The organism is Nocardia shimofusensis NBRC 100134 (genome assembly GCF_001613125.1).
Lineage (GTDB): Bacteria > Actinomycetota > Actinomycetes > Mycobacteriales > Mycobacteriaceae > Nocardia > Nocardia shimofusensis.
On the sequence record NZ_BDBT01000015.1, the window covers coordinates 54883 to 112553 of the forward strand.

At 70.9% G+C, this 57671-nt stretch carries 17 protein-coding genes and 1 pseudogene (2 of these 18 only partly in view); 6 read left to right on the forward strand and 12 right to left on the reverse strand.

Annotation, left to right across the window (positions count from 1 at the left end; all coding sequences use genetic code 11):
• The 3 genes from rplC to NS3_RS17785 form a co-directional block, all read right to left on the reverse strand.
• Window positions 1-129, reverse strand: partial view of a 50S ribosomal protein L3 gene (gene rplC / locus NS3_RS17775; protein WP_067861075.1) — the beginning only. It extends 537 nt beyond the left edge of the window; only the first 129 of its 666 coding nucleotides appear in the window; the start codon lies at window positions 127-129; its stop codon lies beyond the left edge, outside the window.
• A gap of 14 nt (window positions 130-143) precedes the next feature.
• Entirely contained in the window at window positions 144-449 is a 306-nt protein-coding gene (gene rpsJ / locus NS3_RS17780; protein ID WP_003938093.1) for a 30S ribosomal protein S10, read from the reverse strand.
• A gap of 614 nt (window positions 450-1063) precedes the next feature.
• Window positions 1064-2866 (reverse strand): hypothetical protein, encoded by a 1803-nt coding sequence (locus NS3_RS17785; RefSeq protein WP_157101401.1) that lies wholly within the window; start codon window positions 2864-2866, stop codon window positions 1064-1066.
• A gap of 268 nt (window positions 2867-3134) precedes the next feature.
• On the opposite strand from NS3_RS17785, the gene NS3_RS17790 reads away from it, so the two are divergent.
• The 3 genes from NS3_RS17790 (at window position 3135) to NS3_RS17800 (ending at window position 5957) form a co-directional block, all read left to right on the forward strand.
• Complete coding sequence (locus NS3_RS17790) at window positions 3135-4160, forward strand: DUF2804 domain-containing protein (RefSeq protein ID WP_067861079.1); 1026 nt, start codon at window positions 3135-3137, stop codon at window positions 4158-4160.
• 54 nt (window positions 4161-4214) lie between these two features.
• Window positions 4215-4691, forward strand: a complete 477-nt coding sequence (locus NS3_RS17795) for a hotdog fold domain-containing protein (RefSeq protein ID WP_067861080.1) — start codon at window positions 4215-4217, stop codon at window positions 4689-4691.
• A 75-nt stretch (window positions 4692-4766) separates the two neighbouring features.
• Window positions 4767-5957: a lycopene cyclase family protein gene (locus NS3_RS17800; RefSeq protein ID WP_067861082.1), complete on the forward strand. Its 1191-nt coding sequence runs from the start codon at window positions 4767-4769 to the stop codon at window positions 5955-5957.
• Window positions 5958-6114: 157 nt separating this feature from the next.
• On the opposite strand, the gene NS3_RS17805 is transcribed toward NS3_RS17800, so the two are convergent.
• From NS3_RS17805 to NS3_RS17815, 3 genes are read right to left on the reverse strand one after another with little or no spacing between them, the layout of a single operon-like run.
• A complete protein-coding gene (locus NS3_RS17805; RefSeq protein ID WP_067861128.1) occupies window positions 6115-7011 on the reverse strand; it encodes an ABC transporter permease in 897 nt (298 codons plus the stop codon).
• Window positions 7008-7820 (reverse strand): ABC transporter permease, encoded by an 813-nt coding sequence (locus NS3_RS17810; protein WP_067861084.1) that lies wholly within the window; start codon window positions 7818-7820, stop codon window positions 7008-7010. Before NS3_RS17810 ends, NS3_RS17805 begins: the two co-directional genes overlap by 4 nt.
• Window positions 7817-8824 (reverse strand): daunorubicin/doxorubicin resistance ABC transporter ATP-binding protein DrrA, encoded by a 1008-nt coding sequence (locus NS3_RS17815; RefSeq protein WP_067861126.1) that lies wholly within the window; start codon window positions 8822-8824, stop codon window positions 7817-7819. Before NS3_RS17815 ends, NS3_RS17810 begins: the two co-directional genes overlap by 4 nt.
• A gap of 412 nt (window positions 8825-9236) precedes the next feature.
• On the opposite strand from NS3_RS17815, the gene NS3_RS17820 reads away from it, so the two are divergent.
• The gene (locus NS3_RS17820) at window positions 9237-10763 is read left to right on the forward strand and encodes an aldehyde dehydrogenase family protein (protein ID WP_084495705.1); all 1527 of its coding nucleotides are present in this window, start codon (window positions 9237-9239) and stop codon (window positions 10761-10763) included.
• Window positions 10764-10864: 101 nt separating this feature from the next.
• Here NS3_RS17820 and NS3_RS17825 read toward each other — a convergent pair whose 3' ends face one another.
• Window positions 10865-12181: a TetR/AcrR family transcriptional regulator gene (locus tag NS3_RS17825; protein ID WP_084495706.1), complete on the reverse strand. Its 1317-nt coding sequence runs from the start codon at window positions 12179-12181 to the stop codon at window positions 10865-10867.
• 136 nt (window positions 12182-12317) lie between these two features.
• On the opposite strand from NS3_RS17825, the gene NS3_RS17830 reads away from it, so the two are divergent.
• The gene (locus NS3_RS17830; RefSeq protein WP_067861088.1) at window positions 12318-13130 is read left to right on the forward strand and encodes an enoyl-CoA hydratase-related protein; all 813 of its coding nucleotides are present in this window, start codon (window positions 12318-12320) and stop codon (window positions 13128-13130) included.
• Window positions 13131-13326: 196 nt separating this feature from the next.
• On the forward strand, window positions 13327-14394 hold the full coding sequence (locus NS3_RS17835; protein ID WP_067861090.1) for an SDR family oxidoreductase: 1068 nt from the start codon (window positions 13327-13329) through the stop codon (window positions 14392-14394).
• A 234-nt stretch (window positions 14395-14628) separates the two neighbouring features.
• On the opposite strand, the gene NS3_RS17840 is transcribed toward NS3_RS17835, so the two are convergent.
• The 5 genes and pseudogenes from NS3_RS17840 to NS3_RS17860 form a co-directional block, all read right to left on the reverse strand.
• Window positions 14629-15651, reverse strand: a complete 1023-nt coding sequence (locus tag NS3_RS17840) for an alpha/beta hydrolase (RefSeq protein ID WP_067861132.1) — start codon at window positions 15649-15651, stop codon at window positions 14629-14631.
• Between the two features lie 184 nt (window positions 15652-15835).
• On the reverse strand, window positions 15836-32707 hold the full coding sequence (locus tag NS3_RS17845; RefSeq protein WP_067861092.1) for a non-ribosomal peptide synthetase: 16872 nt from the start codon (window positions 32705-32707) through the stop codon (window positions 15836-15838).
• 178 nt (window positions 32708-32885) lie between these two features.
• Window positions 32886-45113 (reverse strand): annotated as a pseudogene (locus tag NS3_RS17850) (non-ribosomal peptide synthetase); the annotation flags it as partial.
• A gap of 650 nt (window positions 45114-45763) precedes the next feature.
• Window positions 45764-54925 (reverse strand): non-ribosomal peptide synthetase, encoded by a 9162-nt coding sequence (locus NS3_RS17855; protein ID WP_157101402.1) that lies wholly within the window; start codon window positions 54923-54925, stop codon window positions 45764-45766.
• 437 nt (window positions 54926-55362) lie between these two features.
• Window positions 55363-57671, reverse strand: partial view of a non-ribosomal peptide synthetase gene (locus NS3_RS17860; protein ID WP_084495707.1) — the 3' portion only. It continues 5065 nt past the right edge of the window; 2309 of the gene's 7374 nt are visible here — the last part of the coding sequence; its start codon lies off the right edge, out of view; its stop codon occupies window positions 55363-55365.

Genomic DNA, 57671 nt, shown 5'->3' on the forward strand with positions numbered 1-57671 from the left:
GGTGACCACGTTCGGGCCGGCCTTGATCACAGTCACCGGGACGACGCGGTTGTTGTCGTCGAAGACCTGGGTCATGCCGAGCTTGGTGCCCAGGATGCCGGCGGCAGGCCGGTTCTTGTTGTCAGTCATATCTCGAGTCCCCGTCACTGAATATTGACGTCGACGCTGGCCGGCAGGTCGATGCGCATCAGCGCGTCGACCGTCTTCGGCGTCGGGTCGAGGATGTCGATGAGACGCTTGTGCGTGCGCATCTCGAAGTGTTCGCGCGAGTCCTTGTACTTGTGCGGCGAACGGATGACGCAGTACACGTTCTTCTCGGTCGGCAACGGCACCGGTCCGACCACGCGGGCCCCGGTGCGGGTGACCGTCTCCACGATCTTGCGCGCAGACGCGTCGATCGCCTCGTGGTCATAGGCCTTGAGCCTGATGCGGATCTTTTGTCCCGCCACGCTAAGTGTCCTTTTCTCCGCTTTCCTTCGTGGCCCGGAAGCCGTCAGGCATCCGATACCACCCTCATTTGCTACAGCCCGAACACACGAAAGACGCCTCAGCCCGTGAGGTCAGGCCCGGAGGAGGTAGCCCGCGTTCCCACGCAGGGCCCCCGAACGGGCACAGACCAGCACAGTTAGACCACCGACCGGGGCATGCCCGATCTTCGCCGCTGTTCATCTGTCATGGTTCTCCGGTCCACGCGGTCGGGCGTGTCGCCTTTTCGCTCATTCTGCGGCCCGGATCGAAACTTCATCACAGGCTTGCAGAACCATGTCCCGGACGTACTCACACCGGAATCCCGGTGAAGTACACGATTGGGTACTGCTCTCGCCCCACCCGATCACGCTCCGTTTCGCCAGGAAACGACCGCAACCCCGTGAAGGCAACCCGAACAGTATGCATGACCCCCGCCACCGACTTCAAATCGCCCCCGGCAGGGGTGCGCTCAAACCCGTATCGCATGGTAGCGGCCCTGCGCACAGTCGGGACGGCTCCCGGAATCGGCACACCGGACCGAGCACAGCCGGGCGGCCCGCCGATCGTCGCACGAAAGGCGGGCCGCCGGTTCGGGTCACCGCACCGGTTTGGGCGCGACGACCGCGAAGGGCAGGTTCACTCGGGCGACACCCTCTTGGACGGCGACCAGCGTGTGGTCACCCACTTGCTCGATGGGCGGGCCGGGGAGCGCGTCGTGGCAGAACGATCCGCCCGCGTCGGCAGTGGCAGTGCCCAGCGTCGGGCCGGTCGCGGAGTCCAGATGGACCTCGACCGCCGAACCGGGGGCGAAGCCGGTGCCGAACAGCGCGAACGGCTCGCCGCTCGTGACCGCCTGGGTCGGCAGCGGACGCACGGGACAGCCGCGGTCGCCGAAGAAGGCGCCGGTCAGCACCATCGTCACGGTGGTACCGGTCGCCGCGCCGACCTGCACCGGGGTATCGGCCGTGGTCTCGCCGCTGACGGCGCGTAGCGTGTGCGCGCCCTCCGCCGTGTCGGCCGGGACCACGATGTCGGCATCGAAGGTGCCCGTAGCGGTGAGCGGCACGGTGCCCAGCACCACCCCGTCGAGGACCAGGTCGACGTGGGTGGGGCCGGAACTCGCCGGGGTGGTGAGCGTCACCGGTTCGCTCCACCGACTGCAGGTGAAGACGTCGCAGTCGCGGGCGCGGTACCGATAGGCAGTGGCAGGGGTCAGCTCCGGCATCGGGTGGCTCGTCCGGCAGCCGAAGGAGTCGACGCCGAACGTGCGGACCAGCGGACCGCCGCCGGCCGCCTGCGTCTGTTCCACTTCGGCCACACCGTCACGGCACAGGCTGGGATGTTCCAGTTCCAGCCACAACGAGGTGGGATCCAGCGGTGGTGGGAAGAACTGCCCGGTCACCTTCATGGCGGTGCCGGGACCGGCGATCGGTGGCGCCGCGATTGCCGGCCGGGCGAAGCCGGGCGTCGAGTTCACCGGCCCGTCCACGTTCTGGATGATCGGCACGCCGATCGGCGGGTGGACCATCCGTAGCAGGATCACGCCCTGCGCCGGTTCGATGGCGATCTCCATATCGGGGAACATCGCGACGGCCTTCGCGGGGCCGGACGCGGGATCCGTGCAGGCCGCGTTGTCGCGCAACTCCCCCAGCGCGCTGTCGATCGGTAGCGGAACCTGCTGGGAGACATCGCGAATCGCCTGTTCGGCCAGGTTTCCGTACCAGCCGCCCAGGAACACGTTGTCGACGAATTCCGCGACATCGAGCACGCCTCTGGTCTCGATGAAGGGGGCTTGCACGAGCACGGTGCCGTTGGTGGCGCGGAGGCCGCAGAGATCGGGCGCGGTCAGTGTCGTCACCAGTTGCGGAGCGAGATGCACCTTCACGCCGGGATCGGACGGGCAGAAGGGTGCGAACGTGTCGCGATGGCAAGTCGCAGGGGTGGTCACGTACAGCTCGATCGAACTGCCGAACAACGAGTACCCGAAAGTGAGCCGGTCGCCGTCCTGTTGTACCAGCAGCGCGCCCTGGGTGGCCAGACTGCAGCTGAAGTCGTAGAGCGAGAAGCCCTCCCCCGCCTCGGCCACAGCGGCCTCGATCCGACCGCGGATCCGGTCGCAGACCTGCTGGCGCGGCGTCGTCCCGGTCTCCGGGTCCACGCGCACGCTCCAGTATTCATCGATCTGCGTGCTCAACGGTTTCGACATCAGTTCCTGGAACATCGGCCCCGCCGCGTCGACGGGGACCGGAATATCCACCGGCTCACCGGTGTCCCGGTCCGGGACACTCGCGGCCAATTGCAGCCGCAGGCCGGTGGCGTCGATGGGGCTGGTGTAGATCGGCAGATTGCCGTCGTCGGCGTGGGCGATCGCACCGACGCCTGCGGCGACCGCCGACATGAGCAGACAGAGCGCGGCAAGCAACCTCGCTGTACGGGAATTCGATGCCGGCGTGCCTCGTCGCCGGCCGATCTCGTCTGTGGTGTGGATCGACATAGCAGTGCCTTCGTCCTGCGAATCGGAAATCGTGCGATCAAGAGAAGACAATCGTCGAAGCGCGGTGACCGCCGATCACGAGTACGGCGCTACTCGAATAACCGGGCCGGGCCGCGATGACGTTTCCGAACGGCACTTATCGCACGGTCGCCGTGGCTGTCATGATCGGCGGATGAGCGAACGTGAGCTGACCGCACCCGTCGACCTGTGCGACGCGCGCGGGCGCCTGAATCCCGACGCGGTGGGCTGGTCGCGCACACCGCTGCACCGCGCGAATCTGTCGCGGGCCTGGGGCAGGAAGAAGCGGTGGGACTACTGGTGCGTGACCGCTCCCGACCTCTATATGGCGATCACCTGCGCCGATCTGGATTATCTCGGCAACGCGTCGGTGTGGATCTGCCGGCCTTCCACCGGCCTGTCGGTTTCCGTGGACCGCATCGTGCCCGGTGCGCGCGGTTTCGCCCTACCCGACCAGCCCTGCACAGGCCTGATTGTCGTCGAGGCCGCCGGACTGCGCATCGAGATCGATGAACGCTCGCCCGGTTCCACCGGACTGCGGGCCTCGTGCGACTCGACTCCGGACGGCCCCCTTCATATCGATGTCGAGGTCGCCGAGCCGACGGGGCACGAATCGCTCAATGTGGTGATCCCGTGGTCACCGCGCCGCTTCCAGTACACGAGCAAACAGAACACCCGCCCGGCGACCGGCACCGTGCGCCTGGGCGAGCACCGATGGGAGCTCGGCGGCGACGGTCTGCCCGCCTACGGCACGCTCGACCTCGGCCGCGGGGTCTGGAAGTACCGCAATCGCTGGAACTGGGCGGCCGCCTCGGGCGTGTCGCGCGACGGCCGGACGGTCGGGTTGCAGTTCGGCGGAAAGTGGACGGAGGGAACCGGTTACACCGAGAACGGGCTGTGTGTCGACGGCAGGTTGACCAAGATCGGCGAGGAACTGCGGTGGACCTACGACTGGGACCAGCCGATGCGCCCGTGGCGGGTGCGCGACAGCGCGGGCCTGGTCGATGTCGAACTCGTCCCCGATCACGACCGGTACGCCCGCACCAGCGCGGGCGTGCTGTCGATGGAGGTGCACCAGTGCTTCGGCCGCTGGTCGGGCACGATCGTCACCGACGCGGGCGAACGCGTGGAGTTCTCCGACGTGATCGGCTTCGCCGAAGAGGCCCGCAACCGCTGGTGACCGGTTCGACACCACCTCTTCCCGGATAACTTACCGGAAAGTAAGATAGCTGGAATGACTGCCGCTACCTCGACTTTCCGCAGCTGGAAGAAGTTGCCCGACAACATGTTCGGACACGCGCTGTTCTCCGTGGGGATGGTGGCGCGGGTGCCGTACTTCGGCACCGTGCTGCCCACCGTGCGGCGGCTCGAACCCGGGCTGTGCGAGGTGAGCGCGCCGAAGTGGTTCGGTATCCGCAATCACCTGGGCACCTTCCACGCCATCGCGGCGTGCAATCTCGCCGAGGTGGCGATGGGGATGCTGTGCGAGGCGACGGTGCCGTCCTCGCATCGCTGGATTCCCAAGGCGATGAACGTGCGGTATCTGGCCAAGGCGGAGAGCCGGCTGCGGGCGGTGGCCTTCCTGCCGGAGATCCCGGACTTCGCGGCGATCATCGAGGGGCGGGAGCTGGTGGTGCCGGTATCGATCTTCGACCGGGACGGTGTGGAGGTGGTGCACGCCGACATCACCACCTGGGTGACGCCCAAGTGATGCCCGCCCCGACGGCCCCCTGTCCTTCGTCGAGGAGTGTTTGCGCTCGGACGGGGTGTCCGATTTGATGCACTCATGAGCAATGGCGACAGGGAAGCCGACATCTGTGTGGTCGGCCTCGGTCCGACAGGGCGCGCGCTCGCGCACCGGGCGATGCGGGCGGGTCTGACGGTCACCGCGATCGATCCGCGGCCGGAGCGGCTGTTCCCGCCGACCTTCTCGTGCTGGATCGACGAGTTGCCGGACTGGCTGCCGCGAGAGGTGATCGCCAGCCGGATCGAGGCGCCGGTGGTGTGGACCGAGACCGAGCACCGGATCGAGCGGCCCTACGCGGTGTTGTCCAAGCAGGGATTGCACGACGCGCTGTCGCTGGAGGACGCGACGGTGATCGCCGCACGCGCGACACGGGTGGACGCGCACGAGGTCGAACTCGGCGACGGGACCGTGGTGCGCGCGGCGACCGTGTTCGACACCAGGGGTTTGCCGACGACCGGACAGCGGCGGGCGGCCAGCGCGCACGGGATCTTCGTGGACGAGGAGACCGCCGCACCGATGGTGGCCGCGGGTGAGGGGCTGCTGCTGGACTGGCGGCCGGAGAACGGGGCGGGCCAGGACGAACCGCCGTCATTCCTCTACGCGGTGCCGCTCGGGGACGGCACGGTGATCTTCGAGGAGACCAGCCTCGGTCTGCGCGGCGGAATGCCGCAGCACGAGTTGCGCAAGCGGACGCTGGCCCGGCTGGCCGCGCACGGCATCCGGCTGTCCGGGGACGAGCCGACCGAGGCGGCGCACTATCCGCTGGACCAGCCACCGCCGCGCAAGGGCACCGCGCGGGCAGTCGAATTCGGCTCGCGCGGCGGCATGATGCACCCGTGCACCGGCTACAGCGTGGCCGATTCGCTGGCCCTGGTGGATACCGCGGTGGACGCGGTGCGGGAGGGGCGCGACCCGATCGAGGCACTGTGGCCGTGGCAGGCGCGGCTGGTGTACTGGATGCGGATGCGCGGGCTCTACGGGCTGGGCCGGTTGACCACCGCGCAGTCGATCTCGATGTTCGAGGCGTTCTTCACCGAGTCCGAGCGGGGGCAGCACGCGCTGCTGTCGGCGCACGCGGATTACACCGCGCTGGGGGCGGTGCTGTTCAACACCGTGGCGCACACCTGGCCGTTCCGCTGGCGTTACGACCTGGTCGGCTGGACCAATCGGAATCGCTGGGTCGGTTACGAGTTCGAGCCGGCGCGGGCGAAGACGCCCGAGCTGGACTGAGCGGCCGGGTCGGCAGGGCGCCGGTCCTCGCCACCGCACGGACCGGCGCTGCTCACGGAGCGAGCCGCGCGGCGCGAATACGCCCGAGCCCGGCCGGCGCCTCGTGGGGCACCCGGCCGGGCTCGTCGCGGCTGTGCCGGGCACGCCCGGCAAGTGGTCAGCTGGTCTCGGCCGCGCGCCGGTACCCGCGCACGGCGGGCCAGGCGAAGACCACGATCAGACCGATCGTCCAGGCCAGGGTCTTCAGCAGCGGTTCGGCGACCGGACCGCCGTAGGACAAGCCGCGCATGGCGTCGATGGCGGTGCTCATCGGCTGGTTGGCGACGACGTCCTGCAGCCAGGTCGGGTAGGCGAAGACAGGGACGAAGCCGGTGTTGAAGAACATCAGCAGCGTGTTGATGATGCCGATGACGCTGACCAGCAGCACCCCCTCGGTCAGCGTGGCCAGCGCGGTGACCAGTACCGCGAAGCCGACGCCGAACAGCACCGGGATGCCGATGAGCGCGATCGCGGCCAGCGGGCCCTGGCCGAAACGGAAACCGATCATCAGGCCGACGGCGAGGACGAACAGCGTGGTGATGAGCACGCGGACCGCCTCGGCCAGCAGCCGGCCGGTCAGGCCGGCGGCCCGGTTCATCGGCATGGTGTGGAAGCGGGCGAGCAGGCCGGTGGCCTTCTCGGTCTTGAACCCGAGCGCGCTGACCACCGCGCCCGACATGGCCGCGACCAGGCAGATCATCGGCACCTGGCCGTAGACCGACGGCATGCCGGTGGCCGAGGAGATGGCGTTGCCGAGCACGATCTTGAACATCAGCAGGGTGGCCGCCGGATACACCAGGGTCTGGATGGTGGTCGCGGGGTCGCGCATCCAGCCGATCAGCAGTCGCTTGCACTGCAGCAGACTGTGCCGGGCCCAGGTGGCCGGTGAGTTCTCCGATCGCGCGGGCACCGCGGGCAACTGCTGGAAGCCCTCGGTTCGCGGCTGCTCGCTCGTCGCGCTCGCCTCCTCGGGTGGGGTCGCTGTGGCTTTCACCGTGGTCTGCACCGAACTCATGCCCGCCTCACACTCGCCCACACCGCGAACGGGGTGAATACCAAAGCCAAACCGACGACCCATGCCAGCGGCACCCACAGCACGCCCCAGCTCACGCCGTCCGCGGCCATGTCGCGCAGAGCGAAAGAGAACTGGGAGACCGGCTGATTGCGCACGAACGGCTGGATCCACTCGGGGAAATTGCGCTCGGGAACGAACCCGCAGGAGAGCATGCCGAAGATGAGCGTCGGCAGGGTGAGCGCCTGACTGAGCTGCTCGGGACTCTTGGTCAGGCTGCCCAGGCCGTCGGCGCCGACCGCGAGCACGGTGCCGACCGCCACGGAGAAGACGCAGAACAGAACGGCCTGCCACACGCCTGCCTCGAACCGGAACCCGATCATGTGACCGAACAGCAGGGCGCCGACCAGTGACGTCAGCGACCGCACGAGACCGGCGCTGATACGCGAGAGGAACGGCACGAGCGTGCCGATCGGCATGGTCTGCAGCCGGGTGCTCAGGCCGGTCATCGCCTCGAAGGCGGCCAGCTGGGCATTGGAGAGCATGGTGACCGACATGGTCTGCAGCACGATGATCGGCATGACGAACTGCGCGTAGTCGATGCCCTGGAACTTCATCACGTAACGCAGCGGCAGATAGAAGCCGAGGGTGAAGACCAGCGGGGTGATGAACGCGACGACCAGTTCGCCCTTGGTGGCCATCGTCCACACCACGCGACCGGTGAGCGCGCGCCACTGGGCGAACGACGAGGGCTTGGCCTGCGGTAGCTCGGCGAACAGGTCGGTGCGGGAGTGCTCGGCGACGGCGGTCACGCGTGACCGCCCGAATGGCCGGTGATGGACAGGAACACGTCGTCGAGCGAGGGCCTGCGCAGAGCGATGTCGGCCAGTTCGACGCCGGCCGAGTCGAGCCTGCGCAGCGCTTCGGCGAGGGTGGCCGCGCCGTCGGGCGCGGGGATCGACAGACGGTCACCGCCGTCGCCCGCCTCGGCTCCGGCCAGCACCGCGGGGGGCACCAGATCGCCGAGGGCGTAGGCGGCGATGTTCAGCTTGCTCGGGTCCAGCGGGACGACCTCGCAGTAGCTGCCGCCGGTGCGCTCCTTGAGCTGGTCGGCGGTGCCCTCGGCGATGACCGTGCCCTTGTCGATGACGATGATGTTGTCACTGAGCACGTCGGCCTCTTCGAGGTACTGCGTGGTCAGCAGGACGGTGATGCCTTGATCCTTGAGGACGTTCACCAGATCCCACACGCCCTGGCGGCTGCGCGGGTCCAGACCGGTGGTCGGCTCGTCGAGGAAGACCACCTCGGGGCGCACCACCAGGCCGCAGGCGATGTCCACGCGCCTGCGCATACCGCCGGAGAAGGTGCGCACCGCGCGCTTGCCCGCGCCGACGAGGTCGAACTCCTCGAGCAGAGTGTCCGCGCGCTTGCGGGCGGCGGACTTGCCCAGGCCCATCAGCCTGCCGAACAGTTCGAGGTTCTCGCGGCCGGAGAGGTTCTCGTCGAGGGCGGCGTACTGGCCGGTCATCATGATCGAGCGGCGCACCCCCGCCGGGTCGGTGCGCACATCGTGACCGGCGACGATCGCGGTGCCGGAGTCCGGGCGCAGCAGCGTCGAGAGAACCTTGACAGTGGTGGTCTTGCCCGCGCCGTTGGGGCCGAGGATGCCGAGCACGCTCGCCTTGGCCGCGGTGAAGCTGATACCGCGCAGCGCGTGCACCTCGCCGAAGGATTTGTGCACGTCCTCCACGACGACCGCGGGGTCGATTGCCGCGGGCTCGCCTGCGGGTGATTCGGCCTGGGGGGAACTCGGCATCAACTCTCCACTGTCTACGCCCTCGGCGAGGAATGTCACCGAACGGCTGCTCGAACTCGTCGCGGTGATGATCCCTACCGCCCGGCCAGATGTTACCGGCATCCGCTTCGGATGGCGGCCGAGCGACGAACCCCGCGACGGACGGACCCGGCTCACAACATAAGACAAACTATGGCGTTGGTCACAATTCGTCAGTAAGGTTCGGGCCCCGGGGAATCACCGCTGGTCGCGCCGTTCGTACATCGGACGACGGCGCCGCGCCCGTCCTTGTCGGGCGGGTCGCGGCGGCCATAGTGTGGTTCCCAGGGGACCAGGTCACTCACTCGTCGGTGGGACAGCCGGTGTTTCGTCCCGCGAAGCCGGCTCGATTCGAGTGAGGTGTCAGCGGGACGAATTTGCGAAGAGGTGATCGATGGCCGAGTCCGCGCAGCCACGCCTGGCGGCGCATCCGGGAGGCACTGGCCGAACGAGTGTGTTGACTTCCTACGACCCACGCACCGGCGAGGCGGTCGGTGAGTATCCCGTGCAGCGCACGGCGGAACTCACCCGCGCGGTGCGCGCCGCCCGCAGCGCCGAGAAATGGTGGGGCGGACTGGGATTCAGCGGACGCAAGCGGTGGCTACTGGATTGGAAGCGTCTCATCGCGCGCCGGGCGGACGAGCTGGTCGAACTGATCTGCACCGAGACCGGCAAACCGGAGGCCGATGCCACCGTCGAAGTGGTGCTGGCGATCGAGAACCTGGACTGGGCGGCGCGCAATGCCGCGCGCGCCCTGGGCAGGCGCACGCTGGGCCGAAACTGGTTGACCCGCAACCACAAAGCCACCGTCGGCTATCTGCCACTCGGGGTGGTGGGCGTGCTCGGCGCGTGGAACAACCCTGTCTACACGCCGATGGGCTCGATCACCTACGCCATGGCGGCGGGCAACGCGGTGGTGTTCAAGCCGCACGAGCTGACCACCGGTGTCGGGGTGTGGCTGGCCGAGAGCTGGCGGGAGCTGGCGCCCGAGCAACCGGTGCTGCAGGCGGTGACCGGGGACGAGAACACCGCGCTCGGCCTGTGCCGGGCCGCGGTGGACAAGATCGCCTACTCCGGGTCGGAGGCCGTCGCGCGGCGGGTGATCTCCTGCTGCGCGGAGACCATGACGCCGGTGGTGGTGGAGCGCCACGACAAGGGCGCGATGATCGTGCACGTCGACGCGAGACTCGACGACGCCGCCGAGGCGGCGGTCTACGGGGCGATGGCCAACGCGGGCCAGAATCCCAGCGGCATCCAGCGCGCGTATGTCGCCGATTCGGTCTACGACACGTTCCTACACCTGGTGGCCGATCAGGCGCGGCGGTTGCGGCCGGGCGCGGATCGGCGCGCGTCCTACGGGCCGATGATCGTGGAGTCGCAGGCCGAGGTGGTGCGCAGGCAGGTGCGTGACGCGCTGGCCAAGGGCGGGCGCGCGGTGGTCGGCGGGCTGGAGTCGATCCGCGAGCCCTACATCCAGCCGATCGTGCTGGCCGAGGTGCCCGAGGACAGCCTGGCGATCACCGGCGAGGCGATCGGGCCGGTGCTGGTGGTCAACCGGGTGGCGAGCATGGAGGAGGCCGCCGAACGGGTCGATGCGGGCGGCAACGCCGTCGCGGTCGCGATGTTCACCCGGGACGTGCACAACATCGAGACCTTCGCCGAGCGGCTGCGCGTGGGAGTCGTGACGATCAACTCCGCCACCGCCTACACCGGCATCCCCGCCCTGCCCTACGGCGGCGTCGGCGAGTACGGACAGGGCCACAGCCACGGTGATCAGGGGCTGCGCGAGTTCAGCCGCACGCTATCGATCGCCCGCAAGCGGTATCGGGGCACGGTCGACCTGACGACCTTCGACCGCGATCCCCGCGACCTCCGCCGGGCCAAGGCGATCTTCCGGCTGCGGCATGGTCACCGCCTGTGACGGTCGGGGCCGAAGGCGGTAGCGCAGCGTCACCGCCGCAGGCCCCCGGCACAGGCACCATCGACACCGCCTGTGACGGTCGGGGCCGAAGGCGGTAGTCGCTAGCTGGGCTCTCGCGTGTTCGCGCCGAGCAGGACCGCTTCCATCAGGGCTGTGACGCGGGCGAGCTGGGCGGGACGGGCGTCGAAGCGCAGCAGCCTGCCGACGTCGATGACCTGACCGATCGCGGCGTGTACGCGGAAGCGGGCCTCGATCGGGTCGCCGTCGATCAGGTTGGCCCATTCGAGGATGTTCTGGCGCTGGATGGCGCGCAGTTTGTGCTGCTCGGCTTGCGGCAGGTTGGAGAACTCGGCGTAGTAGACCGGCATGATCTCCGGCATGCCGAAGGTCAGCTTCGCCTGTCGTTCGGCGATCCGGCGCGCGGCGTCGGGCCTGCTGGCGGACTCGGCCAGCGCCTCGGTGATGGCCAGCGAGACGCGGTCGCCGGTGCGGTGGAAGGCGGCGGCGAGCAGGTCGGCCTTGCTGGAGAAGTACCGGTAGACGCTGGAGGCGTTGATGCCGACGGCCGCGCCGATCTCCTCGATGCTGGCCTCGTGGTAGCCCTGGCGGCCGAAGATACGGATCGCCTCGGTGAGCAGTTGTTCGCGTTTGGAGGTGATCGGCAGGCCGCGGGGCGCGGGTTCCTGCTCGACAGCGGGTGGTGCGGGCGGCAGGTCCGTGCGGAGCACGGCCCAGCTCATGTCGCGCAGCAGCGGGACCAGACGGGTGCTCGAGAGCGCGGTGCGATGGTGGGCGATGCTGGCGATGGCGCTCATCATCGAGGCCGCCAGGACGCGCAGGTCGGCCTGATCCAAGCCGGGGCGCAGCCGGGCGATGGGGGCGGCGACGGTGTCGTTGAGGTCGTCGTAGACCCGGCGGATGCGACGGCGGTCCTCGGCTTCGAGGTAGCGGCGTTCCCAGCGGTAGAGCCCGGCTTCGCGGCGGATCTCGATGGTGTACTCGCTGAGCGCCTTGATCAGCGCGTCCAAGCGGGGTTCCGGGTCGAGGTTCGGGTCGTCGGCGGACTGCGCGACCTGCAGCAACTGCTGAGCGCCGCTTTCCGCGGCGGCGACCAGCAGCGCGTATTTGTTGGCGAAGTGCCGGTACAACGCGGGCCCGGAGATGCCGACCTCGGCGGCGATCTCGTCGACGCCGACCGGGTAGTAACCGCGTTCGCTGAACGCCCTGGCCGCCGCGCGCACGATCTGGGCTTTACGATCCTTGGGCCTGCGGCGCACGCCGGATTCGCCGTTCGCCCGATTCGCGCCGTTGCCCGTCGCCACCGCCGTCTCCGTCCCCGCGGATTTCGCGGCCGCCGATCTCCCGCCCGGGCCCGGCCGCGATGTCGCGAGTTCGACCTCGCCGTGTTCCGCGACCATGCACCTCTCCCGTTCCGGACCGGCGCCGCGTGGTTGACAGCGCCGGACATGTCACCTTAAGTTAACCACAATTCGCAAAGTTAACCACTATTCGAGGCCCGGCGCCCGCCGAATCCCGCACGAGGAGCGCACCACGATGAGCAACACCGATTCCGCGACCGAGGCCCCGGCCCCGGCCCGCTTCTCGGCGGTCAAGGACGGCAAGATCCTGCGCGTCACGATCACCAACCCGAAGCGCAAGAATGCCATCAGCTACGACACTTTGGTCGCACTCGGCGATACCTTCCTCGAGGTCGCGCGGGACACCTCGGTGCGCGCGATCGTCCTCAGCGGCGAGGCGGGCGATTTCAGCACGGGCGCCGACCTGTCCTCCTCGGCTGCCGAGGCCCAGCGCGGCATCACCCCCGATCAGATCATGGACGCGGCCAACCGGCTGGTGCGCGCCATCGTGGACGCCCCGGTCCCGGTGATCGCCAAGGTCACCGGCGCGGCCGCGGGCGTCGGCGTGGGCATCGCGCTGGCCGCCGACCTGGTCTACGCCGCCGACGACTCCTACCTGCTGCTGGCCTTCATCAATATCGGCCTGATGCCCGACGGCGGCGCGGCCGCACTGGTCGCCGCCGCGGCCGGTCGCCCGCTGGCCGCGAAGATGGCGCTGCTGGGCGAGCGGCTGCCCGCCGCCGAGGCGCACAAGGCCGGCCTGTTCACCGCCGTGCTCCCCGCCGACGAGCTGGACGCCGCTGTCGAGGCGGTGGCCGCGAAGGTCGCCGCGGGCCCGCGCCGCGCGCTCGAGCTCACCAAGCGCGCGCTGAACCAGAGCACCCTGGCCACCCTGGACGAGACGCTGGCCGCCGAGAAGGCGGGCCAGACCGAGCTGCTGCAGTCGCCGGACTTCGTCGAGGGCGCCACCGCCATGCTGACCAAGCGCAAGCCGGTCTTCGGCGACTAGTTCACCGCGCGCTCGTCGCGACACCGCCGTGCGGGCGGGCTCGGACCCGGCCGCACGGTTGATTCTTCCGCCCACGGCGGATCGGTGGTTCGCGGGCCGCCATGGGTAGCTCCGGGCCCGCGAACACCCACCGCTCATGTCACAATTGTGACACCGACCACATGCGAACAGCGCCGACTGGCTATGTTGATCGGCTATGACATACCTGGTCACCGGCGCCACCGGGTTCATCGGCCGATTCCTGATTCCCGAGTTGCTGCGCCGCGACGGTGATATCCACGTCCTGATCCGGCCGGGTACCGCGCCCGCCGAGCGCTTCGCGCGCTGCGCCGCCGAGTGGGACGGCGGCGAACGCGTCCGCCCGGTCGTCGGAGACCTCGCCGGGCCGGGCCCCGCGATCGATCCGGCCTGGGTGGACGAGCACCGCGAGACCATCACGCACGTTTTCCACCTGGCCACCACGATCGACCACGCAGGCAGCGCGGACACCGATCCCGAGCATCTCGCCGCGCTCGATCCGGCCGCGACCCGGCGCGTGGTGGAACTGACCCGAGCACTGAAGGCCGATCGACTGCACCACCTTTCGACCGTGGACGTCTCGGGAGATCATCGCGGACCGTTCACCGAGCGGATGCTCGACACCTGTCAGCACCTGACCCCCACGCAACGCGGGCGCTTCGAATCGGAGCGGATCGTGCGCGGAAGCGGGCTGGATTGGCGCATCTACCGCCCGGCCATTGTGATCGGGCATTCCCGCACGGGCGAGGTCGACGAGTCCGACGCGGGCACCCGGCGGTTCTTCGGACTGCTGCGCCGCGCCGGGCAACTGCCGCGCCTGCTGCCGGTGCTGGTGCCGCAACTGGGCGAGACCAACATGGTCCCGGTCGATTTCGTCACCGAGGCCCTCGACCACATCGCCCACTCCCCCGCACCCGCCCACAGCACCTTCCACCTTGTCGATCCGGCCCGCGTCCGCGCGGTGGACGCGCTGAACCTGTTCGCCGACGAGGCGGGCGCCCCGCACCTGGTCGAGGTCATGGGCAAGGACACCCTGCGCAAGGTGCTGCGAATGCCGGGCATGCAACGGGTGCTGCCGAGCGTGGGACTGCCGGCGGATGCGCTGGAGCACAGCGAGTTCGGCTGCTGGTTCGATTGCGCCGAGACCACCGCCGCGCTCGCGGGTACAGGCATCACGGTGCCACCGCTGGCCGACTACGCGCCGCGCATCTGGAAGACCTGGAGCGAACTCACCACCGTGCGATAGCAGGCAGCCGCAGGGCACGAGCGCCCGGCCCGATCGCCGGATGCCCGGAGAGCGCCACACGCGGCGACCTCGATGCGAGCGAGCGGCTCCCTGCACCCGCTGCGCGCAGGGAGCCGATCATGGGCGGTCACGCACCTGGTACATGTCTGGCCCGGGAAGCGGACAGCCCCGCTCACACGAGTGAGCGGGGCTGTCCGCTGTCGAGTGGGACCCGACTTCGGAGACCGGACGACCTCAGATACCGAGGCCCTTGGCCAGCACCGGCCAGGAGCGGGGGAACTCCTCGTTCCAGTAGCCCCAGGAGTGGGTGCCGTTGGGACGGAAGTTGTAGGTCGCCGGGATGCCGAGCGAGTCGAGCCTGTTCTTCAGGTTGTTCGTGCAGTAGTTGGTGCCGGCTTCGATGATGCCGCCGATGATGATCTGGTTGGCCAGGCCGTAGGAGCCGGGCAGGGCGTACGGGCCGTCGAGGGTGTCGTACGGGCCGGGCAGGCCGTTACCGGTGGAGATGTAGAGGTCGAGGCCGCGCAGCTTCTCGGCGTTGACGTAGGGGTCGTTGGCGACCCACTCCTCCGAGCCCTCCGGGCCCCACATGTTCTCGACGTCGCCGCCGCCCCAGGTCTCGACGGTCAGCTTGATGAACTGCGCGCCCACCGGGTCACTGGTCTGGGCGCAGCCGCTGTAGGCGGCGGCGGCCTTGTACAGGCCGGGCTTGGCGATCGGCAGGGCCAGCACGGTGGTACCGGAGGTGGACAGGCCCGCGATGGCGTTCACGCCGTTGGTGCCCAGCGCGCCGTCGACCAGCGGGGGCAGTTCCTCGGTGAAGAAGGTCTTCCACTTGTTGCGGCCCAGCTCGGGGTCGTCCTTGATCCAATCGGTGTAGTAGCTCCACTTGCCGCCGATGGGCTGGATCACGTTGACGTTCTTGTCGGACAGGAATTCCAGGGCGTCGGACTTGGCCACCCAGGACGCCGAGTCCTCGCCACCGCCCGCGCCGTTGAGCAGGTACAGCGTCGGCCGGGGCACCGTGGCGTCGGCCGGACGCTGGACATCGATGATGATGTCCTCCGCCATCGCGGCCGAGTAGACGTAGAGCCGCAGGTTGCGGTCGTCCTTGACCTCGGCGCGGGAGATGCGCGAGCCGTTCGGGGCGACGGGATCGGCCAGCAGCGCGCCGGACTCCATGATCGGATCAGCCGTCGCGGAGGAGACACCGAGGCCGGAGATCAGTCCGGCGAACAGCGCGGTGGTCGCGATCAGCGCCGCGGCTCGCGAGCCACGACGCCGGGTCTGCCGACGAATCAATTTCGCACCTTCACTTCGTATCGGGATCACGGGTGGGATCACGAGCATCCCCGATCGTGCACGGCCGGACAGGTGCACCATGCCCGACCCCACGGTCTGTGTCGTCTGGTCGATGTAGTCGTCACGTCAGGGGGAACCGTTACCTTGCGGTGCCATCATGCCTGATCGGACCGCTGCCCGGTGTCCGCGCCCCCGGGGCGAGTCGCGCGGCCAGCGTCGGCCCGATCTGGGCCAGCGCGTGCGGCGAGGTCATCTCGTCGTGGGTGGCGTGCACCGGATGATCGACGACCTCGCCCGCGACGAACGCCCGCCACTTGGCCGCCGAGGTCTCCGGATCGATGCCGCGCACCAGGTTGGCGCCGAGGATGCGGGCACTGAAGTAGTCGACCCGGCCCTTGAAGACCCCGGGACGGTAGTCGGAGATCAGTTCCGCCGAGCGGACGGCGCTGCGGTAGACCCGGCCGAGCCGCTCGGGGGTGAGCGCGGTCAGGTCGGCCGGGATCGCCGCGTGCAGGGCGGCCAGCGAGTCCTCGCTCAGGTACGGCGCGGGCTCGTCGCCGAGCAGGTTGTCGGCCTGGATGCCGATCTCGGCGAGCGCGCCGCGCAGGGCGTCGTGGAAGTCCGCGGCCGAGATGTCGTGGTGGCTGTCCAGCAGGGCCAGCATCGCGACCTCCTCGCCGGACTCCTGCAGGGCGACCGCGACCGCGTGCGCCAGCAGACCGCCCAGCGACCAGCCCACCAGGTGGTAGGGGCCGAAGGGCTGGACCGAGCGGATCTCGGCCAGGCAGCGCGCGGCCATCTCCTCGAGCGACCTGGGCAGGTAGTCGGGTTCCGACAGCGCGGGCGACTGCAGGCCCAGGACCGGACGGGTGGGTTCGAGGTAGGCGAGTAGGCCCGCGTACCCCCAGGACAGACCGGCCATCGGGTAGAAGCAGAACAGTGGGGGCAGGGTGCCCTCGCCGCGGATCGGCAGCAGCGGGCCGAGCGCGTCGGCGGTGCCCGGCTCGTAGTCCACCCCGCAGGCGCGGGCCTGCTCGATGCGCCGGGCCAGGGTGGCAACCGTGGAGTCGGTGAAGAACCACTGCACGCGGGTCTCCACCTCGGCGTCCTGGCGCAGCCTGGCGACCACCTTGGTCGCGGCCAGCGAGTTGCCGCCGAGTTCGAAGAAGTCGTCGTCCGCGCCGACCCGATCCACCTCGAGCACCTCGGCGAACACCGAGGCCAGCAGCTTCTCGGTCTCGGTGGCGGGTGCGCGGTAGGGGCGCACCGGCAGTTCGGGCACCGGCAGCGCGTTGCGGTCGAGCTTGCCGCTGGCATTGAGCGGCAGTGCCGACAGCGGCACCACGGCGGCCGGGACCATGTACGGCGGCAACGCGGCGCGCGCGTGCGAGAGCAAGGCGCCGGGCACGACAACCGCTCCCTCGTCGGGCACCACATAGGCGACCAGGCGTTCGCCGGCGGGAGCCTGCACCACCGAAACGGCGGCGTGCCGCACCGCCTGATGGGCGAGCAGCACCGCCTCGATCTCGCCGAGTTCGATGCGCTGGCCGCGCAGCTTGACCTGGAAGTCGGTGCGGCCCAGGTATTCCAGCACCGCCCGGCCACCGGGGCCGCGGCGCCAGCGCACCACGTCGCCGGTGCGGTACATCCGCTCACCGCCGTTGCGGGCGACGAAGCGTTCGGCGGTCAGACCGGGCGCGCCGTGGTAGCCGCGCGCCAATTGCACACCGGCGACGTACAACTCGCCCGCGGTGCCGTCGGGCACCGGCCTCAGCTGACGGTCGAGCACGTGCACGCGGGTGTTGGCGACCGGCGAGCCGATGGGCACGCTCGCCCCGCCCTCCGACCCGGCCGGGTCGGCCCGGTGCTCGGTGACCACGGTCGCCTCGGCGGGGCCGTACCAGTTGAGCAGGTCGACGCCGGGCAGTCGCTCGGCGAACATCGCGGCGGTCTCGGTGGACAGCACCTCGCCCGCCGCGAACACCCGCCGCAGCGAGGTGCGCCTGCCCGGCCGGATGTCGGCGAGGAAGGCATCGAGCATGGACGGCACGAAATGCACGGTGGTGACGCGGTGTTCGGCGACCACCGCGGCCAGGTAGGCCGGGTCGCGGTGACCGTCGGGTTCGGCGATCACCACGGCCGCGCCCGCCTGCAACGGCCAGAACAGCTCCCAGGCGGAGATGTCGAAGGTGATCGGCGTCTTGTGCAGGACCACGTCGGTGCGGTCGTGCGGGTGGGTGAGTTGTGCCCAGCGGAACTGGTTGGCCATCTGGCGGTGGGTGATCGCCACGCCCTTGGGCCTGCCGGTGGAGCCGGAGGTGTAGACGACGTAGGCCAGATCGTCGGCGGCGACCCGGACGCCCGGATGCGCGGGCACGCCGGAGAGGTCGAGGGTGTCGACCTCCACCACGGGAATGCCCGTGCCGGTGCCGAATTCGTCGCCGGACCTGGTGAGCACGCAGACCGGCGCGGCGCCGGCCAGCACCTGCTCGTTGCGCTCGTCGGGATGGTCGGGGTCCACCGGCACGTACGCCGCGCCCGCGCGCAGCACCGCGTAGATCGCGACCACCAGGTCGACGCTGCGACGCATGGCGACCGCGACCAGCTGTCGCGGCTCGACGCCGAGTTCGGCCAGTTCGGTGGCCAGCACGCGGGAGCGCCGGTCGAGATCGGCGTAGTCCAGCACGGCGGCGGGGCCGCTGTCGCCCGCGGCGATGAGCGCGGTCGCGCGCGGAGTGCGGGCGACCTGCTCGTCGAACAGGCGCAGCAGGGTCGCGTCGTCGAGCAGTTCGGGCACCACCGTCGAGTTGCGGGCGAACAGCGCCGCCCGCTCGTCGGCGAGCAACGCGTCGACCTCGCCGACGCGGGCGTGCGGCACCGCGACGAACTTGCCGATCAGGGCGGCCAGCCGGGACGCCAAGGTCTGGGCGGCCTCGGGTTCGAACAGATCGCGCAGGTACTTCACCTGCACCCGCAGCTGGTCGCCGAGCGCCACGATCACCGTCACCGGGTAGTGGGTGCCGTCGGTGACGTGCACGCCGCTGACCCGCATGCCGTCGATCTCGCTGATCCGGCGCAGGCCTTCGGCGTCGACCGGGTAGGACTCGAACACGACCAGCGAGTCGAACAGCGATTCCAGGCCGAGCGACTCCTGGATCTCGCTGAGGCCGAGGTGATGGTGATCCAGCAGCGCGGCCTGCTCGTCCTGCACGGTCCGCAGCAGCTCGTCCAGGCTCCGGGTCGGGTCGAGGCGCACCCGCACCGGTGCGGCGTTGAGGAACAGCCCGACCATCGTCTCCACACCGTCGAGATCGGCGGGCCTGCCGGAGACGGTGGCGCCGAAGACGACGTCGTCGCGGTCGGTGCTGCGCCCGATCAGCAACGCCCACGCGGTCTGCACCACGGTGTTGACGGTGACGCCGACGCGCGCGGCCAGCCGGGTCAGTGCCTCGGTCTGGGCGGTGGACATGGCGAAGCCCGCCTCACCGATGCCCGCGGAGATCTCGTGGCCCGGCCTGCGGGCGAGCAGGGTCGGCTCGGTGACCCCGTCGAGCGCGCTCCGCCAGGCCGCCAGCGCCGCCTCCCGGTCCTGACCTGCCAGCCAGAGCAGGTAGTCGCGGTAGGGGTGCACCGGCGGAAGTTCCCTGGAGTGCGGCCCGAACGCGTAGCAGGTCAGCAGTTCCCGCATGAGCAGCGGCACCGACCAGCCGTCGAGCAGGATGTGGTGGCTGGTGACCACCAGGTGGTAGCGATCCGGCGCGGTGCGCAGCAGGGTGAAGCGCAGCAGCGGCGCGGTGCTCGGATCGAAATGCTGTCCCAGTTCGGCGTTCTCGATCCGCTCGGCCTCGGCGGCGATGACCGCGGGGTCGAGGTGGTCGAGCGCGATCTGCCGCCACGGGGCTTCCACCCGCGCCGGAACCACCTGCACGGTGGTGCCGTCGGCGGTGTCGGCGAAGGCCACCCGCAGGTTGGCGTGCCGGTCCAGCAGTGCCTGAGCGGCCGCGCGCAGCCGGCTCGCGTCCACGGAGCCGTCGAGATCGAGCACGAACTGGATCATGTACGGGTCGATGGAGGCGTCCGCCAGCAGCGCGTGGAACAGCATGCCGGACTGCAGCGCCGTCATCGGCCAGATATCGGCGGGCGCGGAGTAGGTCTCGGTGAACCGGTCCAGATCGGTCTGGGTCAGCTTCACCAGGCGGAAGTCCGAGGGGGTGTGCCCGCCCGCGCCGGGACGGGAGCCGTGTTCGGCGAGACCGCCGAGGGCGCGCACCCAGTGTTCGGCGAAACCGCGGACCTGCTCGGCGGTGAAGGCCGCCGAGGCGAAGTCGAAGCGGGCCAGCAGACCGTTGCCGGTGGCCTCGATGAGCACATCCAGCAGCAGGTCGTCGGCGGGGGCGTCGGTGTGCACGCGGACCGGTCGCAGATCGCGGTAGCGCAACCGGAGCAGGCCGGGGCCGGGCAGTTCGATGCCGGGGTCGAGGTAGCGCAGCAGGCCGTAGCCGACGCCGCCCGCGGGCACCGCGCGGCGCGCCTCCTTGACCTGGGCCAGTACCCGGCCCGCGGCCCCGCCACCCACCAGAGCGTCGGCGGTGTCGATGTCACCGAGGTCGAGCACCAGCGGGTAGCCGGTGGTGAACGCGCCCACCATGTCGGCGTCGGCTTCCGCGCGCGCGTCGGTATCGAAAGCGCCGCGGGCGTCGGCGTGCAGGCGGACCACCGGGCCGGTGGCGCGCACGACGGGATGGTCCGCGGCGGTGCGCATGGCCAGGGCCAGCGCGGCGAGCAGCACGTCGCCGACGCCGGTGTGATAGGCCGCCGCGGTCGTCGCGACGGCGGCCGCGCCTTCGGCGGTGATGGTCAGCGACACCCGGGAGCGGGCCGACAGATCGAGCTCGCGCGGCGCCTGCCTGCTCGCGGGCGCGATCGCGCGCCACCGGTCGAGTTCGGCGTGCACGGCCGGATCGGCGGCGCGGGCGGCCAAGTCGCGCAACAGGATCGCCAGGCCGTGACCGGTGGCGGGCACCGGGCGCACGAGTTCGGCGGAATGCGGGCGCGACCAGGCCGCGATGAGCTGGTCGGTGAGCACCCGCCAGGCGCGGTCGTCGACCACCAGACCGTTGGCGACCACCACGAGCTGGGCGGAGCCGTCCGCGCCGACGTGCACGAACCGGATATTGCGGCCCTCGACCGGATCGAGCGCGGCCGCGGCGGCGGCGACCACGTCGTCGAGCGGAACGCTGTCGGCCAGCCGGAAGTACGGCCGGTCCTCCGGCGCCGGGGTCGGGGGCAGGACGAATCCGGCGGGGCGGCCGTCGGCGGCCGGGCGCAGCCGCGCCCACAGCATCGGGTTGCGGGCGAGCACGAGCTCGACGGCTTGGCGCACCTTGACCGGGGTGGCGTCGACGGGCAGATCGACGACGACGGCGCGTGGCTCGATACCGTCCGGGCGGGTGGCCAGGATGCGCGTCGCCTTCGGGGTCAGCGGCAGTTCGCCCGCCCGCGGCGCGGGTCCGGCCGGCGGGGCGGTGCCCGCCGCGGCCAGGGCGGCGACGGTGCGCAGTTCGAAGACCTGGCGCGGAGTGAACCGCACGCCCTTGGCCCTGGCACGCGCGACCACCTGGATCGCGGCGATGCTGTCGCCGCCGATGGCGAAGAAGTCGTCGTCGGCGCCGACCTGCTCGCGTCCGATCACCTCGGCCACGACCTCGGCGAGCGCCTGCTCGGCGGCCGTGACGGGGGCACGGTGCGCGGTGGCGACCGGTCGTGGCGCGGGCAGCGCGGACCGATCCACCTTGCCGACCGAGGTCAGCGGCATTCGCGGCAGCACGACCACGGCGACGGGCACCATGTATTCGGGCAGCCGGGCGCGCAGCCCGGCCAGCAGGGTCGCCTCGTCCAGCGGCGCGCGCTCGGCGAGCACTTCCGCGGGGACCACATAGGACACCAGCGAGACCGCGCGGCCGGGCTGGTCGCGGCCCACGGTGACCGCTTGGGCGACGCCGGGCTGGGCCAGCAACGCGGCATCGATCTCGCCGAGCTCGATGCGGAAACCGCGGACCTTGACCTGGAAGTCGGTGCGGCCCAGGTATTCCAGGTTCCCGCTCGCGGTCCGCACGACCAGGTCGCCGGTGCGATACATCCGCTCGCCGGCCGCGCCACCGGCTTCGGTGGCGAACGGGTCGGCGAGGAAGCGCTCGGCGGTCAGCGCGGGCCTGCGGTGGTAGCCGCGGGCCAGCTGCGCGCCCGCCAGGTACAGCTCACCCGGGACGCCGTCGGGAACCGGGCGCAGCGTGCCGTCGAGCACGTAGACACGACTGTTCCACTCCGGCGACCCGATCGGCACGGACGCCGAATCCGCCTCGGTCACCGCGTGATCGGTGATCGACACCGCGGCCTCGGTGGGGCCGTAGAGGTTGTGCAGCGTCACCCCGCTCGCGCGCACCCGCGCGGCCAGCGTGGCGGGCAGTTCCTCGCCGATGGCCAGCACCAGGCGCACCGAGTCGGGCAGGCTGCCGCCGCCGTCGGTGACCAGTGCGTCGAGCATCGACGGCACGGTGTGCAGGGTGTTGACACCGGTCTCGCGGATGAGGGTGTTGAGGTAGGACGGATCGCGTTGACCTTCGGCGTCGGCGATCACCAGCCTGCCGCCGCACACCGCCGCCGACCAGAACTCCCACACCGACAGGTCGAAGGTGGCCGCGGTCTTCAGCAGCACGATGGTGTCGCGGTCGAGCCCGAATGCGGCGGTCTTCCAGAGCAACTGGTTGACGATCGCGCCGTGCGAGACGGTCACGCCCTTGGGTGTGCCCGTCGAACCGGAGGTGAAGATCACGTACGCCGGATGGTCGGCGTGCAGCTTGCCGTTGCGCTCCGAGGGCGCGATGGACGCGGGCGAGAGCATCGACAGGTCGAGCGCGTCGACCACGACGGTGAGCGCGGCGGTGGTGTCGAAGGCGTCGCGGGTGGTGGTCAGCACGCAGATCGGCGCGGCGGTGGTGAGGATCTGCTCGACGCGCTCGACGGGCTGATCGGGATCGATCGGCACATAGGCGGCGCCGGACTTGGCGACCGCGAACATGGCCACCACCAGGTCGACGCTGCGGCGCATGGCCAGCACCACCCGGTCCTCCGGGCGCACCCCGCGCCGGATGAGGTGGCGGGCCAAGCGGTTGACCCGCTGGTCGAGCTCGCCGTAGGTGATCCACACCGCGCGCTGGCCCTCGCCCGCGACCAGCGCCAGCGCCTCGGGGCTGCGCATGACGGTGTCGTCGAGCAGCGAAGAGAGGTTCGCGCGAGGGTCGATCCAGTGCTCGGTCTCGTTGGTGGTGCGCAGGATTCGCTCGCGCTCGGCGGCCGAGAGCAGATCGATGCCCGCCACGGGCACCATCGGATCGGCCAGCACGGTGTCGAGCACCCGCTGGAACCGCTCGGCGACGGCCTGCACGGTGGATTCGTCGAACAGGTCGGTGGCGTAGCTGAAGTCGGCCAGGATCTCGGCGGGCGTGCCGTCGGCCTCGTAGCGGTCGGTGACGGTGAGCTGCAGGTCGGTCTTGGCCAGATGCGTCTCGAACTCCAGCGGCGCCACCCGCAGGCCGGGCAGCTCGAAGGTGGTCTCGCGCAGGTTCTGGAACGAAAGCCCTACCTGGAACAGCGGATTGCGGGCGGTGGAGCGCGCCGGGTTGAGCACCTCGACCAAGCGCTCGAACGGCACGTCGGCATTGTCGAAGGCGGTCAGATCGCCCTCGCGCACGCTCGCCAGCAGTTCGGTGAAGCTCTCACCGGGACGCACCCGGGTACGGAAGACGACGGTGTTGACGAACATGCCGATCAGGTCGTCGAGTTCGCGTTCGCCGCGACCGGCCAGCGGGGTGCCCACGGCGATGTCGCCGGAGCCGGAGAGCCCGGCCAGCAGCACCGCGAACGCGGCGTGCACGACCATGAACAGCGAGGCGCGGTTGGCGCGAGCGAGCTCCTGCAGGGCGGCGTGCCGGTCGGCGGAGACCACCAGCCGCACGGTGGCGCCCTGGAAGGACTGCGCGGGCGGGCGCGGCCGGTCGGCGGGCAGGTCGAGCTGATCGGGCAGGCCGGCCAGCCGCTCGCGCCAGTAGGCGATCTGCGCGGCGGCCACCGAATCCGGGTCGTCCTCGTCACCGAGCACGGCGCGGTGCCACAGCGCGTAATCGGCGTACTGCACCGGCAGCGGGGTCCAGCGCGGCGCGCTCCCGTGCAGACGCGCGGTGTAGGCCACCATGATGTCGCGGGCCAGCGGGGCCATCGAGGCGCCGTCGGCGGAGACGTGGTGCACCACGAAGGCGAGCACGTGCTCGGTGGGCGCCACGCGCAGCAGCGCTACGTGGAACGGGATCTCGCGGGTCACGTCGAAGGTGCGCCGGGCCAGCTCGGTGAGGGTGGCCGGCAGCCGGTCCTCGGGCACGTCGACCGGGACGAGCGTGACCGGCTCGCTGGGGACGGGATGGATCAGCTGGTAGGGACGCTCGTCGCCGCCCGGGTAGACGGTGCGCAGCACCTCGTGGCGGGCGAGCACATCGGTGACGGCGCGGCCGAGTGCGGCGACATCGAGTTCGCCGGACAGGCGCACGGCCATCGGGATGTTGTCCACGGCGGAGGCGGCGGTGTCGAACTGGTTGAGGAACCAGTAGCGCCGCTGCGCCGGGGACAGCGGAATCCGGTCCGGGCGCTCCCCCGCGGTCAGCGCGGGACGAGCCGCCGCGGCGGTGCCGGACGCGGTGGCATCGAGCCGGTCGCCGAGGCGGGCGGCCAGGCCCGCGACGGTCGGCGCGTCGAAGAGTTCGCGCACCTCGAGCCGGGTGCCGAGGGCGGCGGCGAGCCGGGCCACCACCTGGGTGGCGATCAGCGAATTGCCGCCGCGGGCGAAGAAGTCGTCGTCGGCGCCGACCGGTTCGGCGGAGCCGAGCGCCTCGGCGTACAGCGAGGCGACCAACTGCTCCAACCGGCCGCGCGGGGCGCGGAAGGTGCTGACCCGCAACACCGGAGCGGGCAGCGCGGCGCGGTCCAGCTTGCCCGCGGGGGTGAGCGGGATGGCGTCGAGCACGGTGATCGAGGCGGGCACCATGTGCCGGGGCAGCGCCCGGCCCGCGGCGGCCAGCAGTTCGTCGGCATCGATGCGAGCGCCCGCGACGGGGTGCACATAGGAGGCGAGGATCGTGCTGCCGTTGTCGAGTTCGTGGCCGACGGTGACCGCGAAGTCCACCTCGGGCTGCGCGGTCAGCGCCGCGTCGATCTCGCCCAGTTCGATCCGGAAGCCGCGGATCTTGACCTGGAAGTCGTTGCGGCCCAGGTACTCCAGTTCACCGGCGGCGGTGCGGCGCACCAGGTCGCCGGTGCGGTACATGCGCGTGCCGTCGGCAGCGAACGGATCGGCGACGAAGCGGGTCGCGGTGAGCACCGAGCGGTCGCGGTAGCCGCGGGCCAGGGCGGGACCGGAGATGTAGAGCTCGCCGCTGACCCCGGCCGGCACCGGGCGCAGCCGCCGGTCCAGCACGTAGGCGGCCGTGCCGCGGAGGGGCGCGCCGATGGTGATCGGGACGTCGGGCCGCATCGGGCCGGTCACCGAGGCGACCACGGTGGCCTCGGTGGGACCGTAGGCGTTGTGGAACGCGAGCGTGCCCGCCTCGATCGGACCGGCCCAGCGCCGCAGCAGTTCCGGCGGGCAGGCCTCGCCGCCGGTGATCAGCACCCGCAGATCGTCCAGGCCCTCGGGGTCGAGACCGGCCAGTGCGGCGGGGGTGATGAAGGCATGGGTCACCCGTTCCCTGCGCAGCACCTCGGCCAGATCGCCGCCGCCGAACACGCTGGGGGCGACCACGACCATGGTCGCGCCCGCGCCGACGGCGAGCAGCAGTTCCAGCACCGAGGCGTCGAAGGACGGCGAGGCGAAGTGCAGGGTGCGCGCGTGCGGGGTCAGCGCGAAGCGTTCGCGCAGTTCCCCGGCCAGCGCCGCCAGTCCGGCGTGGGTGACGGTGACGCCCTTGGGAGTTCCGGTGGAGCCGGAGGTGTAGATGACATACGCCGGATGCTGCGGACGCAGCGGACCGCGCCGATCGGCGTCGGTGAGCGCCCTGGTGTCGAACCGGGCCAGGCGCGCGACGAAGGCGATGTCGTCGAGCAACAGCCAGCGCACCCGCTTGGGCAGCGCGGCCACCTCGTCGCACACGGTGAGGCCGAGCACCGCGCCGGAGTCGGCGAGCATGTGCGCGATCCGCTCGGCCGGATAGGCCGGGTCGATCGGCACGAATCCGGCGCCGGTCTTGGCGACCGCCCAGAGGGCCAGCACCGATTCCAGCGATCGCGGCACCGCCACGGCCACCAGGTCTTCCGGGCCGACGCCGCGGTCGACGAGTTCGCGGGCGAGCAGGGTGGAGCGCGCGTCGAGTTCCGGATAGTCCAGGGCGCCGAGCTGTTCGACGGCGTCGGTGAACACCACCGCCGTGTTGCGCGGCGCGGTGTCGACGGCCTCGGCCAGCAGCTGCGGCAGGGTCAGATCGGTGCGCACCGCGATCTCGGCCGGACGCAGGTGTTCACGATCGAGATCGTCGAGCAGGTCGATGTCGCCGATCGGCTGCGCGGGGTCGGCGGCGACCTCGGCGGCCAGCCGCGCGAAGCGGTGCGCGAAGCCCTGCGCGGTGGCGGCGTCGAAGATGTCGGTGGCGTAGGTGAGCGCCGCGCCCATCGGACCGGGGGTGCCGTCGGCGTCGTGCCTCGGCTCGACTTCCAGCAGTAGATCGAACTTGGCCGCCAGCGGACCGGAGTCCATCGCGGTCACGGTGAGGCCGGGCAGTTCCAGGACCGGCTTGGTGAGGTTCTCGAAGCCGAGCACCACCTGGAACAACGGGCTGGTGGTACCCGCCCGGTCCGGGGCGACCGCGTCGACGACTCGCTCGTAGGGCAGTTCGGCGTGGTCGAAGGCGGCCAGGTCGGCCTCGCGCGCGGCCTCGACCAGCGCGGTGAAGCCGGCGTCGACGTCGACGTCGGTGCGCAGGGTGAGCGTGTTGACGAACATGCCGACGAGGTCGTCGAGGGCGCGTTCGCCGCGGCCGGCGACGGGAGTGCCGATGGCGACGTCGGATTCGCCGCCGAGGCGGGCCAGCAGCGCGGCGAGCGCGGCGTGCACGACCATGAACAGCGAGGCGTTGTGTGCGCGGGCCAGCTCGGCCAGCGCGGTGTGGACGTCGGCGGGCAATTCGAACCGTATCGACGCGCCGCGGGCGGCGGCGCCGGTGACGCGGACCCGGTCCTGGGGCAGCGTCGGCCCGGGGCGCAGGCCGTCGAGCCGGTCCCGCCAGAAGTCCAGCTGTCGCGCCGCGAGCGATTCCGGATCGTCCTCGGCGCCCATGACCTCGCGCTGCCACAGCGCGTAGTCGGCGTACTGCACCGGCAGCGGCTCCCACTCGGGGGCTTGCCCGGTCGAGCGGGCCGCGTAGGCGGTCACCAGATCACGGGCCAGCGGGGCCAGCGAGGCGCCGTCGGCACAGATGTGGTGGGTGACCAGCACCAGCAGATGCTTGTCCGGCACACCGCCGTTGAGCAGCGCGATGCGGACCGGCACCCGCTCGGTGACGTCGAAGCCGGAGGTCATCAGCTCGATGACCCGGCCCATGATGTCGCGCGGCCGTTCGACCCGCAGGCCGCCGGGCAACACCTCCTCCAGCGGCAGGATCTCCTGGTAGGGAAGCTCGTCGGCGCCCGCCGGGTAGCGGGTGCGCAGCACCTCGTGGCGCTCGAGCACGTCGTCGACCGCGCCGCGCAATGCCTGCACGTCCAGCGCGCCCGCGATCTGCAGCGCGAACGGGATGTTGTAGGCGACCGAGGACGGGTCCATCCGGTTGAGCACCCACATGCGCTGCTGGGCAGGCGACAGCGGCACCGTCGCCGGGCGCGGTCCGGCGGTCAGCGCGACGCGGCCGCCCCTACCTGGCCGAGCGGAGCCCGCACCGGGCACGATGCGCTGGGCCAGCGCGGCGACGGTGGGGGCCTGGAACAGGGCGCGCACGTCGAGGGCGGCGTCGTGGGCCTCGTTGAGCCGGGCGATGACCCGGGTCGCCAGCAGCGAATTGCCACCGAGGGCGAAGAAGTCGTCGTCCAGGCCGACCTCGTCGCGGCCGAGCAGGTCGGCGTAGACGCCCGCCACGGACTGTTCGACGGCGGTGCCGGGTGCGCGGAAGCTCTTGGTCTCGAAGACCGGCTCGGGCAGCGCCTTGCGGTTCAGCTTGCCGACGGCGCTGAGCGGGAACTCGTCGAGAACGACGATCGCGGCGGGCACCATGTAGTCCGGCAGGGCCGCGGCCAGTCCGGCGCGCACGGTGTCGACGTCGACCGCGGTGAACGAACCCGCGGTGACATAGCCGATCAGCTGATCACCGAGTTGCGGATCGGTGCGCACCAGCACGACCGCGTCGCGGACGCCCGGCTGGGCCCGCAGCGCCGTCTCGATCTCGCCGAGCTCGATGCGCAGGCCACGCAGCTTCACCTGGAAGTCACTGCGGCCCAGATAGTTCAGCTCACCGTCGCGGGTCCACGACACCAGGTCGCCGGTGCGGTACATGCGGGAACCGGCCGGGCCGAACGGGTCGGCCACGAAGCGGTCCGCGGTCAGATCCGGCCGGGACAGATAGCCCACCGCCAGCTGATCGCCCGCCAGATACAGCTCGCCCATGACGCCGGGCGCCACCGGGCGCAGGCGCGAATCGAGCACGAACACCGACGTGTTCCACACCGGGCGGCCGATCGGCACCGACGTCACATCGGCGTCCACGACCTCGTGGAAGGTCACGTCGACCGCGGCCTCGGTGGGGCCGTAGAGATTGTGCAGGCGGGCGCCGGTCAGCTCACGCAGCCGCTGGGCCGTCGCGGCGGGCAGCGCCTCGCCCGAGGCGAACACCTGGCGCAGGCTCGCCACCCCGGCCCGCAGCTCCTCGCCGTGCTCGGCGAGGGTCGCGACGAATACCGCCAGCATCGAGGGCACGAAATGCACCGTGGTGACCCGGTGTTCGGCGATGAGACGGGCCAGGTAGACCGGATCGCGATGGCCGTCCGGGGCGGCCACGACCAGGCGGGCGCCGGTCTGCAAGGGCCACAGGAACTCCCACACCGACACGTCGAAGGTGGCGGGCGTCTTCTGCAGCACGGCGTCGGCCGGGCCGATCGGGTACTGCGCCTGCATCCACAGCAGGCGGTTGACGATCGCGGCCTGGCTCACCGCGACGCCCTTGGGACGACCGGTCGAGCCCGAGGTGAAGATGACGTAGGCGATGTCGGCGCCGGTGGCAGCCCTCGGCCGTTCGGCCGCGGTGATCGGACCGTCGGGCACCCCGTCGAGATCGAGCGCGTCGATGGCGATGCGCGGCGCCGTGGCGGTGGACGGGCCCGCCATCAGGGCCGCGTCGGCGCGGGTGGTCAGCACCAGGGCCGGATCGGCGGTCTCCAGCACCGTTTCCCGGCGTTCGGCCGGCTGTTCCGGATCGAGCGGCACGAAGCCCGCCCCCGACTCGAGCACCGCGTACATGGCCACGACCAGGTCGATCGAGCGCCGGATGCCCAGGGCCACCAGCGAACCCGGACCGACACCGGAGAGCAGCAACGCTCTGGTCAGACGGTGCACGCGGGTACCGAACTCGGCGTAGGTCAGCGTCTCGTGCTCACCGGCCACCGCGACCAGCTGCGGGTCCGCGGCCAGGCGCGCCTCGAACAGCTCGACCAGCGTGGTATCCGGCACCGGGTAGGCGGTGGCGTTCCACTCGGTGAGCACCGCGTGCCGTTCGGCGTCGGAGAGCAGGTCCACCTCGCCGGCGACATTGTGGATGCTCGCGACCATGGCCGAGAGCACCCGGCGGTAGCGCTCGGCGAAGGCGCGGATGGTGTCGGCGTCGAACAGGTCGGCGGCGTAGGCGATCTCGGCGGCGATGCCCGCCGGGGTGCCGTGCTGGTCGGCGGATTCGGCCAGGGTCAGCTGCAGATCGAACTCGGCCAGCGGACGCGCCGAGGTGACGCCTTCGACGGTGAGGCCGGGCAGGTCCAGCGCGCCCAGACGCAGGTTCTGGAAGGTCAGCATGACCTGGAAGAGCGGGTGGTGCGCGGTGGAGCGCGGCGGGTCGATCAGGCCGACCAGACGTTCGAAGGGCAGGTCGGCGTGCGCGAAGGCGTCCGCGTCGCCCGCGCGTACCTGCGCGAGCAGCTCGTCGAAGGTGGCCTCCGGGCGCACCTCGGTCCGCAGCACCAGCGTGTTGACGAACATGCCCACCAGGTCGTCGAGGGCGGGTTCGCCGCGACCGGCGACCGGGGTGCCGATGGCGATGTCGTCGCCGCCGGACATCCTCGCCAGCAGCACCGCCAGCGCCACGTGCGCCACCATGAACAGCGTGACGTTGTGACGGCGCGCGAGTTCGGCGAGCGTGGCGTGGAATTCCGCGTCGATACCGAAGGTCAGGGTGCCCGCGCGGTAGGAGGCCTCCTGGGGACGCGGCCGGTCGGTGGGCAGCGTGGACAGCTCGGGCAGATCGGCCAGCCTGTCGCGCCAATACTCGCGCTGGTCGTGCAGCAGTGAACGCGGGTCGTCGGCCCCGCCGAGCAGCTCGCGCTGCCACAGCGTGTAGTCGGCGTACTGCACGGCCAGCGGCGTGAAGTCCGGCGTCCGGCCCGCCGTGCGCGCCTGGTAGGCGAGCATCAGGTCGCGGGTGAGCGGGCCCATCGAGAAGCCGTCGGCGGCGATGTGGTGCACCACGCACACCAGCACGTGCTCGCGCGGCGACAGCTCCAGCAGCCGCAGCCGGATCGGCGGCGCGACGGCCACGTCGAAGCCCGTGCCGATGACGGTCTTCAGCAGTTCGGGCACCCGGTCCGGCGCGACCGCCAGGACGGGGAGTTCGGGTACCGCACGCGGGTCGTCGACCGGCAGCACCACCTGGGTGCCCTCGCCGTCGACCTCGGGGTACACCGTCCGCAGCACTTCGTGGCGGGCGATGACATCGGCGACGGCCGCGCCCAGCGCCGCCACATCCAGCGACCCCGACAACCGCACCGCCACCGGGATGTTGTTCACCCCGCTGGCCGCGTCGAAGCGGTTGAGGAACCACATGCGCTGCTGGGCGTAGGACAGCGGGACCCGATCCGGGCGCTCGACCGCGAGCAACGGCGGACGCGCGGGCGTGTCCAGACCCTCCACCAGCGCGGCGAGACCGGACACGGTGGCGGCCTCGAACATCAGCCTGACCGGGACCGGGACGCCCGCGGCGCTGCCGATCCTGGCGACCGCCTGGGTCGCCAGCAGCGAGTTGCCGCCCAGTTCGAAGAAATCGTCGTCGGCGCCGACCTGGATCTGCGCGTCCCCCTCTGGCGCCAGCACCGAGGCGAAGACCTCGGCCACGATCCGTTCCATCGGGGTCGACGGTTCGCGGTAGGTCCTGGTCGCGAAGACCGGCTCCGGCAGCGCCGCGCGGTCGAGCTTGCCGACCGCGTTGAGCGGTAGTTCGTCGAGCACCATGATCGACGAGGGCACCATGTAGGTCGGCAGGACCTTGCGGATGTGGTCGCTCACCTGGGCGACATCGGGCGCCGTTCCCGCCCGCGCGAGGACATAGGACACCAGCGCGGTGCTGCCCGAGGGCAGCGTGGCGCCCAGGGTCGCGGCGAAGTCGATGTCGGGATGCGAGGTCAGCGCGCTGTCGATCTCACCGAGTTCGATGCGCAGGCCGCGGATCTTCACCTGGAAGTCCGAGCGCCCCACGTACTCGAACGCGCCGTCGGATTCGCGGCGGCGCACCAGGTCGCCGGTGCGGTAGAGCCTGCTGCCCTCGCCGTCGAACGGGTCGGCCACGAAACTGGCGGCGGTCAGCGCGGAGCGGCCGTGGTACCCGTGCGCCAGCGAGGGACCGGCCAGGTACAGCTCGCCCACCACACCCGCGGGCACCGGGCGTAACAGGGTGTCCAGCACGTAGGCGCTGACTCCCGGCAGCGCCGTGCCGATGGTGATCTCCTCGTCGACGTGCAGCGGCTCGGATACCGACACGATCATCGTCGCCTCGGTCGGCCCGTAGACGTTGTGCATGGTCCGGCCGGGGTGCGCCCACCGGCCGACCAGTTCCGGGTTGAGCTTCTCGCCGCCGACGACCAGGGTGCGCACCGAGGTCAGGCCGAACGGATCGACCGATTCCAGCGCGGCGGGCGTCATCATCAGATGCGTGACGCCGGTCCGCTCGATCAGCGCGGCCAGTTCGGCCCCGCCGTAGACCTCGGGCGGGGCGATGACCAGCGTCGCGCCCTGGGGGAAGGCGAACATCGCTTCCATCAGTGAGAAGTCGAAGCTGGGCGAACTCAGGTGGGTGACCAGGTCGCCGACGCCGACGCCCAGATTCGCCGCCGCCGAGGCGACGGTCGCGATGCCGGTGTGCGAGACCAGCACGCCCTTGGGCATGCCGGTCGAGCCGGAGGTGTAGATCATGTAGGCCGGATGTGCCGGGGTGAGAGTGCGCACCCGGTCGGCGTAGGAGATCGGGTGCGCCGGATGGGCGGCGATGCGCTCGGCGCGCACCGGATCGTCCAGTTCGATCCAGTAGGTGCCGGTCCCCAGCACGGGACGGTGCGCGGAGGTGGTGAGCCCGAACTCGGCGCCGGAATCGGCCAGGATGTGCGCGATCCGCTCGGCCGGGTAGTTCGGGTCCACCGGCACGTAGGTGGCGCCGGTCTTGGCGATCGCCCACAGCGAGATCACCGATTCGATCGAGCGGGTGATGCCCATGGCGATGGTGTCGCCCGGGCCGAGATCGCGGCTGATCAGTTCCCTGGCGATCCGGGAGGACGCTTCGTCGAGTTGCCGGTAGGTCAGCTGACGCCGGTCGGCGGGATCGCCGGTCGGGTCGCTGAGGACCGCGACCGCGTCGGCGGCGGACTCCACAGCCGCGGTGAGCAGCTGGGCCAGCAGCGGCGAACCCGACCGGCGGCGGCGACCTTCACGGCTGGAACGTCTCACTGTTTCCATCGCGCCAGTTCACCTCTCGGGTCGAGCAAAAACCACACCCGCACGGCACGCGTGCGGACCTACACGGCGACCTCGGGCACGCAACAATAACCGCCCGCGATGTTCTGCACATCGCTGTATGCATGCGGTTCATTGCACCCGAGACCTCGGTAGGTTACTCACATCACGTAACAGACCATCAGGTCTGGTCCGTGCGTGCGTACCCGGCGGCGTGCAGCGCGTCGAGGACACGGCCGATCACGGCCAGTCCCTCCGCCCCGGTCATCCGCCAGTGCGTCGCCGGGACGGCGATCTCCCTGATCGGCCCGTCCACGGCTGCGGCCCAGGTGTCCGCGCCACCCCGACCGCAGGGATCATCCCCCGCCGCGGCGAAATACACCAGCTCACCCGCGAACAAACGGGGCCGGTACCGCGCGGTCACGGCCACCGAGTGCACGGCGGCCTCGAGCACCCGCGCGATGCGACGCTCACCGAACGAGGCGAACGGCTCCGGCAGCCGCGCCAGCTGCCGCGCCACCGTCGCGGCGTCGGCGGCGGGGTCGATGCCGCGACCGATGTCGAGCCGCGCCGCCCCGTCGCCGAGCAGACCGCCCAGCAACTCGGCCACCGGCACCGGGCCGGACACGGTGGTGGTCGCCGCCGCCGAGCTCAGATAGCTGTCCATCATCGCCAGCAACTCGACCTGCTCACCGTCGAGTTGCAGCTGTACCGCGATCGCATGGGCGAGCACACCGCCCAGCGACCAGCCGAGCAGGTGGTAGGGGCCGTGTGGCTGTACTGCGCGAATTTCCTGGATATAACGCAGTGCCCACTGCTCGGTCGACTCCGGCAACGGCTCGTCCGAGCCCAGAGCGGGCGACTGCAATCCGTAGATCGGCCGGCTCGGGTCGAGGTGTGCCGCCAGACCGGCGAACGACCAGGCGATCCCGCCGAACGGGTGGATGCAGAACAACGGACGCCCCTCGCCCGGACGCAACGGCAACAGCACATCGAACGCGGCGTCGGTGTCCGCGGCGCCCACCCGCTGGGCCGTGAGGTGGGCGGCGAGGGCTGCCGGAGTAGGAGCGGTGAACATCCACATGACAGGCACCCGGCTTCCCACCTCCTCCCCGAGCCGGGCGGCGGCCCGCGTCGCCACGAGCGAATTCCCCCCCGATTCGAAGAAACTGTCGTCCACGCCGATGCTGTCGGCGGCCCTGCCCAGAACCTCGCCGAACACCTCGACGACCGTCCGTTCCAGTGGCGTCTCGGGTGCCCGGAACGGCGCCTTCTCCACCACCGGTGCGGGCAGCGCCCGGCGGTCCACCTTGCCACTCGCGTTCAACGGCATCTGCTCGAGCACCACGAAAGCCGACGGCACCATGAAGACCGGCAGCGACGCCGACGCTCGCGCGCGCAGCGTCACCGCGTCCACGCGACGGCCCGCGGCAGGCACCACATAGCCGACGAGCCGGTCACCGGCGTACGCATCGGAATCCACGACGACGACGGCGGCGGCGACCGCATCCTCCGCGAGCAGCACCGCTTCGATCTCGCCGAGTTCGACGCGCTGACCACGGAGCTTGACCTGGAAATCGCTGCGGCCCAGATATTCCAGCGCAGGCGCGGGGCCGTCGAGGCGCCACCGCACGATATCGCCGGTGCGGTAGAGCCGCTGCCCGCCCCGATGAGCGACGAAACGCTCGGCGGTCAGCGCCGGAGCACCGGCGTATCCCCGGGCCAGCTGGACACCGGCCACGTACAGTTCGCCCGCGGAGCCCGGCGGCACCGCACGCAGGTGGCGATCCAGAACATGGACGGTGGTGTTGTCGACCGGGGCGCCGACAGGCACGGACGCTCCGGTCTCGGCGGCGACAGGATGCGCGGTGACCACTGTCGCTTCGGCCGGTCCGTACCAGTTCACCAGACGCGCCTTCGGCAGGGCCGCCGCGAAACGACGTGCCGTCTCGCCCGGCAGCGCCTCACCGGCGGCGAACACCCAGCGCAGCCGGGGATGCTCGCCCGCGGCCACAGCGAGGAACGCGTCCAGCATCGAGGGCACGAAATGCACTGTCGTGACGTCGTACTCGTCGATCGTGCGGGCGAGGTAGCCGGGATCACGGTGCCCGTCCGGCACCGCGACGACCACGGTCGCGCCGGTCTGCAACGGCCAGAACAATTCCCACGTGGAGATGTCGAAGGTGATCGGCGTCTTGTGCAGCACCACGTCACCGGGACCGTGCGGATAGGTCCGCTGCGCCCAACGGAATTGGTTGCTCAGCTGCCGATGGGTGATCGCCACGCCCTTCGGGCGGCCGGTGGAACCGGAGGTGTAGATCACGTACGCCACGTTGTCCGCCCTGGGCGCGGACAGCGGCACCGCAGCCACGCGGTGGAGACTGTCGATCGACAGCACCGGAACCCCGGTGGTCGTATCGAAACCGTCGGCCTCTCGGGACAGGACACAGACTGGCGCGGCGCTGGTCAGCACGTGATCGTTGCGCTCGGCCGGGTGATCGGGATCGATCGGCACGTACCCCGCGCCGGTACGCAGGACGGCGTAGACACCGACGACCAGTTCGATGGAGCGGCGCATCGCCACCGCCACCAGAGTCTCCGGGCCGACACCACGAGCGGCGAGGTCCGAGGCCAGCACGAGCGAACGCTGCCGGAGCTGGGCATAGCTGAGTGTCTCGCTGCCGAACCGGACGGCGGGCGCCTGCGGGGTCCGTTCGACCTGCGCGTCGAACAGCCCGATCAGGGTCTGTTCATCGAGCAGGTCGGGGACGGCGGTGGCGTTCATCTCCGACAGCACTGCCCGGTCGGCCGCGGTCAGCGCGTCGAGTTCGGCGATCCGTGCCGCACGCCGCTGCGGGATCTCGCGCAGAAGCGACGCGTAACGGTCTGCCAGGCAGCGGACCGAGGGCTCGTCGAAGACATCACGCAAGAACTTCAGCGACACCCGGAATTCCCGGCCCGGGTAGACCATCACCGTCACCGGATAGTGGGAACTGCTCACAGCCTCGGCGGTGCGGACACTCAGACCACCCGGCATCCGCGCGGCATCCCCGAGCATCCGCTGATCGATCGGAGCCGACTCGAACACCAGCAGCGAGTCGAAGAGGTCCTCGATACCCACGGCCTCCTGGATGTCGCTCAACCCCAGGTAGTGATGATCCAGCAGCGTGGCCTGCTCGGCCTGGACTTCCCGCAGGACCTGCGTCACGGTCGCGGCCGGCCGCAACCGGACCCGCACCGGAATCGCGTTCAGGAACAAGCCCACCATCGACTCGACGCCTGCCAGCCGGGGCGGTCGTCCCGACACCGTCGCACCGAACACGACATCGTCACTGTCGACGCTGCGGCCGACCAGCAGACCCCACACGGTCTGGAACACGGTGTTGACCGTGACGCCCGCCGAGACGGCCAGATCGCTCAGCGCGCCGGTCTGTTCTTCGCTCAGCACGATGTCGACCGCACCGACTCCCGCGGAGATCTCCTTGGGAATCGTTCGCGGCGCCAACGGCGTCGGTTCGGTGAAACCGTCCAGCGCGCTACGCCATGCGGCGCGGCTCTTCTCGCTGTCCTGTCGCGCGTACCAGGCCAGGTAGTCCCGATACGGACGCACCGGCGGCAAGGCGGTGACGTCCCCGAGGACGTACGCCACCAGCACATCCCGCATGAGCAGCGGAATCGACCACGCGTCGATCAGGATGTGGTGCACCGTGACCAGCAGCCGGTAGTCCTCGATGCCCATCCGCAGCAGGGTGAAACGCAGCAGCGGCGCGACATCCATCGAGAACCCTCGTCGACGATCGGCCTCGCGGAAGCGCTCGAACTCGCGGCCGGCATCCGGCTCGTCGGAGAAGTCGTGGAACTCCCATGGCACCTCGACGGATTCGAGCACGACCTGCACGGACCGGCCCGTGGTGTCCTCGGTGAACAACACCCGGAGGTTCTCGTGGCGCTCCACCACCGCGGCGGCGGCGGACCGCAGGCGGTCTCGGTCCACCGCACCGTCGAGACCGAACACGAACTGGGTCACGTAGACGTCGAGCGAGGTGTCGGCCAGCAACGCGTGGAACAGCATTCCCGACTGCAGCGGGGTCAGCGGCCACACGTCGGCGACAGCGGGCAGGCTGTCCGACAGGCGCTGCCGGTCCGGCTCCGTGAGCCGCACCAGCGGACCCGCCTTGACTCCCGCCATGTCGTCGGCATCCGTGTCTCGGGCCCGCCGGGCGAGATCCGCGACGGTGCGGCCCTGGAAGAGATCGCGGGGCGAGAAGATCACCCCTCGTTGCGCGGCCCTCGCCGTCACCTGGATGGACGAGATGCTGTCGCCCCCGATGGCGAAGAAGTCGTCGTCCAGGCCGACCCGGTCCAGACCGAGCACCTCGGCGATCACCGCGGCGATGGTCTGCTGGGTGGGCGTGACCGGTTCCCGATATGTCCGGGCGACGAATTCCGGGCGCGGCAGCCCGCCGCGATCGAGCTTGCCGCTCGCGTTCAGCGGAATCGCGTCGAGCACCACGAACGCGGCGGGCACCATGTAGGACGGCACGCTTTCCCTCAGTGCCGCGCGCACGGTGTCCACCTCGACGTGCCGACCGTCCTTCGGCACGACATAGGCGACCAGCCGGTCACCGTGCTCCGCGTCGCTGTAGACGATGACGACTGCCTGACGCACGTCGTCCTGGGCCAGCAGCGCGGTCTCGATCTCGCCGAGTTCGATGCGCAGACCACGGATCTTGACCTGGAAGTCGGTGCGACCCAGGTATTCCACCCGGCCGTCGGGCAACCACCGCACCAGGTCGCCCGTGCGATAGAGCCGCTCCCCCGGCGCGAACGGGCTCGCCACATACCGCGCAGCAGTGAGGTCCGGACGCCCGAAATAGCCGTGCGAGAGCTGGATTCCGGCGTGATAGAGCTCGCCCGCGACGCCGACCGGCACCGGGTGCAGGCGGTCGTCGAGCACATAGGCGCCCACATTCCAGATCGGGGCGCCGATCGGCACGATGCCGGTCGCGTCCCGGGGAACTCGCGCGGTCATGGTGACCACCGCGGTCTCGGTAGGGCCGTAGAGATTGTCCAGCCTGGCCCGCGACACCCGGCGCGCCGCCAGGGCGGTCTCGGCCGACAGCGCTTCGCCGGCGAACCAGACAACCCGCAACGAGTCCAGCGACCCCTTCTCGAGCGTGTCGACGACGGCGCGCAGCATGGACGGGACGAACGGGGTCACGGTCACCCGTTCGGCCGCGATCACCTCGGCCAGGTAGTGCGGATCGCGATGCCCGTCGGGGGCGGCCACCACCACCCGGCCACCGGTGACGAACGGCACGAACACATCCCAGACCGACATGTCGAAAGTGACGGCCGTCTTGAACAACGAGACGTCGGCGGCGCCCATGCCGTACTCGGCGACGAACCAGCGCACATGGTTGGCCACCGCCCGATGCGGCACCGCCACCCCCTTCGGCCGACCGGTCGAGCCCGAAGTGAACAGGATGTAGGCCGTGTTCGCCGGACGCAGCGGCGCGAGGCGCTCGGCGTCGGTGATCGGCTCGTCGCGGTAACCGGACAGATCCAGCTCGTCGATCCGGATGACCGGCACACCATCGGCACGGAAATCGACAGCCGCGTGCGTGAGCACGCAGCCGGGCTTCGACAGTTCCAGCACGTAGGCGGTGCGATCCTCGGGATGGTCGGGATCGACCGGCACATAGGTACCGCCCGCGCGCAGCACGGCGTGGATGGCGACCAGCAGGTCGACGCTGCGATACAGGGCGACCACGACGCGGGTTTCCGGGCCGACCCCGAGCGAGACGAGGTGGCGCGCGAGGCGGTGTACCCGCGAATCCCATTCGGCATAACTGATCTCGGTACGCCGATCGGTGAGCGCGCCGTCCACGATCGCCACCGCCCGCGGATCGGAACGCGGACCGAGCGCCGAGAGCGAGACCAGGGTGGCCGCCTCGTCGAGCGGACGGTCCGCGCCGGCCGACGCGCTGAGCACCGCCTGGTGTTCCCGCTCGGTCAGCCAGGGGATGTCTCCGACCGGCTGGGCGGGATCGGCCGCGATCGCGGCGAGCACGCGTTCGAAGCGACGCGCGAACGACTCCATCGTCGCCTCGTCGAACAGAGCGACAGGGTAGATCAGCGCGCCGTCCATCCCCGCGGGCTCGCCGTCGGCGTCGTACCCGTCGGCGAGGGTCAAGTGCAGGTCGAAGGCGCTGGGCGGGGTGCCGTAATCCATCGCGGAGACGGTGAGTTCGGGAAGTTCCAGCGCGGCCCGGTGATGATTCTGGAACGACAGCATCACCTGGAACAGCGGATGTCGCGACTGCGACCGCGGCGGGTTGAGCGCCTCGACGAGTCGTTCGAACGGCACGTCGGCATGGGCGAAGGCGGCCAGATCGATGTCGCGCTGCCTGGCCAGCAGCTCGGTGAACGAGCACGCCGGATCCACCCGGGTCCGCAGCGTCAGGGTGTTGACGAACATGCCGATGAGATCGTCGATCTCGGCTTCGCCCCGTCCCGCGACCGGCGTGCCGATCACCACGTCCTGCGCTCGGGACCATCGACCGAGAACCGCGGCGAACGCGGTGTGCACCACGATGAACAGCGACGCTCCCGCCGCGTGCGCGATCTCGCGCAACCGCCGGTGGGTGCCCGCGTCCACGCGCAGCGGCGTCCGGCGCGCGGCCGATTCGTGCACCGGCGGGCGCGGCCGATCGAACGGCAGGCTCAGCGCGTCCGGCAACCCGGCCAGCGCCGAACGCCAGTAGGCGAGCTGGCGGGCCATCAGCGATTCCGGATCGTTCTCGTCGCCGAGCAGTTCGTGCTGCCACAGGCTGAAATCGGCATATTGCACCGCCAGCGGACTCCACAGCGGCGCCTGCCCGCACGTGCGGGCCTGGTAGGCGGTGACCAGGTCCCTGGTCAGCGGCGCCATCGACCAGCCGTCGGAGCAGATGTGGTGCAAGACGAACACCAGCACGTGCTCGTCCGGCCGCTCCTGCGCGGCGAACAGCCGCACCCGCACGGGAACTTCGGCGGTGACATCGAACGGCGCCGACAGCACCCGATCGATCCGCGCGCGCAGGTCCGCGAGCGGCACCCGGCGCACCGCCAGGTCCAGCGGCACCGAGTCCGTCGGCACCACGACCTGGTGGGCGAGCCCGTCGGTCTCCGGGTAGACCGTGCGCAGCACCTCGTGGCGTTCCATGACGTCGAGGGCCGCCTGGCGCAGCGCCTCGACGTCGAGTTCCCCGCTCAGCCGGAGCACGACAGGGATGTTGTAGGTGATGTTGGCGTCGTCGAAGCGGTTGAGGAACCACATCCGCTGCTGTGCCAGCGACAACGGCACCCGAGCCGGACGGTCCCTGGCGACCAGCGCGGCACGGGCGCCCTCGCCGGTCCCCTCCGCCAGCCGCGCGGCCAGCGCCGCCACGGTCGACGCCTCGAACAGCAGCCGCACCGGCACCCGGGTGTCCAGCGCGGCCCCGAGACGGGCGGCCACCCTGGTGGCGATCAGCGAGTTGCCGCCCAGTTCGAAGAAGTCGTCCTCGGCTCCCACCCGGGTCAGGTCGAGCACCTCGGCGAAGACTTCCGCCACGATCCGCTCGACCGGGGTCGCGGGCGCGCGGTACTCCCGCGCCCGGAACTCCGGCACGGGCAGTGCCTTTCGATCCAGCTTGCCGGAGGAGTTGAGCGGGAACTCCCCGAGCGTCAGCACCGTCGAGGGCACCATGTAGGCGGGCAGCCTGCGGCGCAGCGCGTCCTTCACCTGCTCGACGTCGAGGACGGAACCGGCGGCCTCCCCCGCCACGACATAGGCGACCAGATGGTCACCGGCAGACGTGCCGACCACCTGCACCGCGGCCTGTTCGATCGCCTGCTGTTCGAGCAGCGCGGCCTCGATCTCCTCCAGCTCGATGCGCTGGCCGTGGAACTTCACCTGGAAGTCGGTGCGGCCGATGTACTCCAGCACCCCGTACTCGAGCGGTCCGGCCCCGCTGTCCGCATTGCCCCGCCAGCGCACCAGATCGCCGGTGCGGTAGAGCCGCTCGCCGGGCTCGCCGAAGGGATCGGCGACGAACCGTTGCGCGGTCAGATCCGGGCGCGCGTGATAGCCGCGCGCGGTCTGCACACCGCCCAGATACAGCTCGCCCGCCACGCCGGGGGCCACCGGGTGCAAGAACTCGTCCAGGACATAAGCACGGGAATTCCACACGGGGCGGCCGATGGGCACCGCGGTCTCGTCCTCGCTCACCTGCCAGGAGGTCCCGATCACCGTGAACTCGGTGGGGCCGTAGCCGTTGACCAGCGCGGCCGGACTCACGCCGCGAAGCAGGCCGACGACATGCGGGGTCACCGCCTCGCCTCCGACGAATACGCAGCGCAGCGAGGCGCATTCCGCTCGCGAAGCGGTCGAGGCGAAGACCGCGAGCAACGTGGGCACGAAGGACGTGAGCGTCACGCGGTGCCGGTGGATCGTCTCCGTCAGATAGCGGGCGTCGCGGTGCGCCTGCGGCGCGGTGAGGATCATCCGCGCGCCCATGATCGGTGTCGCGAACAGTTCCCACAGCGAGGCGTCGAAGGTGAAGGGCGTCTTGTGCATCACCACATCGGTCTCGTTCAGGCCCGCGGCCTCGATGCGCCAGGCCAACTGGTTGACCATCGCGGCGTGGGTGACCGCGACGCCCTTCGGCCTGCCGGTGGACCCGGAGGTGTAGAGCACATAGGCGATGTTCGACTGCCGCAGCACGCCCCGGCGCTCGGTGTCGGCGATCGGCGCGTCGTCGTAGTCGCCCAGGTCGGCGGTGTCGACGTGGACCACCGGGCACACCGTGGTCCGGATGTCGTCGCCGGTGGTCGTCAGCAGGACGGCCGGACGGGCTGTGTCGAGCACGTAACCGGTGCGCTCGTCCGGTTGGTCCGGATCGATGGGCACATACGCCCCGCCCGCGGTCACCGCCGCGTACACCGCCACCAGCATGTCGACCGACCGGCGCATGCCGACGGCCACCCGCGCGTCCGGACCGACGCCGAGTTCGATCAGCCTGCGCGCCAGCCGGTTCACCCGTGCGGCGAACTGCGCGTAGGTCAGTTCGGCCGGGCGCGCCCGGCCGGATTCCCCGGCCTCGACGACCACCGCCGTCTTGTCCGCGTGCCTGCGCACGCTCTCGGCGAACAGATCGAGCACGGTGGCCACCCGTGGGACCTCGTGGGTGGTGCGGTTCCATTCGCGCAGCACCACCTCGCGCTCCACGGGGTCGAGGAGGTCGATGTCACGCACGGCCGTGTGCGGCGCCACGACGACCACGCGCAGCACCCGTTCGAAGCGGCGCACCAGGTTCACGACGGTGGCCTGGTCGAACAGACCGGTGCGATAGGCGATCGCGCAGGCGATGCCCGCCGGCGCGCCGTCGGCATCGTAGCCGTCGGCCAGCGTCACCTGCAGGTCGTATTCGGTGTTCTCCGAGTCGAATTCGATCGCCGAGACCGACAGTCCGGGCAGCTCGAGGCTGGGCCTGGTCAGGTTCTGCAGCGCGAACATCACCTGGAACAAGGGATGCCGGGACTGCGAGCGCGCCGGGTTCACGATCTCCACGAGGCGATCGAAGGGGATGTCGGCGTTGGCGAAAGCCGCCAGGTCGGTCTGCCGCTGCTCGGCGAGGAATTCGGTGAACGGCAAGGCGTGGTCCACCCGGCTGCGCAGCACCAGGGTGTTGACGAACATGCCGACCACCTCGTCGAGCGCCTGCTCACCGCGACCGGCGAACGGTGTGCCGACCGTGAGGTCACCGGTGCCCGACACCTTGCTCAGCAGTACCGCGAGCGCGCTGTGCAGCACCATGAACAGCGTCGTGTGCTCGGCGCGCGCCAGATCCGTGAGGGCGCGATGGATGTCGGCGTCGAGGTGGGCGGTCACCACCCGGGCGCGGGTGTCGCGCACGGCGGGCCGCGGCCGGTCGAAGGGCAACGGCAGGCTGTCGGGCAGTCCCGCCAGTTCGGTTCGCCAATGATCGAGCTGCCGCGCGGCCACCGATTCCGGATCGGCCTCGTCGCCGAGGACCTCGTGCTGCCACAGGCTGAAATCGGCGTACTGCACCGGCAGCGGGGCCCACCCTGGCTCCGCGCCTGCGACCCGCGCGGCATAGGCGACCACCAGGTCGCGGGTGACCGGGGCCATCGACCAGCCGTCCGCGCTGATGTGGTGGACGACCAGCACCAGGACATGCTGCGAGGGGTCCTCGGCGAGTCGCAGCAGCGCGACCCGCACCGGGACTTCCTCTGCCAGGTCGAACGGGACGGTCATCGCACGCGCGATCCGCGCGCGCAATTCCGCGCCGGGAACCGGCTCCGGATTCAGGTCGGGCACGACCTGGTCGGCGGGGACGATCACCTGGCGGGCGAGACCGTCCTGGGCCGGATAGCGGGTGCGCAGCGCCTCGTGCCGAGCGACGACGTCGATGATCGCCTGGCGCAGCGCGGGCACCGACAACTCCCCCGACAACCTGATGGCGGCGGGGATCATGTACACCGCCGCCTCGCTGTCGATGCGGCTCGCCAGCCACATCCGTTGCTGGGCGGGCGAGAGCGGGATGTGCTCGGGGCGCTGCCGGGCGGTCAACGGCGGTCGCCGGTCCGCTTGCACCGCGTCCGCGCTCAACCCCGCCGCCAAGGTCGCCACCGTGGTCGTCTCGAAAAGCCTGCCGACCTTCACCTCGGCGCCGATCGCCACCGCGAGCCGGGCGGCGGCCTGCGCCGCGAGCAGCGAATTGCCGCCCAGGGCGAAGAAGTCGTCGTCGGCGCCGACCCGCTCGACGCCGAGCACGCCGGCGAAGACCGCCGCGATCGTCTCTTCCAGCGGACCGGCGGGCTCGCAGAATTCGTTGGCGGCAAGGACGGGAGCGGGCAGCGCGGCGCGATCCAGCTTGCCCACCGGCGTCAACGGGATCTCGTCGAGGACCGTGATCGCGGTCGGCACCATGTGGGCGGGCAGGCGGCGGCGGGCCAGCTCGGTCAGCTCGTCGGTGTCGAGCGCCGCGTTGTCGACGGCGTGCACATAGGCGACGAGCGCGGTGCCGCCGTGGTCGAGTTCGTGGCCGACGGTGACCGCGAAATCGACCTTCTCGTGGGCGGCCAGCACCGCGTCGATCTCGCCGAGCTCGATCCGGAAACCGCGGATCTTGACCTGGAAGTCGTTGCGCCCCAGATATTCCAGCGCGCCGGTAGGAGTGCGTCGCACCAGATCGCCGGTGCGGTACATCCGCGCCCCCTCCTCGAAGGGGTTCGCCACGAACCGCGCCGCACTCAGCCCGGGGCGATTGCCGTATCCCCGCGCCAGCGGTGGCCCTGCCAGATACAGTTCGCCGACCGCGCCGGGCGGCGAGAGCCGCAGACGCGGGTCGAGCACGTAGGCGCCGACCGTGCGGATCGGCGCGCCGATCGTCACCGGCTCGTCCGGACGCAACGCGTCGCTGATGGTGGTCATGATGGTGGTCTCGGTCGGGCCGTACCCGTTGTAGAACTCGCGCAGCGAACCGCTCGGCAGCGGTACCGCCCACCGCCGCACCAGATCCGGCGGGCACGCCTCGCCGCCGGAGATCACCACACGCAGCTCGTCGAGGCCCGCCGGATCGATGGAGGCCAGCGCGGCGGGGGTGACGAACGCGTGCGTCACCGCGTGCGTGCGCAGGATCCCGGCCAGGTCGGGTCCGCCGTAGACCGACGGGTCGACGACCACCATGGTCGCCGCGCCGCCGACCGCCAGGAGCAGTTCCAGCACCGACGCGTCGAACGACGGCGAGGCGAAATGCAGTGTGCGCGAGCGTTCGGTCACCCGGTAGCGCTCCTGCTGTTCGGCGCAGAAGCTCGCCAGTCCGGCCTGGGTGACGACGACGCCCTTGGGCAGGCCGGTCGAGCCGGAGGTGAAGATCACGTAGGCCGGGTGCTCGGGTCGCAGCAGCCGCACCCGGTCGTCGTTGGTGATCGGACGGTCCGGCTGTTCGGCCAGCAGTGTCTCGGTGGCCGGGTCGTCGAGGACGAGCCACTGCGCCGTTCCCGGCAGACCGGCGCGCACCGCGTCCACGGTGATACCCAGCGCCGCGCCGCAGTCGGAGAGCATGTGCGCGACACGGTCTTCGGGATGATTCGGGTCGACCGGGACGAAGCCCGCCCCGGTCTTGGCGACCGCCCAGCAGGCGAGCACCGATGTCAGCGAACGCGGGACAGCCAGTGCGACAAGGTCTTCCGGACCGATGCCACGGGCGATGAGCACCCGGGCGAGCCGGGTCGATCGCTGGTCCAGTTCATGGTAGGTCGCTTCGGCGCGGACGCCGTCGGCGTCGACGCCGAGCACCGCGAGTCCGGACGGCGCGGTTTCCACTGCCCGGCCCAGCAACTGGGGCAGGGTCACCACGCGCGGGCGGCGGGCGCGGGACTGGCGGGCGCGAGTGGCACGGGTCATCGACGCACCTCCGGCCGGACGACGCGCCGCGGGTTTGCCGTACTGGTGCTGGGTCGATCGAACATAGCGAACTACCTCCCACTGTGTACCGACGTACATCTCGGGCAGCGCCTTACCGAACCCCTGCGCGCCGACCCGATGGCGAAAGTGAATGTCCTGCTTCACCCACAAGAGTGGCACGCGGCGAATCGGCCCGAACCGTCAGGGCACTCGTGTGACGTGGCGAGCCGATCCGGGAAGCCCGGCGAGCCCGCGTCTCCGCGATGTGGAATCGGTATCGGACGGTGTCCTCGCCGGAGCGTGATCCGCTGTCACGCGAGCAGGTTCGCGGAGCTGGTCGGCCTGCGGTGAGCGCCGGGCGCTTCGAGGCGCGCGAGCAGCGAGTCACCTGATGACGGCCTCGCGGGCGCGCTTCGTCGAAGCATCGGGGGTATCGCGGGAGATGTGCTGCGCGGGATCGACAGCGGCGGTCCCAGCCGTCCGGCGCGCCGCGTGATCGCCGGGCCGCGGGGCACGATCGATGCGGCGTCGTGACGGTCGCCACACCGTTGTCGCGTAACCCGATGGCCGGGCGCGGGATCGGACCCGCGCCCGGCCGGGGCTCAGAACCGGTGTGACTGCGCCCGTGTCCGGTGGAACGCGTTGAGCACGCGACCGATCTCGGCGAGTCCGGCGTCGGCCGTCATCCGCCAGTGCGAGGTCGGCACCGGATGGTTGCGGATCGTTCCCTGGATCGCCCCCGTCCAGGTGTCGGCGCCAGTACGGCCGGTCGGATCGTCCTCGGCGGCCGTGAAATACACCAGCTCGCCGACGAACGGAAGCGGCCGATACTGCGCGGTCACCGCCGCCGAATGCGCCGCGCCCTCGAGGACCCGGCCGATGCGCTCGGCGCCGAAGGAGGCGAACGGTTCCGGCAACTGCGCCAGCCGCTCGGCGATCTCGGCGGGACCGAGATCCGTGGCGTCCTCGATGTCGCCGATATCGAGCTGCGCCGCGTCGCCGAGCAGACCGCCGAGAAGCTCGGCCATCGACACCGGACCGGACGCGATCGCGGACTCCTCGATCTCCGCACGCAGGTAGCTGTCCATCATCGCCAGCAGCTCGACCCGTTCCCCCTCGGCCTGCAGCTGCACCGCGATGGCGTGGGCGAGGACGCCGCCCAACGACCAGCCGAGCAGGTGGTAGGGCCCCTGCGGCTGCACCGCACGAATTTCCTCCAGGTACCGCACGGCCCACTTCTCGGTGGATTCGGGCAGCGTCTCGTCGGAACCGAGCGCGGGCGACTGCAATCCGTAGATCGGGCGATCACCGTCCAGGTGTGCCGCGAGTCCGGCGAAGGACCAGGCGATGCCGCCGAACGGATGGATGCAGAACAGCGGCGCATCCGACCCCGACCGCAGCGGCAACAACACCTCGAACGCCGAGTCCGCCGAGTCCGCCGGGTCCGCCGAGTCCGGCGCGGCATCGGCGGACTGCGCGAGTACCTGAGCGGCCAGACCGGCCGGAGTGGGCGCGGTGAACATCCACACCACGGGCACCCGAACGCCCAGTTCCTCGCCCAGCCGCGACGCCGCCCGGGTCGCCACCAGGGAGTTTCCGCCGAGCTCGAAGAAGTTGTCGTCCAGTCCGACCGCGTCCAGTCCGAGCACCTCGGCGAACACGGTGGTGATCGAGTGTTCCAGCGGCGTGCTCGGCGCTCGGTGCGACCGGGCCACGAACGTCGGCGCGGGCAGCTGCTTACGGTCGAGCTTGCCGTTGGCGTTGAGCGGCAACTCGTCGAGCACGACGAAGGCCGAGGGCACCATGTAGGAGGGAACCCGCTCGGTCAGGTGCGCCTTGACCGATTCGATCTCCACCTCGCCCACGGCCGCGTCCGGCACCACATAGCCGACGAGTTGGTCGCCGAGCTGTTCGTCGGTGTGCACCACGGCCACCGCCTGCCGGACGGCGTCGTGGGTCAGCAGCGCGGCCTCGATTTCGCCGAGTTCGATGCGCAGACCACGGAGCTTGACCTGGAAGTCGGTGCGGCCCAGATACTCCATCCGGCCGTCGGTGTTCCATCGCACCAGGTCACCGGTGCGATAGAGCCGCTCCCCCGGCGCGAACGGGCTGGCGACGTAGCGCGCGGCGGTGAGATCGGGACGCCCGAAATACCCGTGCGAGAGCTGGATGCCGCCGTGGTAGAGCTCGCCGGCGACGCCGACCGGGACCGGATGCAGCCGGTCGTCGAGCACGTAGGCGCCCACGTTCCAGATCGGCGAGCCGATGGGCACGATGCCGGTGGCGTCCTCGGGCACCCGCGCGGTCATGGTGACCACGGCGGTCTCGGTCGGGCCGTAGAGATTGTCCAGCCGGGCGCGCGAGACCTGGCGCGCCGCCGCCGCGGTGTCGGCCGAAAGCGCCTCCCCCGCGAGCCAGATCACCCGCAGGGTGTCCAACGCGCCGCCGCCGAGGGCGGTGCCCGCGCCCCTGTGGGTGTCGGCGCCGGTGCCGGTGCCGGCGTCGAGGATGGCGCGCAGCATGGACGGGACGAACGGGATCACGCTCACCCGTTCCGCGGCGATCACCTCGGCCAGGTAACGCGGATCGCGGTGTCCGTCGCGGGCGGCGACCACCACCCTGCCGCCGATGATGAAGGGCACGAACACATCCCACACCGACATGTCGAAGGTGATGGTGGTCTTGAACAGCGAGACGTCGGCCGCGCCGAGACCGTAGTCGGCGACGAACCAGCGCACATGGTTGGCCACCGCGCGGTGCGGCACCGCGACGCCCTTGGGCCGTCCGGTGGAGCCGGAGGTGAACAGGATGTAGGCGGTGTTCGCCGGGCGCAACGGCGCGAGGCGTTCGGCGTCGGTGATCGGATCGGCACGGTACCCGGACAGATCCAGCTCGTCGACGCGGATCACCGGCGCGCGGTCGGTGCGGAAACCTGCCGCCGCGTGGGTGAGCACGCAACTGGGCTCGGACAGCTCGAGGACGTAGGCGGTGCGGTCCTCGGGGTGGTCGGGATCGACCGGCACGTAGGCGCCGCCGGCGCGCAGCACGGCGTGGATGGCGACCAGCAGGTCGACGCTGCGATGCAGGGCGACCACGACGCGGGTCTCCGGGCCCACCCCGAGCCCGATGAGGTGGCGCGCCAGCCGGTGGACCCGCGCGTCCCATTCGGCGTAGGTGATCTCGGTGCGCCGGTCGGTGAGCGCGCCGTCCACGATCGCCACCGCGCGCGGATCGATGCGCGAGCCCAGCGCCGACAGCGACACCAGGGTGGCCGCGCTGTCGAGCGGGTGGTCGGTGGCATCGCCAGGGGTGAGCACCTCGACGCGTTCGGCCTCGGTGAGCCATTCCACGTCGCCGACCGGGACGGCGGGTCCGGTCGCCAGCGCGGTCAGCACCCGCTCGAACCGGCGGGCCAGCGTCTCGATGGTCGATTCGTCGAACAGGCTGACCGGGAACAGGATCCGGCCCGCGATACCGGTGGGCTCGCCGTGTTCGTCGTATCCGTCGGCGAGCATCAGCTGGAGGTCGTATTCGGTCTGCTCGGCGCCGAAATCCATCGCCGACACCGACAGCCCGGGCAACTCGAGTCCGGCGCGGGCCTGGTTCTGGAAAGCCAGCATGATCTGGAACACCGGATGCCTGGCGGTGGAACGCACCGGGTTGAGCACGTCCACCAGGTGTTCGAACGGCACGTCGGCATGGGCGAAGGCCGCCAGGTCCGTCTCGCGTTGGCGATCGAGCAGCTCGGCGAACGAGGCGGCGGTATCCACTGGGGTGCGCAACACCAGAGTGTTGACGAACATGCCGATGAGGTCGTCGAGGGCGGCGTCGCCACGCCCGGCGATCGGCGAGCCGATGGCGATGTCGTCCGAACGCGACCAGCGGGCCAGCAGGACCGCCAGAGCGGTGTGCACCGCCATGAACAGCGTGGCGTTGTGCGCACGGGCCACCTCGAGCAGCGCGCGGTGGGTGGTGGCGTCGATGTGCAGCGGCACCGCACGGGCCGCGGTCTCCTGCACGGCCGGGCGCGGACGGTCGAAGGGCAGGTCGAGCGCGTCCGGCAGCCCGGCCAGCGCGGTGCGCCAGTAGCCGAGCTGACGAGCGGCCGGCGACTGCGGATCGTTGTCGTCGCCGAGCAGTTCGCGCTGCCAGAGGCTGTAGTCGGCGTACTGCACCGGCAGGGGCTGCCACGCGGGCGGATTGCCCGCGGCGCGCGCGGCGTAGGCGATCATCAGGTCGCGGGTGAACGGGGCCATCGACCAGCCGTCCGCGCTGATGTGGTGCACGACCAACACCAGCACGTATTCCGAGGGCTGCTCGGCGATCCGGAAGAGCTCGACGCGCACCGGCACCTCGGCGGTCACATCGAACCCGGTCGTCACCGCGCGCACGATCCGCTCGGTGAGCTCGTCCGCGGGCACCACGTGCGCGGTGAGGTCGGCAGTGACCTGATGCGCGGGCAGCACCAGCTGATGGGCCACGCCCTCGTGCGCGGGGTACACGGTGCGCAGGATCTCGTGGCGGGCGAGCACATCGGCCAGCGCCGCACGCAACGCGGAAACCGACAGGTCGCCGGACAGCCGCACCGCCGCGGGGATGTTGTAGACGGCGGGGTCGGCGCCCATGCCGTTGAGCAACCACATGCGCTGCTGGGCCGGTGAGAGCGGAATCCGTTCCGGACGCGGCCGCGGCGCCAGCGCGGGCCGCCCGCCCGCACCGGCCAGGCTCTCCACCCGCACCGCCAGCGCGGCGACGGTGGACGCCTCGAACAGCAGCCGCACCGGTACCTCGGCGTCCAGAGCCGCGCCGAGGCGGGCGGCGACCTGGGTGGCGATCAGCGAGTTGCCGCCGAGGGCGAAGAAGTCGTCGTCCACCCCGACCCGCTCGACGCCGAGCACATCGGTGAACACGCCTGCCACGATCTCCTCGATCGGTGTGCTGGGCGCACGGAACTCCCTGGCCTCGAATACCGGATCGGGCAGCGCCTTCCGGTCGAGCTTGCCGTTGACGTTGCGTGGCAGCGCGGGCAGCACCACCCACGCGGCCGGGGTCATGTAGGAGGGCAGCCGCGCGGCCAGCGCCGCGGTGATCGCGGGGATGTCGAGTTCGGCTCCGGCCTCGGCGGGCACCAGATAGCCGACCAGCAGGTCGCCGATGTGCGGATCGGACTTGGCCGCCACGGCCGCGGCGGCGATGCCGGGCTGGGCCAGCAGCGCGGCCTCGATCTCGCCGAGTTCGATGCGGAAACCGCGCACCTTCACCTGGAAATCGGTGCGGCCGCGGTAATCCAGTTCCCCAGCGGCGTTCCAGGCCACCAGGTCGCCGGTGCGGTACATGCGCGTGCCCGGCTCGAAGGGGTTGGCCACGAACCGGTCCGAGGTCAGATCGGGGCGGCCGAAGTAGCCGCGGGCCAGCTGGTCACCGGCCAGATACAGCTCGCCGGGCACGCCGACCGGCACCGGCCGCAGCCGCGCGTCCAGCACGTACACCCGGCTGTTCCACTCCGGCGCGCCGATCGGCACCGACACCCGATCCGCCTCGGTGACCGGATGATTGGTGATCGAGACGGCGGCCTCGGTGGGGCCGTAGAGGTTGAACAGCGCCGTGCCCGCCGAGAGGGTGCGCTGCGCGGTGCTCGCGGGCAGCGCTTCGCCGATGGCGAGAATACGGCGCAACGACCCGGGCAGTGTGCCGCCCGACACGGTGAGCAGCGCGTCCAGCATGGAGGGCACCACGTGCAGGGTGGTGACGCCCTCGCGCTCCATCAGCTCGTTCAGATAGGCCGGGTCGCGATGACCGTCTGGGCTCGCGATGACCAGCCGGCCCGCGCAGACCGCCGCCGACCAGAACTCCCACACCGACAGGTCGAAGGTCGCGGCCGTCTTGAGCAGCACCGCGTCGTCGGCGGCGAGCCCGAATTCGGCGGCCTTCCAGCGCAACTGGTTGACCACCGCGGCGTGCGGCACCGCGACGCCCTTGGGCCTGCCGGTGGAGCCGGAGGTGAAGATGACGTAGGCGGTGTTGTCCGGGCGCAGCGGCGCGATCCGGTCGGCGTCGGTGATCGGATCGGCGGGACCGGAGGTCAGCGCCGGGCCGTCCACGCGGAGCACCGCGGCGTTGCCGGAGACGAAATCGGTGGCCGCGTCGGTCAGCACGAGGATCGGCGCGGCGGTGAGCAGGATGTAGCCGGTGCGGTCGGCGGCCTGATCCGGATCGACCGGCACGTACGCGCCGCCCGCGCGGGTCACCGCGTACATGGCGACCACCAGGTTCACCCCGCGCCGCATCGCCAGCGCCACCCGGGTCTCCGGGCCGACGCCGCGCGCGATCAGCTGGCGGGCCAACCGGTTGACGCGGGCGTCGAGCTCCGACCAGGACACCCGGCTGCCGTCGTCGGACACCAGCGCGACAGCGTGCGAGGAGGCGGCCGCGACCGAGGCGTCCAGCAGCTCGGCGAGCGTGCCGGGCCGCAGCGGGTAGCCGGTGGTGTTGGCGCGCACCAGGATCCGCTCGCGCTCGGCGGGATCGAGCAGGTCGATGTCGCCGACCGGGGTGCGCGGGGCCGCGGTGACCTCACGCAGCAGGCGCACGAACCGGTCGACGAACACCTCGACGGTCCTGCGGTCGAACAGCGCGGTGGCGAACGTGAGCGCGCCGCCCAGACCGGCGGGGGCGCCGTCGGCGTCGTAGCTGTCGCCGATGATCCAGTGCAGATCGAACTGGGAGACGTGGGTGTCCACGTCCAGGCCCGCCACGGTCAGGCCCGGCAGGTCCAGGCTCGCCTCGGCGAGGTTCTGGAAGGAGAAGCCCACTTGGAACAGCGGGTGCCGCGCGGTGGAGCGCACCGGGTTCAGCACCTCGACCAGCCGCTCGAACGGCACATCGGCGTGCGCGAAGGCCTGCAGGTCGGTCTCGCGCTGGCGTCCGAGCAGTTCGGTGAACGACTCGCCGCCCTCGACGCGGCTGCGGAACACCAGCGTGTTGACGAACATGCCGATCAGGTCGTCGAGCTCCGCCTCGCCGCGACCGGCGATCGGCGTGCCGATGGCGATGTCCTCGGCGCCGGACAGCCGCGAGAGCAGCACCGCCAGCGCGGCGTGCACCACCATGAACAGTGTCGCGCCCTCGGCGCGGGCCAGATCGGCCAGCGCGCGGTGCAGTTCGGCATCGATACGGATGTCGACCACGCCGCCGTCGAAGGACTGCACCGCCGGGCGCGGACGGTCGACGGGCAGGTCCAGCTGGTCGGGCAGGTCCGCCAGCTCCCGCTGCCAATACCCGATCTGCGCCGCGGCGAGCGAGTCCGGATCGTCCTCGCTGCCCAGCATCCGGCGCTGCCAGAGGCTGTAGTCGGCGTACTGCACGGGCAGCGGGCTCCACTCCGGCGCGCGCCCGGCCGCCCTGGCGACGTAGGCCGTCATCAGATCCCTGGTCAGCGGGCCGCCGGAGGAACCGTCGCCGGCGATGTGATGCACCGCGAGCGCGAGCACGAACTCCTGTTCGGCCACCCGGAACAGCACCGCGCGCAACGGCACCTCGGTGGTCACGTCGAATCCGGCGGCGAGCAGCTCGCCGACGGCGGCACCCACCTGCTCGGGCGCGACCTCGCGCAGCTCGAGCCGCGGCGTCGCTGTCCCCGGCACGGCCTTCCCCGACGTGGCCTCCCCGGGCGGCAGGATCACCTGCACCGGGCCGTCGGCGGTCTCCGGGTACACGGTGCGCAGCACTTCGTGGCGGGCGATCAGGTCGTCGAAGGCCGCGGTGAGCGCGGCGACGTCCAGCGCACCGGACAGCCGGATGGCGATCGGGATGTTGTAGGCCGCCGACTCGGAATCGAAGCGGTTGAGGAACCACATCCGCTGCTGGGCGAGCGACAGCGGGATGCGCTCCGGGCGCGGGCCCGCGCGCAGTTCCTCGCGCCCGCCCTGGCCGGACAGCTCGGCGACGCGTTCGGCCAGCTTCGCCACCGACGAGGCCTCGAACAGCAGGCGCGTGGGCACCTTGGTCTCCAGCAGCGCGCCGAGCCTGGCCGCGGCCTGGGTGGCGATCAGCGAGTTACCGCCCAGCTCGAAGAAGTCGTCGGCCGCGCCGATCGGTGAGCCGTCGCCGACCAGGTCGTCGAAGACCTGCGCCACCATCTCCTCGAACCGGCCGGAGGGGGCGCGGAACTCCTTGGTGTGCAGGGCCGGAGCGGGCAGTGCGCGGCGGTCCAGCTTGCCGACCGGGGTCAGCGGGATCTCGTCGAGCACCGTGATCGAGGTCGGCACCATGTGCGCGGGCAGATGCTGCTCGGCCAGCGCGACGAGTTCGGTGGTGAGTTCCCCGGCGTCCACGCTCGCGCCGTCGGCGGCGTGTACATAGGCAGCGAGGATCGTGCTGCCGTTGTCGAGTTCGTGACCCACGGTCACCGCGAAGTCCACCCGTTCGTGCACGGCCAGCACCGCGTCGATCTCGCCCAGCTCGATGCGGAAGCCGCGGATCTTGACCTGGAAATCGTTGCGGCCCAGGTACTCGAGCTCGCCGGTCGCGGTGCGGCGCACCAGATCGCCGGTGCGGTACATGCGGGCGCCGTTGTCGGCGAAAGGATTGGCCACGAACCGGTCCGCGCTGAGCCCCGGCCGGTTTCCGTAGCCGCGGGCCAGTTGGGCGCCCGCGAGGTAGAGCTCGCCCGTCACACCGGTGGGCACCAGGCGCAGCCGGGAGTCGAGCACGTAGGCGGTCACATTGCGGATGGGCGCGCCGATGGTCACCAGATCGCCCGCGATGAGCGGGTCGCTGATGTTGGTCATGATGGTGGTCTCGGTGGGGCCGTACCCGTTGTAGAACTCGCGGGTCGTGCCGTCGGCGAGCGGAATGGCCCAGCGACGCACCAGCTCCGGTGGAACGGCCTCGCCGCCTGCCACCACCACGCGCAGCGCGTCCAGACCGGCGGGGTCGATCGAGGCCAGCGCGGCGGGGGTGATGAAGGCGTGCGTGACGTCGTTGCGTCGCAGCAGCCCGGCCAGTTCCGCGCCGCCGTACACGCTCGGGGCGACCACGATCATGGTCGCCGCGCCGCCGATCGCCAGCAGCAGTTCCAGCACGGAAGCGTCGAACGACGGCGAGGCGAAATGCAGGGTCCGCGAGGTCTCGGTGACCCGGTAGCGCTCGCGCTGCTCCTCGCAGAAGCTCGCGAGGCCGGCCTGGGTGACGACGACGCCCTTGGGCATGCCGGTCGACCCCGAGGTGTAGATGACGTAGGCCGGATGTTCGGCGCGGATGTGGCGTACCCGGTCGTCGTTGGTGACCGGCTCCACGGACTGCGCGGCGAGCAGCGCGTCGGTGGCCGGATCATCGAGCACCAGCCACTCGACGTCGCCGGGCAGATCGGCGCGCACGTCGGCGACGGTGATGCCGACCACGGCACCGGAGTCGGACAGCATGTGCGCGACCCGGTCCGCGGGGTAGTTCGGGTCGACGGGCACGAACCCGGCGCCGGTCTTGGCTACCGCCCAGCACGCCAGCACCGACTCCACCGAGCGCGGGATGCCGAGGGCGATCAGATCCTCCGGGCCGATGCCGCGGGCGATCAGCGCGCGCGCCAGCCGGGTGGAACGCTCGTCCAGTTCGGCGTAGGTGAGCTCGCCGAGGATGTCGGTGGCGTCCGCGCAGAGCACGGCCGTGCCCGCGGGGTTGGCCTCGACGGCCTTGGTCATCAGCTGGGCCAAGGTGGTCAGGCGGGGACGACGGGTGCGCGTCGGTCGTACGCGAGCGGCCCGGGTCACGCCACCGCTCCTTGCGCCACGAGCCGCCGCTGTGTCACGACCCGCTGCCGTGTCGTGACCCGCTGCCGCGGGGCCGTCCGCCACCAACCCAACCGAACCACCATTCGAGACTTCCTACCCACTTCTGCCGAGCGTTCGACGCCTGCCGAGCTACCGTCACCGGGCGGGTGCCACTTCGGCCTGCCACCGCTCGAGTGCCGTGCGCCGCCACCTACCCTGTCATGTCGTAGTTGTCGTTTCGTGATCAGGGCGCGCTACACGCCTCGGGCGTCGGCGAGCGCCACATCATCGCATTCGAATCACTCCGGCAGATGAACCGAGCGCTACACCGAGCGGCGGTCCGAGTGATATAGCTCACCCCAGCACGGCGGGCATGCTCGCGCACAGCGGGCGAGCCGGACCTGTCGTCGCTGGTCATCTGTCCGTGCGTGGCTGCCTCAGCGGCGCGCGGGCTTCAGGAAATCGGTCACGGCGAAGACCTCCACCCCCTCGGCCTTCCCGGTGTCGACGGTCCGGTCACTGCCGTCGAGGATGACCGCGCGCAGATCGGAAGGCACCGTGAGGTCGATCACGGCCGGTCCCTCCCGGTCGGTCAGCAGGTGGGTGACCCACTCCTCGGCCAGCGCTTCGGCGCGCTCGGCCGGGCTGGTCTCCGGCCCGCCCAGGGCGGCGAGCACGAGTGTCGCGCCCGCCGCGCCCGCCGCGACGACCTCGAGGATCGCCGCGGCGGAGGTCGCCGGGCCGTACCGGAAGGTGCGGGATTCGTAGGTCAGCTTCGTACGGGCCTGCAGCCGGTCGCTCGCGGCGGCGAGCCCGTCGTAGTCGATCGTCTCGCCGGACGAGGGCACGAGTGCGGGATGCTCACCACGGAGCACTCGCACGCGGTTGGCATAGGTGACGGGCCGATTCGATTCCGTGGCGATCTGCGCGCGGGCCGCCTCGGTGTCCAGCCGCAGCCATTGCTCGCCGGAGAACTCGGCGTGACTGCCCACGACCAGGCCGAGATCGGCCGGAGTGCCATCGGCGGGCTCCGGGTGCGCCGGTGTCACCGGGGCCAGCGCGGCGCCGGTCTTGAGCACCGCCCAGACCGCCACCACGAACTCGGTGCCGCGGCCGGCCGCCAGCGCGACGGTGCTGTCGGGCCCGATGCCCCGCCCGATCAACACCCTGGCCAGGCGGGAGGATTCGGCGTCGAGTTCGCGGTAGCTGATCTCGATGTCGCCGCCGGCCACCGCCGGGGCATCGGGATCGTCCTCGACGACGGCGGTCAGCAGCTGCGGCAGTTCGGTGCCGCCGGTGGTGACGAACTCGTCGTCGTCTCCGTCGCCGGTGTCGGCGCCCGCGGCGGACGCCGCACCGGCGACCAGGCCGCGCTCCTCGGGCTCGAGGATGTCGATGTCGCCGACGATCGCGTCGGCGTCGGCGTGCACGGCGCGCAGGATCCGCTCGAACCGCCGCGTGAGCGCCGCGATCGTCGCCTCGTCGAAAAGGTCGGTGGCGTAGGTGAACAAGACGCCGAGCGGTCCGGGCGTGCCGTCCTCGTTCAGCCTCGGCTGCACGATCAGCTGCAGGTCGAACTTGGCGCTGACCTGATCGGAGTCCAGCAGCGAGACGGCCAGGCCCGGCAGTTGCGCGCTCGGCGGGGCGAAGTCCTCGAAGGCGATCACGACCTGGAACAGCGGGCTCTGATCGCGGTTGGCCTGCTGGACGACCTCCGATACCCGCTCGAACGGAATGTCGGCGTTCGCGAAGGCGGCCAGGTCGGTTTCCCTGGCGCGCTCCAGCAGCGCCTGGAAGCCCTCGCCGCGGTCGACCTCGGTCCGCAGGGTCAGTGTGTTGACGAACATGCCGACCAGATCGTCGAGCGCGCGCTCGCCACGCCCGGCGATCGGGGTGCCGACGGCGATGTCGGAGCTGCCCGACATCCGCGCCAGCAGCACCGCGAGCGCGGCATGCACCACCATGAACAGCGAGGCGCGATGGGCGTGGGCCAGCTGGACCAGACCGGCGTGCACGTCCGGTTCGACCTCGAGACCGACGGTCGCGCCGCGTTCGGACGGCACCGGCGGGCGCGGGTGATCCAGCGGGAGATCCAGCGCGCCGGTCAGCCCGGCCAGCTGTTCGCGCCAGTACGCGAGCTGCTGCGCGGCGGGCGAGTCCGGATCCTCGTCGGTGCCCACCACTTCGCGCTGCCACAGCGCGAAGTCGGCGTACTGCACCGGCAGCGGCGCCCAGCCGGGGGCCTCGCCGCCGCTGCGCGAGAGGTAGGCGGTGACCAGGTCGCGGGCCAGCGGGGACAGCGAGAGGCCGTCGGCGCAGATGTGGTGCACCACCAGGACGAGCACGTGCTCACGACTGTTCGGTCCGCCGCACAACAGCCGGATACGCAGCGGCGCGGCCTCGGTGACGTCGAAGCCCGCCGAGAGCAGTTCGCCGATGCGGGCCGCCGGATCGGCCGGTGTCTCCACCTCGAGGCCGTGCGGCAAGACCTCCACGACCGGGAGCACCTGCTGATAGGGCTGTTCGCCGGGAGCGGTCACCGGGAAGCGGGTGCGCAGCGCCTCGTGACGCACCAGCACGTCCTCGACGGCCAGGCGCAGCGCCTCGGTGTCGAGTTCGCCGGACAGCCGGATGGCGAAGGGCAGGTTGTAGGCGGCCGAGGCCGGATCGAGCTGGTTGAGCACCCACATCCGCTGCTGGGCCAGCGACAGCGGCACGTGCTCCGGGCGCGGCCCCTTGACCAGCG

Excerpts from the sequence above, each read along its gene's own strand:
- NS3_RS17795 (WP_067861080.1), top strand. The coding sequence starts at position 4,215 with ATGACTGCCGCTACCTCGACTTTCCGCAGCTGGAAGAAGTTGCCCGAC.
- NS3_RS17790 (WP_067861079.1), top strand. The coding sequence starts at position 3,135 with ATGAGCGAACGTGAGCTGACCGCACCCGTCGACCTGTGCGACGCGCGC.
- NS3_RS17825 (WP_084495706.1), bottom strand. The coding sequence starts at position 12,181 with ATGGTCGCGGAACACGGCGAGGTCGAACTCGCGACATCGCGGCCGGGC.
- NS3_RS17835 (WP_067861090.1), top strand. The coding sequence starts at position 13,327 with ATGACATACCTGGTCACCGGCGCCACCGGGTTCATCGGCCGATTCCTG.
- NS3_RS17830 (WP_067861088.1), top strand. The coding sequence starts at position 12,318 with ATGAGCAACACCGATTCCGCGACCGAGGCCCCGGCCCCGGCCCGCTTC.
- NS3_RS17845 (WP_067861092.1), bottom strand. The coding sequence starts at position 32,707 with ATGGAAACAGTGAGACGTTCCAGCCGTGAAGGTCGCCGCCGCCGGTCG.
- NS3_RS17815 (WP_067861126.1), bottom strand. The coding sequence starts at position 8,824 with ATGCCGAGTTCCCCCCAGGCCGAATCACCCGCAGGCGAGCCCGCGGCA.
- NS3_RS17800 (WP_067861082.1), top strand. The coding sequence starts at position 4,767 with ATGAGCAATGGCGACAGGGAAGCCGACATCTGTGTGGTCGGCCTCGGT.
- NS3_RS17820 (WP_084495705.1), top strand. The coding sequence starts at position 9,237 with ATGGCCGAGTCCGCGCAGCCACGCCTGGCGGCGCATCCGGGAGGCACT.
- NS3_RS17785 (WP_157101401.1), bottom strand. The coding sequence starts at position 2,866 with ATGTCGGCGGTCGCCGCAGGCGTCGGTGCGATCGCCCACGCCGACGAC.
- NS3_RS17805 (WP_067861128.1), bottom strand. The coding sequence starts at position 7,011 with ATGAGTTCGGTGCAGACCACGGTGAAAGCCACAGCGACCCCACCCGAG.